This is a genomic window from Enterococcus sp. CSURQ0835 (assembly GCF_902706605.1).
In the GTDB taxonomy this organism is placed as follows: domain Bacteria; phylum Bacillota; class Bacilli; order Lactobacillales; family Enterococcaceae; genus Enterococcus_A.
In genome coordinates, this window is sequence record NZ_CACSLH010000001.1 from 1 (window position 1) to 57671 (window position 57671).

The window sequence follows — 57671 nt, forward strand, 5'->3', positions numbered from 1 at the left end:
TTCAATTTAATAAAACGTACAATTTCTGGAATAAAAGTCATCCGCTGCGTAAGCATTCGACTTTTTTGCAATTTTGAATGAAACATAGTTTTCAGATTTTTCTGAAATTATTTGTGCAACACTAGTGATTTTATTCCTGAAAATTCGATTATAATCTTGCTGATTCCGTTCTTTATTTAAGTTGAAGAGTTCACTAGTTGTTAGCACTTATTTTAAATGAGTGCTAATTTTTTGAGCAAGATACTTGAAATCCTACTTAGAAATCGTATAATAAGAACCAAGGTCAGAGAAAGTCAAACTATTTGACGTGACCTTATCTTTTTACGAAAACTCTAGCCTAGTTTACAATGGAGAAAAAGGTGAAAGGGTGATAAAATGCTGTGCCAAAATTGCCATAAAAATGAAGCAACTATTCATTTATATGCAAACGTAAATGGTCAGAAAAAGCAGCTCGACTATTGTCAAAGCTGTTACCAAAAACTCAAAAATCAAGCAAGTGGAGGTGCTCCGCAAATGGCTGGAAATGATCCTTTTGGTTTTGGAAGTCTCGATGACTTATTCCGTTCCATGTCACAACAAATGCAAAATCAAAATCAAGGTGCAATGGACCAAACCCCACCGACCCAATTTGGCGGCGGCGGTGGAATGGGCGGCCAAGGTCCCCGTGGAAACGGTGGCGGCGGTCTCTTAGATGAATATGGAATCAATATTACACAGCAAGCCCGCGAAGGCGACATCGATCCCGTTGTCGGCCGTGACGATGAGATCCAACGTGTGATTGAGATCTTAAATCGCCGGACGAAAAACAATCCGGTCTTGATCGGCGAACCCGGTGTCGGGAAAACCGCTGTCGTTGAAGGACTCGCACAAAAAATCGTTGACGGTGATGTCCCACAAAAATTAACGGATAAAGAAGTCATTCGATTAGATGTTGCGTCCCTCGTTCAAGGTACCGGTATCCGTGGACAGTTTGAAGAACGGATGCAAAAACTAATCGATGAGATCAAAGAAGCAAAAAATATTATTTTGTTCATTGATGAAGTCCATGAGATCGTCGGAGCTGGTTCAGCTGGTGATGGCAACATGGACGCCGGCAATTTATTAAAACCCGCTTTAGCTCGTGGTGAATTGCAAATGGTGGGTGCGACAACCTTAAAAGAATATCGCATTATCGAAAAAGACGCGGCTTTGGAACGTCGGATGCAACCGGTTCGCGTAGAAGAACCAAGTGTTGAAGAAACGATCAAGATCTTAAAAGGTCTGCAACCGCGTTATGAAGATTACCATCACGTAAAATATACGGATGAAGCGATCAAGGCAGCAGCAGAACTTTCAAATCGTTACATCCAAGACCGCTTCTTACCTGATAAAGCGATCGATTTGTTAGATGAATCTGGTTCGAAAAAGAATTTGACGATCCAATTAGTGGATCCTAAAACGATCGAACAAAAATTAAAAGACGCGGAAGAACAAAAACAAGTTGCATCACGAGAAGAAGATTTTGAAAAAGCAGCTTACTATCGTGATCAAATCGAAAAATTACAAAAAATGAAAGATCGTCAACTCAGTGATGAAGAGACGCCTGTCATTACCGAAAAAGATATGGAACAAATCGTTGAAAAAGCAACGGGAATTCCAGTTGGCGAGTTAAAAGAAAAAGAACAAACACAATTGAAGAATTTAGCGCCTGATCTAAAAGCGCATGTCATCGGGCAAGATGAAGCCGTTGATAAAGTGGCTAAAGCAATCCGACGCAATCGTGTTGGTTTGAATAAAAAGAGTCGTCCGATCGGTTCTTTCCTTTTCGTTGGACCAACTGGGGTCGGAAAAACCGAGCTAGCTAAACAATTAGCGTTTGAACTATTTGGCTCAGATGAAGCGATGATCCGCTTTGATATGAGTGAGTATATGGAAAAACACAGTGTCTCAAAACTGATCGGTTCCCCTCCTGGTTATGTCGGGTATGAAGAAGCTGGGCAATTGACGGAGCAAGTTCGTCGTCATCCTTACAGCTTGATCTTGTTAGATGAGATCGAAAAAGCCCATCCAGATGTGTTGCATATGTTCTTGCAAATCTTAGATGATGGCCGCCTGACGGACTCTCAAGGTCGAACAGTCAGCTTCAAAGATACGATCATTATCATGACTAGTAATGCCGGTAGTGGTAAAGCCGAAGCCAACGTTGGTTTTGGTGCTGCCCGTGAAGGCGTCACGCATTCGATCTTAGGACAACTAAAAGATTTCTTCGCACCAGAATTTTTGAACCGGTTCGATGCGATCGTTGAATTTAGTTCATTGAGTAAAGAAAACTTGATGAAGATCGTGACTTTGATGTTAGACGATGTCAACAAGATGCTGGAGACGCAAAAATTACACGTCGAAGTCCCAGACAATGTCAAAGAAAAATTAGTCGATCTTGGTTACGATCCAGCAATGGGGGCTCGCCCACTTCGTCGAACGATCCAAGAAAATATCGAAGACGGGATCGCAGAATTTTATTTAGATCATCCAACGATCCACGATTTGAAAGCAAAACTCGACAAAGAGGATCACATCGTCATCACTTCTAAACCAGAACGTTTGGTTAAAGAAGACGAAAAAAGCGAAAAAGAAAATTCAGCAGACGAAAACTAATATTGAACAAAGCCATTGAAGGAATTTCCCTCAATGGCTTTTTCAAGCAAAAAAATTCAGGTGGCTGATTTTTTTTAGTATAATTAACTTCCACTCTTCACAATCACTGTATTTTTAAAGGAGGCCTTTGTTATGAAATTGATCAATGTCACAAACAGTCACGCGGCTTTTATCACAAAACAGCTGGCAACGACTGCGGCTAATCTATTAAAGATCTACACGTTAGGCAAAACCACTGTGATCTACGCCGACTACCATGACTATGCGCAGCTTACGATCACAAATGATTTTCGCAATATCAATGATCGGGAAGCTGACTTCATCACGCAGCGCTTTAAGCAAAAACTCAGCAAAGACCGTTATGATTTTGCTAAAGTCGCGTATAAAGAAGCACCGGGCTTGATCGCCATCACGATCCCGAAAAAATAATTTACAGCAAAAAGAGGAAACGCAGCCGCGTCTCCTCTTTTTTTAATGGGAAAAATTTATTTTTTAAACGTCAAGTAGACATTAAAAATATACGTTAAGTAAATGTGAATGTGGACGATCAGCCAAACGCCGCCGACGGAAAAAAATAAAAGGTTGCTACTGACTTTGAGCAAGTTTGATAAACGTTTCACCCCAAAAAAGGTCAACAACATCAGGGGTACGAGATTGGCCATCAAGTAACGTCCTTGCGGCTGAAAATCAATGTAGAGATTATAATACACAAACAAACCCGACGTGATCAAAACGCCCACGAACAAAAAGATCACGAGCCAAACTTTTTCAAAAACCGGTGTGTCGATTTTTTTTTTCAAAAAACGGACAAGCTGATACATGAGTGTGATCGCCACTCCGACAAGCGTGACTAAGAAAAAGTTTTGATAAAAATTATAATATGCCATGTCCATCACCACCGACATATTACCGAAAAAGCCAATAAACGACCACTTCGTCAAATTCGGCGGCATCGAATCAGTCAGAAACTGCGTGAGATCACCTGCATACGGCGGCTTGATATACGGATGTTGCAAGCGGCGTCCGTGATCGGCGACCCACTTCAAATATTCTTTGCGGAAAACACTAGATCCGATGAAGTCACCATATAAGAGATAGTTTCGAATGAAAAATGGCAAGATCACTACTGCGCAAACGATGAACAACCATAAAAACAAATTACGGAAGCGACGCCAATCCGAACGTCCCGTGTGGACTTGCCAAAAGTTTGATAGTAAGAAAAACAACCCGCCGACTAAAATAAACCCATAGGAGTTCATATAGCCTAGACCACAAACGATCACGCCTAAAGCAAGCGTCAACGTATTTTTTCGATTCCACAATGAGTAAACGCCATCGACCAATGCATAAACGATGATACTTGTTCCAGCTACTGCAATAATATCGTTGTTGACATATGAAGTTAAAAAAGTAAATTGTGGGAAAAGACCCATCAACACCATCCCGAGAGCGGCATAGTTTTTTTTCTGAGTGATTCGTTCGATCGTCTTACCAAAATAATTGACTGCGACTAGACCGAACATGACACTGGTCAACCGACAAAAATACAGCAAGACTTCTTTTGACTCCGAGAACAAACTACCTACTTTTATAAACGCGGCACCTAAAATCCCACCAAGTAATTGTGGATAAAAGGCATACGACCAATTTCCTAACGCATAGACCGCCCCTTTGTCATAACCGGTCGGCAAGCGGCCATGCTGGTAAATAAATTTTGGAATCAAATACCGCATCGGCTCATCCGGCCCTTGTGCGTAAGGAACAGTTTTGGCCCAGATCAAAAAGATCAGCGTAAGTAACGTCAATGCGACCGGTTTGGCCCAAGCCAACTCATAATCGCTAAAAACTCGCAGCGTTCCTTTTTTAACTTTCCGCTTCAATTGTTTGGTGATCGTCAAAAAATTTCCCCCTCTCGGTTAGCCAGCCTGCTAAACCCCAGCTCAACATAAATTGTACCATGATGACGCCGGCACCGGAATAGGTCAACATGAAAACAACCATCCGATTTGGGTCCCATGAACAAAACCACGCGATCCCGATCAAAAAGACAAAATAGGTCAAGAGCAGTCCGAAAAAAATGACGCTATAATCAAACAACTCTTTTAACCGCCTTCGTTTGATTTGAAAAATAAATTTGGCGATCACTCCACCGATCGCAGCCGGTAATAAAATTTTTACTAGCAGCTGTTGAAAGGCTAAACTAGCATTGGCAAGTCGTGTTGCCCAATGCACCTTTGATTGGCGGAGATTGGTCCGTAAAATTTTTTCATCGTGAGCGATCAACGAAGCGGGCCCCGTACTTTTTTCTCGTCCTTGGGCAAACCCTTGGTAAAAAATCGTGTGCCGCATGCCGGCGACGATAAACTCAAAGACGATCGGTAAATCACCCGTTTTCTTGCCATCACCAGTTCGAGTGAGGTACCATTCTTGTTTTGTTTGCAACTGACCTTGCTCATAGCCGCGATCTAATTCCGTCACGACTTGATGCCAAAAATTTTCCGTTGAACGCGCATCTTGATAGAGACCAGCACGTGTTGCGGTATCGCGTAGTGCCCAAAAAATAATATCACCTGCAATGTCTTCACCAGAAGACCATGGACTCCCATGATAGATCCAATCAAGATCAAGTTTGCGCAAAGTTGGTGAAACGGCAGTGGCTTTTTTTAATTGGGCTTTTGAAACCCAAACTTTAGCATCGTCTCGTTCAGCCGTTTTGATTCGAATCAACCGTTCCATCAATCGACCAAAAGCACCTTGTGTCCGGTCATTGACTAACGCTATCCCGTAATGTTTTTCATTTTGAGCTTTGATCAGTTGAGTGGTGGCTGCTAAACTCAAGAAAGGTAAGCTCAACATTAAAACAGCCATGATTCGTCTTTTGTCAGCTAATAAGATTTTCAGCCCGGTCAAAAACAAGCCGACACCTAAAAACGGAAGCAGCCACAGCGAATCTTCCCGTAAGTACCAAAAAATAGGAAGCACACCCGTTACCAACAACAGCCACGGAAGCATTTTTTTCACCGAAGCGCGCGTCGCATACAGACCGATCATTCCCGCAATCAAAAACGTTACGGTCGATCCCACAAGCGCGTTGCGATAAATTCGTGTTGCATATTCTGCTGTCAACGTAAGCGGGGAATACAAGAAAAATAAATAAACTACTCCTTGCACCCAGCGCCGTTTATAAACAGCATAAAAGGCACAACTTGCTGCTACACTAGCAGCAAAATTAACACTCCCCAAAAGCCAAGGGTACGGCAGATGCAACTCATTGCCCAAATACATAAAGCCAGCATACGAGATCCCTTTTGCTAAAGTCGTATTATTATACGGACCTAACCACTCCCCTTTTAGCAAATGGGTGCAGTAATTTAAAAATAATTGGTCGTCAAAGCTGGCATCCGCCGCAAGATAATACGATGCGTGAAGCGCCAAATAAAAACGCACTCCCGTTGCTGCAGCTAACAAACTGATAACTAAAAGTGGGCTCAGTTTTCGTCTCATCTTACATCAAACTCTTCAGCTCAACGTCTGGATATTTATCGTGGAACCAGCGCATCGCAAATTGATTTTCAAATAAGAACAATGGTTGATCAAAGCGATCTTTCGCTAAAATATTCCGGCTTGAACTCATCCGTTCATCTAATTGATCCGGTTCGATCCAACGTGCGATCTTGTGTCCCATCGGTGTCATCACGACTTCTGCGTTGTATTCATTTTTCATCCGGTATTGGAAGACTTCAAACTGCAATTGACCGACAGCACCGATGATATAATCATCTGACAAATACGTTTTGTATAACTGGATCGCGCCTTCTTGGACCAATTGGTTGATCCCCTTATGGAACGATTTTTGTTTCATGACATTTTTAGCGGTGACTTTCATGAATAATTCTGGTGTAAATGAAGGCAGCTCTTCATAGGCGACTTTTAATTTTCCTTCATATAAAGTATCGCCGATCTGATAATTCCCCGTATCATAGATCCCAATGATATCACCGGCTACCGCCTCTTCGACATTTTCTCGCGCGTCGGCCATAAATTGTGTCACGTTGCTGAGCTTCATCTTTTTACCTGTCCGACCTAAGACCACATCCATCCCCCGTTCAAAAGTCCCTGAACAAATTCGGACAAAAGCGATCCGGTCGCGGTGATTTGGATTCATATTAGCTTGGATCTTAAAGACAAAACCTGAAAATTCTTCTTCATAAGGTGAGACTTCTTTTCCATCTTCTGTTTTATGCGCATGCGGTTTAGGCGCTAAGTTGACGAAAGTTTCTAAAAAAGTTTTGACGCCAAAATTGGTCAAAGCAGAACCGAAGAAGACGGGAGTCTGCTCACCGCGTGCGATTTTTTCCGCATTGAATTGATCTCCAGCTTCTTGAACGAGCTCGACTTCCCCTAAAACTTGTTCATAGATCGACTGCTCTTTTAATGGATGGGCTCCGGCAATCTCGCCATCTGTCAGTTTCAAATATTTTTCGCCTTCATATTTCTCTGGACGGTAAAATTCGATTCGTTGATTGTAAATATCATACAACCCTTCCAAACCTTTCCCCATCCCGATTGGCCAATTCATCGGATACGACTCGATATCTAACAGTTCTTCTAGTTCCTCTAATAAATCTAATGGTTCCCGTCCATCACGGTCTAATTTATTAATGAAAGTAAAAATTGGAATGCCGCGTTTTTTGACGACTTGGAAAAGTTTTTTCGTCTGTGCTTCGATCCCCTTAGCGCTATCGATCACCATGACTGCAGAATCCACCGCCATCAGTGTTCGATAAGTATCTTCTGAAAAATCTTCGTGCCCCGGAGTATCTAAAATGTTGACGCGTTTTCCTTCGTAGTCAAATTGCATCACGGAACTAGTGACAGAAATGCCCCGTTGTTTTTCAATGTCCATCCAGTCAGACTTGGCAAAATTTCCCGTCTTCTTTCCTTTGACCGTTCCGGCTTGGCGAATTGCGCCACCAAATAACAATAATTGTTCTGTGATCGTCGTCTTCCCAGCATCCGGGTGAGAGATGATGGCAAACGTCCGCCGGCTATCTACTTGTTTTTCTAATGTATTCATCTATTTGCTCCATTTCTTGTTAAATTCAACCAAATCAGTATAGCACGGAGGTGACTAGTTAGAAAAGTTCTGAAAGCTAGAAAGCTGAACAAACTTTACTAGTCCACAAAAAAAGTACTGCAACAACGAATTGTCACAGCACTTTACGGAAGGCCATTTAACGACGTGGTTCATCGTCTTCAAATTCTTTCGTGAAAAAACGCCGCTCTTCTTCTGGTTCGACCGGTTCTTCTTCTTCCGGATGGAAAATCGCACGGATCACTAAGACCCGGGAACCTTCCATTTCTTCAGAGATCAGCGTGATATTGTCCACGTCAAACGATAACTTCTCGCCTTCATCAGGAATCGTGCCTAATGCCGTGATCAAATATCCCGCCATCGTATCGACATCGCTCATGTGAAGACTCGTATCAAATTGTTCATTGAATTCTTCGATCAACATCTTGCCTTGGATCAAATATTCATTTTCACCGACTTTTTCGTACAGCTTCTCGACTTCATCTGATTCATCGTCGATCTCCCCGACGATCTCTTCTAGTAAGTCTTCTAGCGTTACGAGTCCAACCATCCCGCCATACTCATCCAATAAGATCGACATTTGATTTTGCGTTTTTTTGAGCTCGTATAACAGATCATCAATGAAAATCGTCTCAGGCACAAAAAGTGGTTCTTGGATGATCTTATGTAGATCGATATTTTCAAAACCAAACTTACGCGCCGCTTTTAATAGATTTTTTGTATGAACGATCCCGATGACTTTATCTTTATCTTCATCATAGACTGGGATGCGCGAATAACTTTCACCTAAGATCTCATCGACATTATCAATCACCGGATCATTGATATCGATCATAAACGCATCCGTTCGCGGCACCATCACTTCACGCGCGACCTTAGTGTCTAGTGAAAATACACCTTGGAGCATCTCGATCTCATCGGTATCTAAAACACCTTCTGTTTCTAACATATACCGCATCTCATCGCGGGTCATCTTATTGTCCGTATCATCGAATTTCATCGGTGTGATCTTCGCTAAAAGATTAGTCGAAGCAGTCAGCAACCAAACGAATGGCTTCGTGATCTTACCTAATGTCCGCACAACACCAGAAGTCATCTGCGCGACTTCTTCGGTCTTGTTCAATGCTACTCGTTTCGGATACAACTCACCAAACACGATCGACACATAGGTCAACAGCAACATCACGATCACATAAGCGATAGTTTTACCTGCGGGCACATTCCGTAAGACTGGCGCTAATTGCTCAGACAAACTTTCAGCTAATGAAGCCCCAGACAAGATATTGACTAAGGTGATCCCCACTTGGATCGTAGACAAAAAGTTGTTGGGGTCATGTAAGATCCCCAATAATTTTTTTGATTTTAAATCGCCTTCATCGGCTTTTTGTTCGACTCGATTTTTATTAACAGACACAACAGAGATCTCAGCCGCAGCTAGAAAACCATTGATCAAGGTCAGTACAACTAATAACAAAAGCTGCACGACCAACGACTGACTATCGGGGTCAGCATTCATAATTGCATTCTCTCCTTATACACTCTAATCAAGCTAAGCAAATTGCTTAGCAAAAAAGTGGCAATAAGCCACAATGAAATCGTATCACAACAAAAATTTTTATGCAATCAATTCCCTATCCAAAGAAAGAATTAAGTTTTCAATCAAGCTCACACAAGTAAAAGATAACGGGACTGAAATAGATATTTAGTCCCGTAATCTTTCGCGTTAGCAACCGATTTATTGATTCAAAAATTCTTGCTGGCGTTCTTCTTGTTTACTTTGCCGGAAGATCTTCACCACAAAGATCACCAACGTCCGCGCGATAGCATAGACTGGTACGCCTAAAAAGACCCCTAAGATCCCAGATAGATTGCCCGCCACCAGTAAGATCAAAATGATCGTCAACGGATGGATATTCAATGATTTTCCAATCACATTTGGGTAGATGATGTTGCCATCGATCTGTTGGACAACTAATACGACGACACAACACAAGAGCGCTTTATACGGCGAATCAAAAAAGGAATAGATCAACGCCGGCGCTAAACCGATATAAGGCCCTAAGTAAGGAATCAGATTGGCGAGTCCTGCAATCACACCAAATAAAAAGGCGTAATCGACTCCGATCAAAAGATAGCCTAAAAACGTACACGTTCCAACAAATAAACATTCGATCGCTTGTCCACTGATATAATCAGATAATGTTTTATTCAACTGACCTAACAGATCAACAATATTTTCTCGTTGCTTTTCAGGAAACAGACGTTTGATGTTAGGAACTAATTTTTCCCCGTCTTTCAACATATAAAATAAGACAAATGGCACGGTGATCAACAAGATGACGATCGTTGTGATCTTTCCGATCAAAGAACCAAAGCCTGTCGTCATCCCCGCTAAAAATTTCTGTAAGATCCGACCAGCCGACATGTCGAGATTGCTGATGTAACGATTGATTTCTAATTCGCGAAACAGCGGAAACTTCGTCGCTTGTTTCGCCGCACTTTGCAACCATTCTTGTAAGTCACTGATAAAATAGGGCATGTTAGTCGCAAGCGAGGTCAACTGCTGGATCAGATTGGGGATGATACTCATCACCGTCAACACGATCACAGCGATCAATAAAATAAAGATCAATGCGATGGCAAAAATTCGTTTCATCCCTAGCTTCGTCAATAATTTTACTAACGGATTCAACAAATAATATAAAAATCCCGCGATCAAGACCGGTGCGAACAACGTCGTAAAAAAGGTGCCAATCGGCTGAAAGAGAAAATCGATCTTAGTTGACACAAACACTAAGGTCGCAAGGATCAACAATTCAATCGACCAAAACATCAAGCGTGAACTTTTTAATTTATCAAACATCGCGTCACTCCTTTCACTTTTCCAGTATACAATAAGCGGCAGCAAAACACTGCTGAAAATCTAGAATTATTTTTTTCCATCACTTTTTTTGCTATAGTAAGACCAGAGTCGCGGCAAAGTTCAGTCGCACCAGTAAAATGAGGTGAAAGTATGAAAGTTTTAGTGACTAAAGATACGATGAGTGACATTTATCTAGCGGCAGTTAAGATCCGCCAGCAAGTGTTCGTCAAAGAACAGCACGTCACGATTGAAGAAGAGATCGATCAAAATGAAGCTTACGCGATCCATTTTGTTTTGTATCTGGCAGACAAGCCCGTAGCAACTGTGCGCTTATTGCCGTTAAATGACACCGAATTAAAATTACAACGGATGGCAGTTCTAAAAGACTACCGCGGCCAAAATCTCGGAGCTACGATCATCCGTGAAGCCGAAAAATTCGCACGTGAGCAGCACTTCAAAAAAATCAAACTCGACGCCCAACTCACCGCCCAAAAGTTTTATGAAAAATTGGGCTACCAAGCGTTTGGCGAAATTTTTCAAGACGCACGGATCGACCACATCCATATGGAAAAAGAACTCTAGCCAATCATTGCAAGTTCGAGGTGTAAGGTACCCAGGCAAGTCAAAAACATAAAAAAACTGCTGATTGCATCAGCAGTTTTTTAGTCTAGTCTTCACTAGCACGTGTTTACTTTTTCGACAATTGCTTGTAACGATCATACCAAATATCGATATAGCCTTGGGAAAAAGGTCCTTTGCCATTGTTGATCCAGTCGACTAAGATCTTGACATTTTCTTTCAAAATATAATCGATCTCTTTTGAATAATGCATTTGTTTACTGTGCGCTTCATACTCATCGACGTCTAACAGACGCTTCTCGCCATCTGGAAAGACTTTGACATCCAGGTCATAGTCGATATATTTCAACGCTTCTTCATCCAACACATACGGAGATGCTAGATTACAATAGTAAGATACTCCCTTCTCTCTGATCATTGCTACTATGTTGAACCAGTATTTTTTATGAAAATAAACGATCGCTGGTTCGCGAGTGACCCAGCGACGGCCATCAGATTCCGTCACTAGTGTATGATCATTTAAACCAATGATCGAGCACTCGCTTGTTTTCAATACCATGGTATCTCGCCACGTTCGATGCAAATTGCCGTCGTGTTTATAACTTTTGATCGTTATAAACTCGCCTTCTTTAGGAATTCCCATTGCTACCCTTCCCTCAGCGAAATCATTTCGCATTTGTTTGGGTGTGATTACACCGACATCAGGATTATTATAGCAATAAAACAGTCCTTTTACTACTAATGATTATTGGCTTGCAAATATTTTTGCCAGCTAGCGATGATTTTTTGTTGCGGCTTTGGAAAAACAAATTCCGAAAACTGTTCTTTTTTTGCCCACACAGCATTTTTTGGCGGTAACTGCACTTTAGATGTACGACCATAAAAAATCAAAACATGCCACTTTAAATGACTGAAAACATGCGTCACTTCACCAATAACTTTTTTTTGCCAGACCACATCATATTCAGGAAAAATAGTGGGGGCTTCTTCTGCGATGGCAAACAAATCCAACTCGGTTTCGTTTTTTAATGCGTCAAATTCTCCTTGTGATACTTCCCTTAACGGAAATAGCCACATGTTAGCTAATAACCCGGAAGCTGCACGTTTTTGCAATAAAAATTCATGTTGCGGGTTTTCCATGATCCCAGCAACATAATACACATCTTTAGGCTTTGGCTTTTTACTTTTGATCGGAAATTTTTCCATAGTCCCGTGCTGGTAAGCTGCACAAAAAGTTTGCAGCGGACAGCTGGAACACTGAGGAGTTTTAGGCGTACAAATACTTGAGCCTAGATCCATCAAGGCTTGGTTGAAATCTCCCGGTGCTGTTAGACTGATGATCTGCCGCATTTTTTCATCAAAGATCTTGCGACTGGCGGGCTTTGCAATGTCTGCTTCAATCTCAAACAGCCGACTGACTACCCGCATCACATTGCCATCGATTGCCGGTTCAGGTAAGTTAAACGCGATACTAGCAATCGCTCCAGCGGTATACGGTCCGATGCCTTTCAATGTTCGGATCGCTTCGAGTGAGTCGGGCATTTGTCCGCCAAAGTCCGTCATGATCTGTTGGGCGGCAGCTTGTAAATTGCGTGCTCGTGAATAATAGCCCAAGCCTTCCCACTGCTTCAATAATTTTTCTTCTGGTGCACTAGCTAAGTCGTTGATCGTCGGAAAAGCTTCCATAAAGCGATAAAAATAATCGATTACCGTATCGACGCGCGTTTGCTGCAACATGATCTCAGAGATCCAGATCCGATATGGGTCATGGTTATAGCGCCATGGCAAATTACGTTTTTCTTGCTCATACCACGCTAAAAATTTTGTTTGAAGCGCCGCGATCTGATCGGGTGTCAACTCATTCATCGCTAGCCTCCTCCATCTGCGTGATAAAAGTACTGATATCATCTAAATTAAATCCTTTTTGATACAGTTGCTGTTTCGTTTTTTGTCGCTGCTTGTCACGGTCGAAACGACTATTTTTACGCCAAAATTTTTCTCCTTGGATCTCCAAATTATCTTTTTCAGCGGCGGCAACTTCTTCAAATGAAAGCTCGGCTAATGCAGCTTTGATCGTATCGGGTAAAAAACCTTTCGTTAACAACGTCTGGTGGATTTTTTGTTGGGCTTGCCGCTGACTTTTGCCATGAAGTTTATGCAACGCTTTTTCGGCCGTTTTACTTGCCAATTCTTGTTGGGCAGTTGGCGTAAAAAGTTCCAAAGCTTCTTCAGCTAATACGTCAGCAACCCCTTTTTGCCGCAGCTTTTGCTGTAAGACTTTCGGACCTTTATCACTGGTGCGTATTTGCGTTCGGACAAAACTTTGCGCATAAGCTAAGTCGTCTACTAAATTTAATTCTTTCAGCCGTACGACGATCGTTTGCCGATCACGACTGGGGATCTCTTTATCTTTTAAATAGGTCAAGATCTCTTTTTCAGTCCGCAACTGATAGCTTAAGTAATTCAGCGCAAATTGAAAACCCAGATCAACTTGTCCTTCTTTTTCGATCGCAGCTAGATCTGCTTCACTTAATTCTTGACCTTTTAATAAACGATACCGAACGACGATATCTTCTGATAAACGCAACGTCTGACCGTTGGATAACGCCACTTCATAAAACTGCTGGCGCTTTTGCTTGACTTTTGTGACGGTGATCATCGCGATCCCTCCATAAAAATTTTATCTGATTCGACCTCTCATTCTAACATAGATCAGCTAAGATTTTACAACGAACTGGTTCCCCTTTATACTAAAAAGAAACGACTTGAAGGAGGCCCCATGAAAAATTCTGCTAACTACTTACTGGCAACGATCGGACTGACAGCTGGTGCAGTTTTACTTTTGACAAGTCACGCACAAGCAGCGGAAAATTTGCCCGTTTACCGTTTGTATAATCCTAATAGCGGGGAACATTTTTATACGAAAGACGCTAACGAGCGGATCAGTCTGGCTCGTGGCGGTTGGAACAGTGAAGGAATCGGCTGGATTTCCCCCGACACTAGTCAGCTGCCAGTCTATCGGCTCTACAATCCCAATGCCGGCGATCATCACTACACGACAAGTGCGGGAGAGAAAGATTTCTTGCTGAATGTCGGCTGGCGCAATGAAGGGATCAGCTGGTACTCTGACGATGCACAAACACTTCCGATCTATCGCGCGTATAATCCTCATGCAACAACGGGCACCCACAACTACACGGAAAATAAAGTTGAACAAACACACTTGATCCAACTTGGCTGGTTAGATGAACACATTGGTTGGTACGCACAAACACCCACGGATCAGCAGCAAGCCTTAAAAGAAATTTTTGCTTTTGAACCTGCGAGTGGCAGATTAGCTTTTACTTTTTACAAAATGCTCGGTGCTGATTATTTATTTGAAGCTAAAGATCCCGCAATCACCGAACAAGGCGGCACAGGAACAGTCGGTTTTTATCGCGTGACCCCAACTGGAACAGTGATGATCACCGATGCAAACGGCAACCAATAATTTTTTCAGGTGGACACTTCATTGAGTTCACCTTTTTTTTGACGCAAATTATGCTAAAATGGGCTCACCATGAAAGGAGCAGATCATGACTGTTCAACTAAAAAAAGATCAAACACTTACTTTAAAAATCAAACGTTTAGGGATCAACGGTGAAGGGATCGCTTATTACAAACGACTGATCATTTTTGTGACTGGTGCGCTACCGCACGAAACCGTCACAGCTAAAATCACGAACGTCACAGAACGTTTTGCTGAAGCTCGTTTAGTTACCATCAAACAACCAAGTCCTGACCGCGTTGTCCCGCCTTGTCCTGTTTATGACATTTGCGGAGGCTGCCAGTTACAACATTTAGCTTATGCGCGCCAATTGGATTTCAAAAAAGATCTCTTAGCCCAAGCATTAGAAAAATTCAAACCGCAAAATTACCAACACTATGAGTTGCGCAAAACAATCGGGATGGAAGAGCCCTGGCATTATCGAAACAAAGCCCAGTTCCAACTGCAAAAAAATCCAACTACCCAGCAAGTGGAAGCCGGGCTTTATCGACCAAATTCTCACGAGATCGTGCCTTTGACCGATTGTCTCGTGCAAGAACCGGCAACCCAAAAAGTGATCAATGTCGTCACTCGTTTACTGACAAAATATGATCTACCCATTTATGACGAGCGAAAAAATAGCGGGATCTTACGCACCTTGATGGTTCGAGTTGGCGTAAAGACTGGTGAAGTCCAAGTCGTTTTCATTTCAAAAACGAAAAAATTACCCCGCATCAATCCCGTGATCCGCGAGATCAACGAACGCTTACCTGAAGTCGTTTCGATCATGCAAAATATCCAAGACCAAAAAACTTCCGTCATCATGGGAGCAGAAACGATCCATCTGTGGGGCAAGCCTAGCATCGAAGAAAAATTAGAACAAGTGACCTTTGAATTGTCACCACGGGCCTTTTTCCAATTGAATCCTCAGCAGACTAAAGTTTTATACGCTGAAGCACGCAACGCATTGGATCTTACCCACGTCAAAACGGTCGTGGATGCCTATTGCGGCGTCGGAACGATCGGGTTATCACTAGCGGAAAAAGTCACTGAAGTTCGCGGCATGGACACGATTCCGCAAGCTATCGCAGACGCTAAAAAAAATGCCGCACGGATGCAGCTGACCAATACTCATTATGAAGTAGGAACAGCAGAAAAATTATTACCGCAATGGTTAGCAGAAGGTTTTAAACCCGATGCGATCATCGTTGATCCGCCACGGACTGGTTTGGATCAAAAATTGTTGCACGCTATCACGCGCTATCCTAGTCAGCAAATGGTTTACATCTCGTGTAACGTTTCAACACTCGCCCGCGATCTCGTTTCATTGAGCAAAATTTATCACGTGGACTATTTACAATCCGTCGACATGTTTCCGCAAACCGCACGTTGTGAAGTCGTCGTGAAGCTGACCAAAAAATAAATTAGCGGTGGCCCGAACTAGTCAGGTCACCGCTTTGATTTGTTTTTTAGGGGAAGTGTTGCTTTTTATTAAGCAAAGAATGAGCCACCCGTAATAGAATACACTTGGCCCGTCACATAGCTGGCTTCTTCTGAGGCTAAAAAGACATAGACTCCAGCAAGTTCGACTGGCTGGCCAGCTCGTTGCATCAATTCATTTTGACCAAATTTCGGAATGCTTTCTTGCAACTGACCGCCACAGATTTGCAGCGCTGTCCAGATCGGCCCTGGTGCTACTGTGTTGACTCGAATTCCTTTTTCGCCTAATTGCGCAGCTAAGCCTTTACTGAAACTTGTGATCGCGCCTTTCGTTGCCGCGTAATCTAATAAATGCGAACTTGGCTCGGCATCTTGGATCGAAGTCGTCGTGATGATGCTCCCACCTTTTGGCAAATAATCCAGCGCTTCTTGCACGCTCCAATACATCGAGATGATGTTTGTGGTAAACGTATCTTGGATCTGTATTGTCGTCAGTTCTTTGATGTCCGTTGATGCTTGTTGCATCCCGGCATTTAAAACTAAAATATCCAATCCGCCAAGTGCTTTTGCCGCATCATGAACTAATTGCCGCGTAAATGATTCTTCTTTTAAATCTCCCGGCAACAACACGGCTTTTTGTCCTGCTGCTTCGATGACCTTTTTCACTTCTTGCGCGTCTTCTTCTTCAAACGGCAAGTAGTTGATCGCAACATCTGCGCCTTCTTTGGCGTAAGCGATCGCAGCTGCTCGACCGATCCCAGAATCCCCACCGGTCACCAATGCTTTACGGCCTTTTAATTTTCCACTACCACTATAACTTTCTTCCCCGCAATCAGGCACGGGCTCCATCTTGTTCTGCAGCGCCGGTGCTTCCTGTTTCTGTTTTGGGAAATCCTCATGGTAATACTTTGTTAACGGATCATTGATTTTTGATGTCATTGAAATTCCTCCACTTTCTGTTTTAGTAACGGATCGTTGGTTCTTCTCAACACATAAAAAATCTGTGTTTTTTTGAGAAATTTTGTTTCTCTATGATAAAGCTTAGTACAAAAAATTGATTTTTCAAACTAAAATACCTCGCGTTTTTTCATTTCATAATAAAAATTTTAAACTTTTTGAGCGCTACTGTTTTTAAAGAACACAAAAATGAACCCCCATCAATCAATGAGCGGTTCATAATACGTTTGCCAAATTTGTTGCGGCGTGCCTTGTGGCCAACTAATTTGTTCGTCAGCTACTTCATACAAACTTAATTTTCCTTTTACTGGAAATGGCTGGATCAACCGAATATTTTCCAAGTGCCACGCATAATTTCCAGCTGGCAAGTGTTCGATCGTGGTCAAAGTAACAACTCCAAGTGCGTGGCCTGCGATCGCACCTCGCGTTTTTTTCGCCGTCGCGCAGATCAACAGATCCCCACGATAATGGGTTTGCCACGTTCGAAATTCTTGTGGCTTTTCCCCCGTTATGATCGCAAGTGCAGGTGCTGGCTTAATCGAAAGAGCTTTCATCCTTTCACTTCCCTACTCTCCAGTAGCTTTTGGTACTTTAGTCGATGCTAGCGGATATTTGCGTGCATTTTTAACTAATTTTTCTGCAATGATCTCATCGATCTCAAAACCTAAATTATCGGCTAACATATACGAATAGATCAACACATCTGCTAACTCTTCTCGTAATTCGATCGGATATTTTTCTTTGGCCTCGGCTGAAGTCTTCCATTGAAAAAGTTCCAGTAACTCCGCAGCTTCCAACGAGATCGAAAGTGCTAAATCTTTTTCATTATGAAATTGACGCCAGTTACGTTCATCGCGAAATTGATTGATTTTCTCCATACTATTCATGTTACATTCCTCTTTTCCTGCTCCATTCTAGCAAAAAAAGAAGCCTCCACCAACTGAGACTTCCCTTTTAAGTTCGTTTTTTCCGCCGCTGTTCCAAGTCGATGATGTTATTGGTTTTTGTTAGTGGGCGCTTAGGTCGTAACTTAGGCTCCTCATCATGAAGCTGTAAATAATATAAATAACCATCTTGCACCCCATCAATGAGTTGATTGATTTGTTTTTCATTGATCAACTCAAGCTCTTTTAATTCCATCAATGTTCCACCGATAATATTTACGCCATCTTCCAAATAAATATTTTTCAACTCATTCAAGTCTTGCGCAAAAAATTGCGTTCCAAAGACAAAAGCTTCCTCTTTGCCCCACGCTTGCGGATTTTTTTCTGCTAGCAGCAACGCCAATAGAAAATCTCCCGTCAAATTGATCCCATCTTGTCCCCACGTCTCGTACACATAATCGCCTAAACCATGGGCGAATACTTGATCTAATAACTGCTGAGTCAACTGCTCAACTTCTGCTGGGTCCGCCCCTTGATCCGCCTGTTCCATCAACGGTAACAAGATCGCTAATAAAGCTGCGCTGTCTGCTTCACTGACAAATTGAGAATTACATAACATCAGCGGATACTTAAACGTGATCCGTTCATTCAAAAACGCGGTGATGACTTCGATTGCTTTCGGCGGCTGATGGAAGCCTCGAATCGGGATCTCATAGCCTACCCGCAAACGAATTTCCCAAGCTGAACTTCTCGGTTGACTAGGATCATCTTCCCAAGTAAAACAATCCAATTGCACAAACAGATCACGTAGCGCGTCTAACTCAGCCCGACTCAATGAATACGTGAACTCCGCGACTGCTTTTTTCTGCAAGTCTGGACTATAAAAACGTTGAGTCACTTTATTCGTTCGAAACGAGATCGTCGTTTGTTGTCGCCCCAACGAAAAATTATCGATAAGCAATCCATCGCGACAAATAAAAGTCACTGAGGTTAAATTTTTGATCGAAGGTTTCATAAGCTCCTCCTTTTCGCTTGGATACGCTTACCATAGCACAATCTGAATGAAAGGGAAATAGCAAAAGCTGCCAGGTAGCTCCAGCAATCTTTTTCAGTCGATATATATGTAATATCAGCGGCCTATTTTTGATTGATGCTGGTTGTTGGTAAATCTTAATTTAAAAGATTAATCCATTTTTCAACACATTCTTTAGAGACCTTAGTCGGTTGACATTTTTTTCTATGATCGAATGGATGCCCGGGCTACTCGACCGTTTTTGCACGTGTTTAAATCGTTTGTTCTGCAATGTCATAGTCACGAGAAATCTCGACAACTGGTTTACTAGTTGCGACGAGTTGAAGGGTCATATCTTTTCTTTCTTGATTGTATTTTTTCATTTGAGGTTATTATAGTCCCTCCCAAAAAGCATCCACTAAATCTAACCTAACACCATAATTTTCATTGTGATCATTATTTTTGTGGCAAATTTAATGAATCATCTCTATCAAAGGAAACAATTTGTATGTTTTTTCATTTAAGGAAATTTTTTTCATTTTTAAATCATTCCGCATCTCTTCAATTATTCGGTAATAAGCTTCTTTCATGTCTTTTTGGCTCACACTGTCTGATTTCTGAGCTATTCTAATTTGAGATTCAAAAAAATCATAACAAGCATTAATCACTCCCTTTGAGCCCCACAATTTTACTTTTTCATAGCCTTTAATAACTTCCAACTTAGCAGTGTGAACATCTTTAAATGCATAGTCACTTCCTGGAATAATCAGAAGTTCAAGGCTCCCTTCAAACTGAGTCAATGTAACTGCATTTAGAAACTCTTCATAGATTTTTCTTTTCTTTGAATTTATTTCCTTTTGCATCTCCATGTTCTTATTAATTAAATAACCCACTAACGCGGCTACAATAGTCCCAAATATAGGGATTAAAGCAAGAACAATAGTTTGCAAATCGTTCACCGTATTTTCTTGAATAGTTTTTGTTAATATTAACATTATCTCACCTCAATACCCATTATAACAAGAAAGAGACTACCGATAAACAGCAGCCCCAACAATCCTGTTTAATAATCACAGGCACGTTCACAACTTTTGTCCCACAGAGGTCTGCACCGTAATTGGTATAGTAGCAGTCCCTGTTGATGAATTTGCTAAATAGCTGTGATGCCATCTACCAAGCATCACAGATTCATGGAGACATTCCCTTCTTTTATCATGTTATCCGGTGAGACATCACTATAAACTATCTTTTCAGCATCATTCTTCATCGTTAAAATCGTATCTCGCACAGTAAAAAATAGATAGATTTTTCTGTTTCGTCTCAAATAAAAAACTAGGAAAGGCTTTATACAGCTTTTCCTAGCCCTTTTATAAATCTTAGCCGACAGACCCTTCCATATAGATTTTTAAATTACACACTAGTTTAAACTAAAACAAACAAGGAAAAACTTACCATTTACTCATAAAATTAGCTCATATGAATATATTAGAATGTAAAATAGACTGGTCAAAATCTGGTCAAAAAGAGGACTAATACAGGTAGTCCTCTTTTTTGTTATTTTGATATTCTAAATCATTTTTTATTGGATTATTCCATTGTTCGATGTAGACTCAAATCACTATATCACTAGATATCAAACTGAGTCATACGAAGACAAAAACATAAAAATTGACCTGTTAAAGGGTCACTGAATAACATTTAAAATTAATAAAACGGAATCAATAAGACCGCTGAGAACTGAAAATAATTACTATTTCTATAAGACCATATTCGCAACTTTTTTCATTTAGCTATATATTTATGATAGTGATATCTTAAATAAATCATATCTCTGTACTAACATTTCTTGATTCTATTAGAACATTGGAGGTAAAAAACAATGAAGCATAGACAACTATCGACCACTCCCGAAGTATCAAAACGTATGGCAAATGTACGCTTGAAGGGAGGAAAAGCTGAAAGTCTGCTAGCCAAAGAGTTATGGCATCAAGGTGTCAGGTATCGAAAAAACTATAAAAAATTACCAGGCTCTCCCGATATAGCAGTTACCAAATATAAACTAGCAATTTTCGTCGATGGAGAGTTTTGGCACGGACACGATTGGGACAATAGAAAACAAAAGTTGAAACGGAATCGGGACTACTGGATTGAAAAAATAGAAGAAAATATGAGGAGAGATGAAAGGAATAATCAGTCTCTCATAAAACTTGGTTGGGTACCTATACACTTTTGGGAAAAAGATATTTTGAAAAACTTAAATTATTGCACATCTGTGATATTAGATTATATTGCACAAAAAAAAGAGGAGTAGTCTTCCTCTTTTTTTATGATATCAAATCTTGTACTTGCTCTTTTATATAATCATTGTTTATCCAAAAACATTGTTTGGTCATCCATTGATCCGAGTAATTATCGTTGTCTGGTTTATTAATCCATTTTGCGGGTACAGGAAGTTTATCCGCATAGCGTCCATCGACAGAGTAATCTCGTTGGCTAGCATGGGGTCTAACATGGCAAATCATTTTGTCTGTTTTCTTTATAAAATTATTTTTGATTTTCCATCCATCCTTAGTAGATTTATCAGGAATAGCTTCTAACTCTACTCCTTCTCGAAGTTTAGACACAGTATCTTCCCATACCTTACGGACTGGCCCTTCTATATCTTCTTCTGGCATACTAAAAAATTTAGCTCCCTTGAATACAACACCTTCATCTTCTTCTTTAAAGACTACAAAAAGAAATCTTGTATCTAATAAAAAATTATGCCAATCACTGCTTGGTTCCCCATCTTCTTTTTCCCATACCTGTTTGCTCAAATCAATAAAATTGAATGATGGAAATGACATGCTTTCTTTGTTATTTCCACTTTTATCAAAATATATGGTTTTAACTAGTATAGACGCTTTTTCAAATTCTTCGACTCTTGGGAAAGGTTCCCCTTTGGTTACAGTACCAGATAACCCTAGTATTGAAGAAACGATTCTATAATTAGCTTGATACGATGTCTTGATTGTGAATTTTTCACATAAAGATTGTACAGTTTGACCTACATATGGTATAAAATGTTCTAATACTAAATCTTCTAAGTTGTTTTCTTCAAGTTGAAAAGTATTCTTCACGATTGAATCGATTTTTTCATCGCCTAATACATATTTACGTAAAATAGATGTCATGTATCCTGATTTCAATGAGTATGCCCGTTGTTTAGCTTTTTGTTCTGAATAGGGCTGTGTCCTGAGTGACTTCACAGCATTAGTTCCTTTTGTACATGGAGCAAGATAGTTCGTCAAACTTTCACTTAGCTCATGAGCTTTCCCATCTAAAATATATTTCTTTATAAGCTCCCAGTCTTGTCGTATGATTTCAAAATCTACAGGGTTTTTATACATCTCATATAAAATAGCTTCACGGATAGTCCACTGGTCTTTCGGCGTATCTTTTAAGTATTCATAAAATGCGATTTCCATGATGTTGTTTTTATACAAAAAATGACTTTCTTCGAATGTTTCCTCAGCGACCTCATTATAGTTGATGATATTCAACACTAATCGTTCTTTAGCGCTATACTGACCGTTTTTCAACTTTTTTATTGGCGTAGCCTTTAACTCTACACCTGCTTCTTCCAGGTCTGGCCTACTCTCGCTATCCTTTACCTTGCCGAACCAAGACTCAAATATGTCTCCTATAGAGTTTTTATTTTTACTATTGAGAAGGGGAATTCCATTATTTAATTCTATCATAGACTTCCCCACTGCTTCTTTAGCTCTATTATGTACTTGCTCTTTTGTTAAGTATTCAGACATTCGTTCAGTCACTCCATCCTACGTTTATTCCTATATAAAACTATACTACATGGTTACATAGAAACCAAGTCTATACAAAATCATCTGATGTTGTTTCAACTTTACAGAATAACCTTGAGAAACTCCTTAAGTAAATCATAGCATTTTTGATTTCGATCTTTTCAAATCGATTTATTTATTGTATAATACATTTAAGTTAAAACCGAAAGGATGTTCGCCAATATGAGTGAAACACTAAATGTATTAGAACTTTTTGCCGGTGTAGGGGGGTTCAGAGTTGGACTCGAGCATTCTAATGCCGACCTATTCAAAACGAAATGGGCAAACCAATGGGAGCCTTCTCGAAAATCACAAGATGCTTTTGAAGTATATGACTACCGATTCCCAAATAGTGAAAATATCAACAGGAATATAGAAGAAATATCAAATGAAGAATTTGAGCAAATGGACGCTGACATCATTGTTGGTGGATTTCCGTGCCAAGATTATTCAGTTGCACGTAGTAAAAAACATGAGATGGGGATAGAAGGTAAAAAAGGAGTTCTATTTTGGCAAATAATCCGTGCTACGAACCACATAAAACCAAAGTATCTCATTTTAGAGAATGTTGATCGTCTACTTAAATCTCCTTCTAAACAACGTGGCAGAGATTTTGCTATAATGCTTGCTTCCTTTAATGATTTAGGGTATTCCGTAGAATGGCGTGTTATCAATGCTGCTGATTATGGCCGTAGACAACGTAGACGCCGTGTCTTTTTTTTCGTTTACAAAAATGATACTGGTTTTGCGAACAAGATAGATGCACGATTCGAACAAAAAATACTTGGTGAAGAAGAACATCGTTATGATGAGTATATATTCAGTGAAGGACTTTTTGCTCGACAATTTCCAATCATCAAGACTCCTTATAAGGGTAGACAAGCGTCGTATAAGTTATCCAATGACATAGTAGAGATATCAGATAATTTTACTGGAAAAGTATACAATACTGGGGTAATGAGACATGGACGTTACTTTACTATAGATACGGAACCATACGATAAAGAAAAACCTACTCCATTAAGAGAAATCATTCAACCTGAAGATGAAGTAGCTGAAAAGTATTACTTGACCGACGAAAGTAAAATAAAAAAATTCGAATATCTTCGTGGACCTAAAAAAATAGAGCGAGTCACTGCTGAAGGTCATACCTATACATTCTCCGAAGGTGGTATGTCTCCTTATGATGATTTAGATATGCCCGGACGGACGATGCTAACTTCAGAAGGTTCTGTGAATAGATCTACACATTTATTAAAAATAGATGGTCGTTACCGCTTGTTGACCCCTATAGAAGCCGAACGTCTACAAGACTTTCCTGATGATTGGACAAAGTATAAAAAATTATCCTCCGGGGAAATAGTAGAAGTTTCAGATAGAATGCGCTTATTCTTTATGGGAAATGCTTTAGTCACGAAAATAGTTGAACGAATAGGTGACGAATTACAGCAATTGTTGTAATTCCTAAAGTAAATAGTTAAAAGACGAGAGGATTTACATGTATGCATTCCTTCTCGTCTTTTTATTACAAAAATCGTTATAAAACTCCTCCATAAATAATGACATAATTAGACAAATTTTGTAGTAATATTTCATGTCTAAAACTATGTAATAGTCATGTTATACCTATTACGTTGTCTTATTTCACTTATTTCTGAAATGATTCCATTTACTTTTTATCTCATTTTTCCCTACTAGTTAGTATCACATACTCTCCTATTTTCTCAATAAACTATTTTGGGTTACATGGTATCTAAAACAGCTAAAACCTTGATATTACAGTAAAAAATCACGTTATTTTCGTTTCATTTCAGATACATTTCACTTAAGCGGATTCCAAAAAAACAAAAGAAAAAGGAACCCCTAGTTAGCCTATGCTTTCTAATGGTTCCTCTTGAGATACGGTCAATCACCAACGGGGTGGGATTCAATTCAACATTAACACCTCAGTATATGGTATCTCTACATATATACGGTCTTTCTTTGGATAGTACTCAATATTTATGTTGATAGCACTTCCATTGTCTAATATAGCTTTAGCTCGGTATGTGTTATCTCCATTTTCATGAGTAATCGTCACATCATCACATGTCCGATTTAAACTGTACTGTTCTTGTAAAATCTGTGTTACCAATGGTTTCGATGACTTCTCTAATCCAGATGTACCTGTCATTTTTGAAAAAATGATACCTATAATAGCCAAGACAACAATACCTATAATGACAAACTTCTTGTTCATATTTACTTTATTCAACTTTTTATCTCCTATCTCCAAAATAATTTGCTCTTATCCCTCTTATCAGTACATTGACATCCCTAAAAGTACACCAAAGATGGCTCCAGCTACCCCTGCTATCATCAAAATCGTACCCATTTTTTCATCTTTCTCTCGATATAAGTAACCCATAATAACAGCAACAGCACCAAATACAACAGGAATAAATGCTAACGATACTACCATAGAAATCCAACCAATAATCAAATACAGCTTCCCTGTCTCTTGTCCATGTACGATTTGTTCCTTCATTTCATTAATTGTCTGCTCAGTACTTTTCTTTACTGTGTCTACTTCGGTTGTCTCATCTGTTTCTTGTAATGCTCCGCAAAACTGGCAATACTTACTTTCATCTGTTATTTCTTTGCCACATTTTCTACAATACATGTCTTCTCCTCCTAAAATCATTCAATTGCTTATGAGTTAACTGTTTACTTTATTAAATACATCAGAAAACAGCTCATTTATTGGTACACTTAATATCTCAGAAAGCATTTTCATTTGATAGGGTTTAGGAATCGTTCTCCCTGTTTGCCATGAACTTATACATTGCTGTGTAACGTTCATCTTTCTTGCTAGCTCAGTTTGAGAAAGTCCTCTTTCTTCTCTGTATCGGCTGAGATTACTTGTTTTTTTCATATCCTCACTCCCTGTTTTTTATTATATACAACAATATGATGTATTTCAACTCATAAAATATGTAAAAGCTTCAAATATCATTACAAATACAACAACTTGTTGTACTCTACTGAGAAGGAGGGTGTATTAATGAAACAGAAACAATATGCAAAGGTCATTAGAGAAAAGCGAAAAGCACTCGGGTGGACACAAAAAGAATTAGCTGAAAAAATCTTCTCTACACAACAGGCAGTAGCAAGATGGGAAAATTCTGTAACAGAACCTAACCTCGATAGCTTAACAGCCCTTTCTAGAGCCCTAGGAACCCCTGTAAGCCATTTTCTAGACAATGTTGACATAGATTATGATGAAGAGTTTTTGGCTCTCTATCGCTCTCTTAGTACTGAAGATGCAATTCGAACAATTGACTATATGAAGCTATTAAAAAGGCAAGAAAATGAACGCAATCAGCTATTGAAAGATTGAAAAATAAATAACCCACCGAACTTTAACGGTGGGTGTATTGAGATGAAATAAGATTAAGAGCTATGGATAACCTGTCTAGTTTAATACAATTGGGTCTTTTCTCTTTCTTACTCTCCGTCCATCATCTCTTGTTACACTTGTAAATTGATAAAGAGGAACTAATCCAACTCCTGATAATATCAATTCTTTTATTACTTCATCTATCCCTGCTCCTTTTGCTAGGTAGACTAAAAAACTACTACTTGCTTTCACATTGTATAGTCTCTTAATATCCTTAGAAGCTCGTTCAAGAGTGAATCCTTGTTTAACAAAGTAGCCTCTGTTTTCTTTTAAAGCATTTTTCACGCTGTTATTCCCAACATTACGTAGACGTCCACAAACAGTGTTAGTAAGTTCTTTCTCTGTCATTATATATGTTCCTTGCCACGATAAGCCCTGTAAAACTTCATGTGCTTCATCTAAAATCAATTGTTTTTCCTTGCTAAGTTCTGATCGGGAATTTTGAGGAAATACTCTTTTAGCCTCTTTTTCGTTAAAACATATCTTAACCCATTCATAAGAAAAATATTGATATGTAAAATGAAATTTTTCCAGAAGTGGAAGGATATCTTCATTCAATTTTTGAATCACAGAAGTTGCATTAAAAACGTCTAATCGATAGACATTGCTTCTCTTATGATTAAAGTTTCCTAACGCTTTCTCTTCCTTTAGCCTATTTAGGTATTCGAGCATCTTCAAAGGAACATCTTCATCATCTAATTTTTTTATCAATCCTATAAAAGTCATAAGTGATAGTAACTTATTATATTTATCTATGTCATAAGTTTTACCATAGTAAGAACTCATTTTTTTAGCTAATTGTTCCCCCGACAAAATACAAGTCACACTTTCCTTACTATCATCAAAAAAATTAACATCAGAAAGCAAGATATCATAGACATGTCTCATTTCCTCTAGATAATTCCTTATTGTCCTGAAAAGCTTGTCTTCCATCGATTCAAGAGTGTCAAAAAGTACTTTTGATTCCTCTTTCAGTTTTCGAAAATGTGTAGGATACAGGTCTAGGTTCTCTAATAGCCAATTAAATGTTTCTACCCGACTGTCTTTCTTTAGAATTAACATCACAACTCCAATAAAATTTTCACTGATACTACAATTACTGGAATGACAATAAAAAATGGAATGCCCAGTTTTACTGGTAAAAATACTAGCAGAGGGATTATGATCGTTGTGAAACAGACATCTTAAGTTTTTACTTGACTTAAGTAATTTATCCATATCAATGGTTAACAATCTTTCATAAATCTCATTGAAAGACATGTCGGAGGAATCAAACAAGCAGTCTTTAAACCACTGTTTCATTTCTTCTTTGTCGTCATTTTTTATCAACTTAACAAAATCAGTTTCATTGACTAGTTCATACTCTCTCCCTGAATCACTTTGACAATTTTTAGAACATGTCATGGTAAAATCAATCGGAAGCTCAGTAATATCTAACATGTTGTCTTCATTAATCATTATCACTGCATCTGACTTATATCCTCCAAAAAACATTCTATTCGAAGCATTTACATTGTCATCACACCCGGGTATGATTTTTTTCAAGTATTCGTAAACAGCAACCATTTTACTATAGTCAGTAATTGCTTCTTTTAATAGAAAGACAATCTTGAATTTTTCTAGATTTTCAGAGTACCGAATACTTTTTTGTATCGCAAACGCAGAATTATGAACTAAATTGATAGATAAAGCCTTTTCTATGCTTAAGTATCTACTATCATCTTTACTTAAATCTACTACCTTCCCCTTCTCATCTTTAACAGTGTTATCGACATCCAGAATAATAACTCTAGTTTCTAAAAACTCTTCACTTTTGTTGCCTTTATTCTTTGTCTTGCTTGGAATAAATGATTGTGATGAATTTAGTATCTCTACAAACTCATCTCTTGTAACTTCTCTGTAGTTATCTAAACATCTTTTTCGTATTTTCTTTTTTTCATCATCTATAACTGGTTTCTCTAATAGTCTTTCTTTATCTACATTGATTGGAATATTAATCATTGGTGTTTCCATTTGTGGTTCCTCCTTATAAAATTCTGTTAAAGACTAAAACATACAGATAATAAACACAAACTCTTTATTACTATATGTTTTAGTCTTATTTGTTTACTCAACCTTTATACCGTTCCATGAAACTATCAATATCAGATTTTTTGAATCTAATGACCGTATCAATTTTTATAACAGGTAACCCGTATTGAGAAACATATTTTCTAATCGTTCCTACTGATACACCTAGATATTCACTTGCCTGCTGATAGTCCATATACTCTAGAGTGACTCCAGAAATAATGTCTTCTAGCATAGGCTTTAGCACTGTAATTATCTCTTTCACTTGTTGTTCAACTTGTATAGAAACAATGCTATCAATGATTTGTAGAGACATATTTTCCCCTCCTTTCGTGATTGCTTGAACAAATTTTCTAAGAATCATCTTCGTATTTTTTGCTCAAAATAAAAGTATTTTGTTATTAACCGATTAATCAAACAAAAAATGATTACCAGTTCATCGACATACACATAATACCTCGACGAAAAAGGGGTGTCAATAGTTTTGTTAAATTTATTTACAACACCCCCTTTTTAAGGTATACTAATTTTAGGAGGTGTGGTCAATATGATAAAGCGTCCACCAATAAATTATTTAGAACGAAAAAAGATACTCGGAACAAAAATAAAAGCTATAAGAAAGAGTAAAAAATTAACACAACCAGCATTTGGTCTTATGATTAACAACGGTCAATCGATTGACAAAAAAACTATCTACGAATGGGAAAAGGGAACCTATTTACCAATACCAGAGCGATTATCCCGAATTGCTGATTTGGGAAATATGAGTATAGAGGAGTTAGTTTGTGGCAATGTAGAAGAATATATTTTGGGAATTATTCTTTATAGAGATAGCATTGTACTAGATGGTATAACATTTCCAGATAAAAACCTGTTCCAGCATCTTCGTCAACAGTTTCCACCAGTACACTCTAATTTAGATACATGGCTAGATAGATATTCCAAATTAGAACCAGAGATGCAAGAATTTATTGCTAACAAGACTTGTAATAAAGTTAAAAATGAAAAAATTAGTCTTTTCAATATCTTAAAAATAGAAGAATTATTCATCAATGCTATTGTAGAAGAATTTGACAATAACATTCTTTTCCTCACTAGCAGTATAGAAGAACTACTAGAAAGAATGGTAGATGAATGGCTACCTATTCAATTGAAAGACATGTCTTATCCCGAAGAAGCTGTGAGAGAAATTACTGATAATATAAACAAGCTAGAACAAACGATTTCATCAATTGGGAAAAAATACACTAAGAAAAAAATGAAGGGAGGTGATACCATCTAGTGGTAAGTACTCCTTGTAAACTAAGAGGAGATGATTTCATGGCAAAAATATCAAAGTACAAAAAGAAAAACGGTCAAGTGGCGTGGATGTATAAAGGACACATTGCCACCGATCCACGAACTGGTGAAAAAATAAATACTACGAGAAGAGGTTTTAGTAGCAAACAAGAAGCTCAAAAAGATTATGACGAATACAGACATCAAATATTATACGGTGTTAAAAAGAAAGCACCTGATATGACATTTGAAGACCTGTATAATGAATGGATAGCTCATCAGCGTACCAGTGTTAAAGCTTCAACAATCGCAATTTCAGTAAGATACGCAAATAATCAAATACTTCCAGCATTTGGTAAGCTTAAATTATCGAATATCTCTGTCCCATATTGTCAAAAAGTGGTAGATGAATGGCACAGTAAATATGAAAGTTACGACTATATGAGAAAACAGACTGCACAAATTTTACGCTACGGGGTTGCAATGCAATATATTGACAATAATCCTATGGAAAAAACACTTCTTCCACGAAAAAAAGAGTATGAGAAAAATCGTAAATTTTACTCAAAAGAGGAGCTTAATGATTTACTGGATGCTTTTAAAGATTTTGGTAACATGAAACAATACGCCTTCTTCAGATTATTGGCATACACAGGTATGAGAAAGAGTGAAGTACTCGCTTTACAGTGGAAAGACATAGATACGTTTAATAAAGAACTACATGTCAATAAAACTCTTGCTGTAGATGAATTTGGTAACGTTATAATTCAATCTCCGAAAACAAGAGCTTCTAGACGAGTTATCTCTTTAGATACTGAGACTCTTTCTATCCTCAACAACTGGAAATTACAGCAAAAAGAAGAGTATTTAAAACTTGGATACAATACTAGCTCTAAAGAGCAACATGTTTTTACAACAGTTAAAAACACTCTATACATTCCAAACACTGTTAATGATTGGTTAAGATATATTTTGAAAAAATATAACTTGCCTCGTATTACACCTCATGGGTTTAGACATACACATGCTAGTTTGTTATTAGAAGCAGGAGAATCTGTCAAGGTAGTTCAACAACGATTAGGGCATGAAAATAGTAAAGTGACATTAGACATCTATGCACATATTACAAATAATGCACCTAAGAAAACAGGTCAAGACTTTGCTGATATGATGGCTCATCAGTAAAAGAGCTGGTCAAAAGCTGGTCATTTCTAGTATACAGGCAAAACAAAAAAAGCTAGAATCCTTATATATCAAGGGTTCTAGCTCCTATAACAGGTTTAACCTACACTGCCTTCCATTTCATATTGGATCAAGCGGTTCAATTCGACTGCGTATTCCATCGGCAGTTCTTTCGTAAATGGTTCTACAAATCCCATGACGATCATCTCAGTTGCTTCTTGCTCCGAGATACCGCGGCTCATCAAATAGTACAATTGCTCTTCAGAAATTTTTGAAACTTTTGCTTCATGTTCCATCGAGACATTGCCGTTTAAAATTTGATTGTACGGAATCGTATCGGAACTGGATTGATCGTCCATGATGATCGTATCGCATTCCACGTGACCAAATGAACCATCACTGTTGCGACCAAAACGCACGGTCCCACGATAGTCAACTGCTCCGCCATCTTTTGAGATCGATTTGGAAACGATCGAACTAGACGTATTCGGTGCATTGTGGATCATGCGTGCACCACTATCCAGATGAATATTTTTTCCTGCAACGGCGATTGAAAGCATTGTTCCCCGCGCACCTTTGCCATCCATATAAACAGATGGATATTTCATCGTGACTTTTGAGCCTAAGTTGCCATCGACCCATTCCATCGTTGCGTTTTCTAATGCTTGACCACGTTTCGTTTCTAATGAGTACACATTGTTCGACCAATTTTGGATCGTCGTATACCGGCAGTAAGCATCTTTTTTAACGAAGACTTCAACGACTGCGGCATGCAGACTATCAGACGAATAAGTTGGCGCGGTACAGCCTTCTACGTAATTGATACTTGCACCTTCGTCAACTACGATCAATGTCCGTTCAAATTGTCCGGTGTTTTCAGCATTGATCCGGAAATACGATTGGATCGGAATATCAGTTTTTACTCCTTTTGGTACATAGATAAAAGTTCCGCCTGACCAAGCCGCTGAATTTAACGCCGCTAATTTATTGTCAGATGGTGGCACGAGTTTGCCAAAATATTCTTTGAACAACTCGGGATATTCTTTTAACGCCGTATCCGTGTCGGTGAAGACGATCCCCAATTTTTTGAATTCGTCTTTCATATTGTGATACACCACTTCTGATTCATATTGAGCAGAAGCTCCAGCCAAGTAAGCTCGCTCTGCTTCCGGAATCCCTAAGCGTTCAAAAGTCGTTTTGATTTCTTCTGGAACATCTTCCCAATCCCGCGCAGGTTTTTCGCTGGATCGAATGAAGTAGTTGATCTTGTCAAAATCAAGTCCCGATAGATCAGGACCATATTCTGGCATCTCTAATTTATGGAAAGTCGCTAACGATTTCAAACGGAAATCCAGCATCCATTCCGGTTCGCCTTTTGCTTTTGAAATTTCACGAATGACGTCTTCTGACAAGCCTTCACCGGTCGTGAAAACGGGTTTGACATCGTCGTGGAAGCCATATTGGTATTCTTCTTGTAATTCAGGTACGTTACTCATAGTTCCCGCTCCTATTCTTTGTGGAATTGACCTGCTTGGGCCTTGCCTTCATCATCGGTCAATGCTTTACCCAATGCTTTCCAAGCTAACGTTGAACATTTGATCCGCGCTGGAAATTTCGCAACCCCCGATAACATCGCTGCATCACCAAGCGCCTCGTTGTCTTCTTCGGGGATCTCATTGCCTTGGACCATTTGCGCAAAAATCACGGCTAAATGTTCCGCCTCAGCCACTGGTTTGCCGATCACAGCATCCGTCATCATGGATGCACTAGCAGTTGAGATCGAACAACCACTGCCATCAAACGCAATGTCTTTGATGATTCCGTCTTCCACCTCTAATTGCAATTCGATCACATCACCACAAGTCGGATTGTTCATTTCGATTTTTTGCGTCGTATCATTCAATGTCCCTCTGTGATGAGGATGTGAAGAATGATCTAAAATAACTTGTCGGTATAAATTGTCTAGTTTAGATAGCGCCATTTTTGAAAAACTCCTTTGTTGCTTGGATTGCTTCAATCAAACGATCGGCATCGGCTTTCGTATTGTAAAAATAAAAACTAGCTCGTGCCGTTGCCGGAACTTTTAAGTATTTCAACAGTGGTTGCGCACAATGATGACCGGCTCTGACTGCTACTCCTTCCATATCAAGTGCAGTGGCCACATCATGGGGATGCAATCCGTCCAAATTAAAAGCGATGACACCGGTATGATCTTTAGCAGCTTGTGGGCCATACGTCGTCACACCATCGATTGCTTGTAGTTTTGGTAACACGTAATCGACTAACTCTTGCTCATAACGATGGATCGCATCCATTCCGATCCCCGTTAAATAATCAACAGCAGCACCTAACGCGATCGCACCGGCAATGTTTGGCGTGCCTGCTTCAAATTTCCAAGGTAATTCTTTCCACGTGCTGTCATACAGATCAACAAAATCGATCATCTCACCACCAAATTCCACCGGCTCCATTTGTTCTAACAACTCGCGTTTGCCATATAATACACCGATTCCAGTCGGACCGCACATTTTATGCCCGCTAAAGGCAAAAAAGTCTGCGTCTAATTTTTGAACATCGACTTGCATATGAGGGGTGGACTGCGCACCATCTACTACCATCAATGCGTGGTGTTGATGAGCAAGCTCAGCTAATTCTGCGATTGGATTTACAACACCTAAAACATTTGAAACGTGTGCGATCGACACGATAGCCGTCTTATCATTGATGATTTTTTTCGCTTCTGCTAGATCTAAAAATCCAGCTTCAGTGATGGAAATGTAGCGTAACGTCGCCCCAACACGTTTGGCTAATTGTTGCCACGGAATAATATTTGAATGATGTTCCATGTAAGAGATCACGATCTCATCGCCAGCTTTGACAAAGGGTGCTTCTAAGCTGCGAGCTAACCAGTTTAAACCAGTCGTCGTTCCGCGAGTGAATAATACTTCCGCGCTTTCTTTTGCGTTGATGAACTGACGGACTTTTTCGCGCGCCGCTTCATAATCTTTCGTAGCGCGTTCGGCTAATGTGTGTACACCGCGGTGGACATTGGCATTATCGTGTTCGTAGTAATGTTGCAAAACATCTAAAACAGCAGTTGGCTTTTGGGTCGTTGCAGCATTGTCAAGATAAACCAAAGGCTCGTCATTGACTTCTTGAAATAAAATCGGAAACTCATTGCGCAAAGTTGCAAAGTCTGCCATTATTTTCTCAACTTCCCTTCGATCGTATCGATCAATTGTTTTTGTGTCGCTTTTACGGGGATCGCGGTGATCACAGAGCCTAAGAAACCACGAATCACTAACCGTTCAGCTTCAGTTTTTTCTAGCCCACGACTCATCAAATAAAATAATTCATCTGGATCAACGCGACCGACACTGGCAGCGTGACCTGCTGTGACTTCATTTTCATCAATCAAAAGAATCGGATTTGCATCGCCACGCGCTTGATTAGAAAGCATCAAGACCCGACTTTCTTGTTGCGCGTCAGATCCTTTTGCGCCTTTTAAAATATGACCGATCCCATTAAAAGTCAGCGTCGCTTTTTCTAAGATGACACCGTGTTGCAAAATATGTCCAATCGTATGCGGTGCTTTATTAGTCACACGTGTATCGATCCCTTGAATCTGCTTGTCAGTTGAGATCGCAACGATTTTGACTTCGGAATGCGCACCATCCCCAACTAGATCCGAATCAAAGTCTGCGATCACATTGCCATCATTCATGATCCCAATCGCCCAGTCAACCATTGAATCCCGCATCAAATACCCGCGACGATTCATGTAAGAGGTGATATTTGCGCCGAGTGAGTCGACCGCTGAGAATTTCACCCGTGCACCAGGTTTTGCGATCACTTCTACGATGACATTACCTGAGATTTTTTTCGCTTGGTCGCCTTCTGATTCAAAGCGTTCCAAATAAGAAAATTCACTGTTATCTTCTGCAACGATCAAAACATGTTTGAAGAAATGCGCTGAGCTATTACCGTCTTGTAAAAATAAAGCTTCCAGCGGTTCATTGATCACGACATTTTTCGGCACATACAAGAAGACACCATTATTCATAAAAGCTGCATGCAGTGCTGTCATTTGATTTTCATCCACTTGCACAGCTTTTTGCATATAATACTCTTTGACTAGTTCAGGATGTTCTTGTAAAGCTGTTGCTAGATCGGTGAAGATGACCCCTTTTTCTTCTAGCTCAGGGGTGATTTGTTCTAAAATAGTTTGTTCTCCGGTTTGAACGATCAAGGGATTATCACTGATCTGATCAAAGCTAGGGACATTGCCACTATATTCTGTATGCTCAGCTGTTACATTGTAAAGCGGCCAGCGAGAAAAGTTGACTCTTTCGATCGTTGGTAATGGTAGCGAATCAATTTTTTTTAATGCTTGTAACCGCAAATCGGTCATCCATTGAGGCTCTGCAGCTGAGTAAGCGGTCACTGCATCAAGATAATCTGTCCATTTTGTCATTATCTTGTCCTCCTAAACTTCTTCTTTATAGTCGATACCAAGTTCTTCGCTGATGCCAGCATAGCCTTCTGCTTCCAAGCGTTTCGCTAAATCAGCATCTCCTGTCAAGACGATCTTGCCATCCATCATGATATGAACGACATCCGGCACGATATAATTTAACAAACGTTGGTAGTGAGTGATGATCATCGCCCCAAAATTTTCGCCCCGCATCGCATTGATCCCTTTTGCTACGACTTTCAGCGCATCGATATCAAGACCGGAATCGATCTCGTCTAAGATCGCAAAACTTGGTTCGATCATCAACAGTTGCAAGATTTCATTGCGTTTTTTCTCGCCACCGGAAAAGCCTTCATTCAAATAACGTTCAGCCATTTCTTCTGGCATGTTTAACAATTCCATCTTTTTATCTAGTTTTTTCAAAAATTGCATGACGGATAATTTATCGTCTTCACTGCGGCGCGCATTGATTGCAGCCCGCATAAATTCAGCGTTGGTGATGCCGGGAATTTCACTTGGGTATTGCATCGCTAAAAATAGACCTAGCCGTGCCCGTTCGTCGACTTCCAAATCTAAAATGTTTTTTCCGTCAAAGGTGATCTCACCTTGTGTGATTTCATAATTGGGATTTCCCATGATCGCGGCCGATAAAGTTGATTTCCCAGTTCCATTTGGCCCCATGATGGCGTGGATCTCGCCGGTCTTCATTTTTAAGTTGACGCCTTTTAAAATTTCTTTATCTTCAATGGCTACATGTAGGTCTTTGACTTCTAATACTGACATGAAATTCCCTCCAAAAAAATAATTTTCTGTTCTCACATATTTTAGACTAATTGAGAATGATAAGCAAACGGATTCACTAAATTTCTTACATAAAAGTAACATTTATTTAGAATAATTACAATCTTATCAACAGCAAAAAAATACCTGAAACTTTTTGAACAGTTTCAGGTATTTTTGTTAGTTCATTATTTAGCGTCTGCTGCAACTGGTTTAACCGAGCCGTCCCATTTTTTCAAGATCCAGTCTTGCACATCTTTTTCGTGTAAGACTTTGATCAATTTTTTAATGCGAGGATCGTTTTTATCTTCCGTCCGAACGGCTACGATGTTGGCATATGGTGAATTATCTTTTTCTAACAATAAAGCATCTTTAGTTGGATTCAAGCCTTCACCGTAAGCAAAGTTTGCATTGATCGCTACCAGATCGCCTTCATCATTTTTATAAGCAGTTGCTAACATTGCAGGATCGATATCGTGTTTGAATTTCAAGTTTTTCGGATTTTCTGAAATGTCATCAAATGTAGCAGTTTCGATATCCACGCCATCTTTAACTTTTACTAATCCAGCATCTTTTAAGATCGTAATGATTCGACCCCAGTCAGATTCAGAATTTGACGTGATGATCGTTGAACCATCTTTTAAATCTTTGATATTTTTGATTTTTTTAGAGTACAAGCCCATCGGTTCGATGTGAACGGCGCCTGCATTGGTGAATTTGTAATTATTTTCTTTGACGGCTTTATCAAAAAATGGAATGTGTTGGAAATAATTGGCATCGACATCTTTTGAAGCGAGTGATTTATTCGGTAGCACATAATCATCCATCTTCACGATCTCAAGGTTGACACCTTCTTTTTTCAATAATGGTTTCACATGTTCCAAAATTTCCGCATGCGGAGTAGGTGAAGCCGCGACTTTCAATGTCTCGCTTTTCGAACTGGAAGAAGAACTGCTGCTCCCTTTATCACTTGAACCACACGCTGACAAACCAACTGCTAAAAATGCGACGGCTGCTAATCCTAAAATTTTCTTTTTCATACTTACTTTCCTCCCAAACTATTTTTATCTTTTATCGGTTCTCTTCGTCAAGAAATCCCCGATCCCTTGCACGATGAAAACAATGATCAATATGATGATCGTGGCTACTAACGTTACCGTATAGTTGCCCCGTTGATACCCTTCTTGCCAAGCTAATGCCCCAAGTCCGCCAGCACCGATCGCCCCAGCCATTGCGGTAAAACCGATCATCGAAACACTGGTTACCGTAAGGCCTGAGATCAAAGCCGGTAAACTTTCTGGCACTAACACTTTGTAGATCACTTGCCAATAGCTAGCGCCCATCGCATCGGCCGCTTCTAAAACACCGCTATCGACTTCGCGAAACGCGATCTCGACCATCCGAGCGTAAAACGGTGCCGCTGATAAGACGAGTGCAGGTACGGCGGCTTTTGCTCCTAACATCGTACCAACTAAAGTTTTCGTAAAGGGAATGATCAGCACCATCAAAATCATGAATGGCGTCGAACGAAAAATATTGCTGATGACTGAAACAATCCCATACAAGATACTGCGAGCTCCTGAGTGGTTGCGACTTAATGAATAAAGTGCTAAGCCTAACACGAGTCCAATCACAAAAACTAAAACCATCGAGACAAGCGTCATGAACAACGTATCATTGATTGCTTGTTTCAATGTCGTCGGATCGACTTGCGAAAAATTGAAATACGTATCACGAATACTATTTTCCACGATGCAACACCTCCACTCCGACTTCTTGGGTTTTGAAAAATTCGATCGCTTGGTCGACTGCAGCTTTTTCCCCGATCAATTGGATCGTCAATGTCCCGATCGAATTACCCCCGGCACGTTGCATGTTGCCGTACACAACACTGATATCGACATCAAATTTTCGGATCGCTTGTGAGATCACTGGCTCACCTGCATTTACTTTTAAGAAATTCAGCGTTACTAGATCGCCATTAGGATTTTCTTTGACAAACTCCGCTAAAAGATCTGCAGCGTTTTGTTTTGGCTCTAGATCCTGTTGAACGAAAATTTTCGTAACTTCTTGTTGCGGGTTACGGAAGACTTCACTTACTAGGCCTTCTTCTACGATCTTGCCAGTCTCCATCACCGCGACTTTGTTACAGATCTTACGGATGACATTCATCTCGTGGGTGATGAGGACGATCGTCAAGCCTAGCTTTTGATTGATATCAGCCAACAGCTCCAACACTTCTTCTGTTGTTTGCGGATCTAACGCACTCGTTGCTTCATCACACAATAAAATATCTGGATCATTAGCTAAGGCGCGAGCGATCCCGACTCGTTGCTTTTGTCCGCCTGACAACTGGTTAGGGTACGCATCGCCGCGACCATCCAACCCAACTAACTTTAATAATTGCGTGGCTTTTTCACGGCGTTTATTTTTTTCCACTCCAGCCAATTCTAATGGTAGCTCAATATTTTCTACTACGGTGCGGGACCATAATAAATTAAAATGTTGGAAGATCATCCCGACTTTTTTCCGAAAATCACGTAGCTGTTTGCCAGCTAATTTTGTTACGTCTTGACCTTTAATATCGATCACGCCACTTGTGGGTGTCTCTAGGCCATTCAACAAGCGGACTAACGTACTTTTTCCCGCACCGGAATACCCGACGATTCCGTACACATCTTGTTTTTCCACCGTCAAATCAATTCCATTGACAGCGTGGATCGTCCCTTTTTTTCCGGGAAAAGCTTTTTCCACTTGGCGTAATTCAATGATTGCCATTTCACTCGCTCCTTTGATTCAGTTCGTAGTTCAGGCGCTTGCTTTTATCAGACTAAACTAACGATTAGCTGACAATAAAAAAACTTTCGCCTTAAACATACGATTCGTATATTTAGGACGAAAGTTTTGTCTTCCGTGTTACCACCTAGTTTTATCATTATCTCGCAACAATGACCTCTAGCAGTACGTGAGTGAACTCGAATACTGCGGTGCTGTAACGGGCACGCCCGTAGCTGACTTACCAACGCTCGTCAACTCTGCTCAAAGACCATCTTCCATCTCATCGTTGTTACTCCTTCTCAGCTTGCCGGAGCTCTCTTCAAACAGTGATCAAATGTACTCTTCTTTTCTCTGCTTTTTAGTATGACAGAATTATAGCAACGACGGTCGAACCTGTCAAATCTTTTTTGGAAATTTTCTTACAATTTTTCAAACTCAGCGTTGGAAACATCTGTCAAAGCAACGATCCAGCTAATTTTTGGATCTTCTGCGTTCAAAACTTTCGGATCTGTGATCGCCGCATTATTCACGGACGCAACTTTTCCACTGATCGGGCTTTTGAATTCACTGACTGCTTTTTCCGCTTCCACTTCAACGAGCGGCTGGCCTGCTGTAATCGTATCATCAACTTTTGGCAACGAAACAAAATTGACTTCTCCTAGCTCTTCTTGTTTGGCTTTTGTCAAACCAAGTACGATTTGTTCACCAGCTTGTTCAAGCCATAGTCCATCTTTTTCTTTTTTCATTTAAAGCACCTCTTCATATTTTTCTGCTTTGAACCCATTGATTAAAAAATGATCATCTCTTGTTAAGATCGGGCGCTTCACGAGCATCCCATCACTTGCTAAGACCCGAGCAGCTTCTGAGATCGTAAACTGATCGACTTGCTCTTTTAAGTCTTGCTCACGGTATTTGATCCCACTCGTGTTAAAAAACCGTTTTAATGGCAAGCCACTTTCCGTCAACCATTGTTCAAACAGAGCCGCATCTGGCGTGTCTTTGATCAAATCGATCGTCTTAACTTTAATTTGTTGTTCATCAAGCCAAGCCTTGGCCTTTTTACAACTAGTTCAACGAGGATACCAATATAATTTATACATAACGATCACTCCTGCTAGTCGGTTTATGTTTCGCACTTTGGTAACTCATGGATAAAATCAGCCCGATCCCGATCATATTACCGACGATCGAGGACCCGCCTTGACTCACAAAAGGTAACGGGATTCCGGTCAGCGGCAAAAGACCGATATTGGCACCAATATTTTCTAACACGTGGAACAACAGCATCATAATGATCCCAGTTGCAATGTACGCATAAAATTCATTATTCATGGCAAAGCAGACTTTGATCATACGATAGATCAAAAGCAAATAGATCAAAATCAAAAATGCGCCACCGAGAAAACCAAAATTTTCGCCGACTACACTAAAGATCATATCGGATTCACGCACCGGCACGTAGACGTGACTGACGTTATAACCAGTCCCGGTCACACCGCCTGAACCGATCGCCATCAATGCATGGGCTAATTGAAAACTTTTGCCTTGCGGATCGTGGAATGGATCGAGCCATGAATCGATTCGTGAAAACTGGTAACTTTTAAAGCCAACATGGGATAAAATATTGCGGCCAAAGTCGGTGGTGACTAAAAATAAAACACCGCCACCAAAGACGACTGCAAAAGCGATCACCGGAATCACGATGCGCCATGAGATCCCAGAGATCAAAAACAAGCCGCCAAAGATTGCTAAGAACACGAGCATCGTCCCAAAGTCATCTTGGGCCATCACTAACAGCAACACTGGCAATGTCGTTAAGACCATCTTGCCAATCAAACGAAAATCGGTTTTGATCGTCCGCACTTTGTAGGCGACATTGTGATTGGTGATCACCATCGCCATCATCAAGATGTAGGCGATCTTCATCAGTTCTGACGGCTGGAAGGTCAGCGAGCCGATCTTAAACCAGTTTTTTGAACCGGTCGAAGCAGCTAGTTGCGGATCATAAAATTTTAATAGCGCCAGCATCACAAGCAAACCGATCACATATAAAACTGGTGTCAGCCGCCACAACATCTTCGCATCTAAATGAATCACGACCACCACCGCCACCGTTCCGACGATATACCACAAACTTTGCATGATAATCGCACGAGTCACATTTGGATCACGCGGATCATGACTCAACGCCACATACAGTGACAATAGCCCGATCAGACACAGCAAAAAAACAGGTAAAATAATACCATAATCGATCCGGTTATCATTTTTTTCTTTTAATTTTTTCATCTCTCATCTCTCTTCCAACAGTAAGCCGTGCTTTTTAACGTATCATCAGCAAACTCGTCAACGAGCTATTTAAAAGCTGGACCAACGAATCAGCTGTCCCGTTCAAAAATAATTATAAGCACTTTTGACCTTGAAAACCAAGCAGAAGCCTGCTGATTTGAAAAAAATTTAGTCTTCGGAAAAAACAGCCGGATAATAAACTTTGCCTGCGCAATCCGCTAATTTAGCTCGGCCGAGTTCTTTGACTAAATAATTTTCAGCTGGGACTTCCAATGCGGGCGTGATCTCAAACTCACTAGCTGGTCGATAGCCTAACTGACGATAGTAAGCCGGATCGCCTAAAATAAAAATCGCGGGGTATCCTGCTCCCATGGCTCGTTTTTCTAAAAATGCGACCAAGTCTCGACCGATCCCTTTATTTTGTTGCAACGGCTGCACTGCAAGCGGTGCTAAGCCTAACACTTTTTTTTCTTCAAACGGCGTCTTCAAAGATAGCTCACTTAACAAACCGTATCCTTTGATCTCTCCATCTTCTTCAGCCACCACTTCAAACTCAACTAAGTAGCTAGACTGTTGACGCAACTTTTCTACTAAGGCAGCTTCGGTCTGATCACTATGGGGCTCAGCTAAAAAAGCTGCTTGGATCAAATCACGCACAGCTTTATAATCTTGCGGTGTGATTGAACGAAATTCCATACTACACCTCTCCTTCAAACTCCAAAATTTTCCAAATGGACAACTGCAAACCAGTAAACAAGCCAACAAATAGCAACTTAGCTTGAGACCAATTACCTAGCAGCAGCCGCAACGTATGAATCGGTCGCAACACCAATTCGATCGAATGGATCCGATCAAAACGGCCGATAAAAATCGCCAGTGAAGATAAAACAGCAATCACTATCAATAATAGCCATTTTTGCCAAAGTTTGTCCACTTTAAATCGCGAAATAATCATGAAAACTTGTTTCATCCCCAATCCGACTAAACAAACGATTGGGACGATCAATAGCGCAAAAAAACTCCATTGAATCGGCTGCAATTCAAAATGGCCGCCGGGACGATACAACGTTAAAATTTTCAAGTGGATCGCGTCCGTCAAAAGATAAGGGATATTCGGAAAAAAGAGCAGCCACACCGCAGCACAAAAAAATTTTACAGCCGGTCGCTTCGCCTGCTGTAAAAAATGCCCTGCTTCCAGTGGCAACCAAGCTAAAAAAACATTCAAACTCATAAATGAAAAAGGTGTTTTAAGCACGAGCATCAACAGACAATAGCTAAATAAGATCAGTCGTAACTGATTAATTTTTTTCATTGAACGTTCCTTTCGATCATTAAAATGATTTGGCACAAGAAAAGCTGAACGAACGCGCTCAGTTCGCAAGAAATAAGGTGGAGAAACAAGGCGTTTTTTGCCGTGAGTCTTCACCTTATTTCCGACAAGAGCTAGTTCGTGAGGCGAGACATTTTCTAGACTTGGGATTATAAGAGTTCCACTGGTGAAAACTTTATGATTCCTTAGTCTACAAAAAAAGCGACAAACCTAAAAGCAAAGAGGTTTGTCGCTTATCACGATGCCAGCTGCAGGATTCGAACCTGTGACCTACGCGTTACGAGTGCGTTGCTCTACCAACTGAGCTAAGCTGGCTTAACTAACAAAAAGAATTATAAGAAACTTTTAGGGAAAAGTAAAGCCTTTTGCTGATAAAATTTTAAATCAAAACGATTACATGAAAATTTTCTAAAAATGTGGTATAATGGATAGTGTGAGATTAAAGGAGGAGTTTATTCATGGCAACATTTGGCAGAATCGATACACATATTGACCCTTCAGAAGCTGGAAAAGGTTTTCCCGTTCAGACACACGTGATGTTTACAATTTATGGCGAACCACAAACTGGCACGATCACAAAACAATTGCGTAACTCGGCAGTCGTTGAGATTGATGAGAAGACCGACAACGAAGAGTTGATCAACCAATCAAACGGTGTCGTCGTCATTAACTATAAACAATTGAAAAAAGCAGAATAGCCCTCAAGTAAACTTGCCCTACTTTAAAGCAAGCGAGACTAAAAAATTCAGCTCCAGCCGTTTTCGGCTGGAGCATTTTTTTGGCTCAAAATCATTGCAAGTCGTTACTCGATGACTTTTTTCACTAGACTTGCTGCAAAAACTATTTTGTCCCGAATAAACGGTCGCCCGCATCACCTAGACCAGGCACGATATAACCTTGTTCATTCAAGTGATCATCTAGTGACGCCGTATAAATATCGACATCTGGGTGAGCTTCTTGTAATGCTTTAACGCCTTCTGGTGCTGCCACTAGACAAACAAATTTGATGTTAGAAGCCCCGCGTTTTTTCAATGAATCGATCGCCATGATGGCAGACCCGCCTGTCGCAAGCATTGGATCGACGACAAAAATCTGACGGCTATCGATATCTTCTGGCATTTTAAAGAAATATTCATGTGCTTTCAATGTCTCTTCATCGCGATACAAACCGACGTGGCCGACTTTAGCTGCTGGGATCAAATGTAAAATTCCATCCACCATCCCGAGGCCTGCTCGTAAGATCGGCACGATCGCCACTTTTTTTCCAGACAACGTTTTTTGCGTCGTCTTGGCAACGGGCGTTTCGATTTCAGTGTCTTCCAGCGGCATATCGCGGGAAACTTCATACGCCATTAAATTCGCGATCTCATTGACGACTTCGCGAAAAACTTTTGTCCCGGTCTCTTTGCTTCGGATCATTGTTAATTTGTGTTGGATCAGTGGATGATCGATTACTTGAAACTTACCCATGATAAAATTGCCCCTTTTTCGTATTTTATTTGATTATAAGTCATATCAGATGAGAAAACTAGCGTTAACGATCAATCGGATGTGCACTAGTCAGCTCGGCAACTTGGCCTTTGACTGTTGCTAGCGTTTTTGCATCACTGGAAGCACCGAGGACCTCCACGATCAATTCGGCAACTTTTTTAGCGTCAGCAGTCGTAAACCCACGACTGGTGATGGCAGCTGTTCCGATTCGAATGCCACTTGTTTCACTAGGCTTTTTCGTTTCAAACGGGATCGAGTTTTTATTAACAGTAATGTTGACGGTGTCCAATATACGTTCCGCCTCTTTTCCTGACAAATCAAAACCAGTCACATCTAATAGCGCCAAGTGATTATCGCTGCCGCCGGAAACAACGCGCAGTTCGGGAGTTTTAGTAAACACCTCTACCATCGCTTGCATATTTGTTAAAACTTGCTGACTGTATTGGGTAAATTCTGGCGCAGCAGCTTCTTGGAACGCAACCGCTTTAGCCGCGATCACATGCTCGAGCGGTCCGCCTTGGATCCCGGGAAAAACATTGCTGTTGATTTTTTTGGCCAACGTTTCATCATTAGTCAAGATCAATCCGCCTCGTGGGCCTCGCAATGTTTTATGGGTCGTTGAAGTCACGATGTCAGCGTAGGCTACAGGATTAGGATGCAACCCGCTGGCTACTAATCCTGCGATGTGCGCCATGTCCACCATCAAACGCGCATCAATCTCATCGGCGATCGCGCGAAATTTTTCAAACTCGATCACGCGACTATAAGCACTGGCTCCGGCTACGATCAATTTTGGACGATACTTGTGGGCTAATGCACGCACCGCTTCGTAATCGATCAGCTCCGTTTTTTCATCGACTCCATAGCTGACAAAGTGATAGGTCTTTCCGCTAAAATTTACTTTGGCGCCATGGGTCAAGTGGCCTCCCGCTGCTAGATCCATTCCTAAGACGACATCGCCTGGTTCGATCAATGACAGATAAGCCGCTTGATTAGCTTGCGAACCTGAATGGGGTTGGACATTTGCAAACTGGGCGCCAAACAATGCTTTTACGCGTTCGATCGCTAAATTTTCAATGACGTCGATAAACTCACAGCCGCCATAATACCGACGACCTGGATAGCCTTCCGCGTATTTATTCGTCAAGATACTGCCTTGTGCGTCACGAACTGCTTGCGAAACGATATTTTCAGAAGCGATCAATTCTAAATTATTTTCTTGACGCTTTTGTTCGGCTGCAATCGCTTGGGCTAATTCTGTATCTATTTCTTTCATGCTATCACACCTTTCATTTATGCTTTTGTTTACGTATTCGATGTAAAATAATTTTGAGCCGCAGCTTTTTTTAAGCGATTCATATAAGCCGCGCCTAATTCATCTGCTGGGAAAGTCTGGGCCAAAATGACAGCAACCGCTTTTTTTTCGTCTAGCTCGCGTAAGCCATCAAACAAACCGTGCGTCGCTGCTTCGATGGAATCATTTTGATACTTATAGATAGCAGCAGCTTGAGTTTGATATTTTTCAATGATCGTCGGTCCCGCTAAAAGGGCAAATTTTTTATTTTCTTGTTGTGCCCACGCGATCGCGCGCGACCAATCAGCTGGCTTCACCATCAAAACCGGTGTATCCGGTGAGTAATGTTTATATTTCATGCCAGGAGCTTTCGGCGTTTCACTTTCTTTTACTAAATGACGATCTAATTCCACCGGCACGCCTAAGACTGTCTGCAAGTCGTTTTGCGTCACTGCTCCTGGTCGTAAAATCGTAGGGACTTCCCCGCTTAAATCAAGCACCGTCGATTCCACCCCGATCTTAGTCGCACCATCGTCGACAATTCCGGCGATCTTTCCGTTAAAGTCATGGGCCACATGTTTAGCTAAAGTCGGACTTGGTTTACCCGATGTATTCGCACTGGGTCCCACTAACGGATCACCCGTCAACTCGATCAATTTCAAAGTTATTTTATTATCTGGCATTCGAAAAGCAGCTGTGGATAATCCCCCAGTTACAATTGGATCTAAACTATTTTTTTTGATCGGAAAAATCAAAGTCAGTGGACCTGGCCAGAAATTTTTAATTATTTTTTCAGTTAACGGATGAAACTTATCCACATAATCTTTCACCATTTCAAAATTAGCGACATGGACGATCAACGGGTTGTCACTGGGCCGCCCTTTGACCGCAAAAACCTGCTTGACAGACGCTGGTAAAAGTGCATCAGCACCGAGTCCATAGACGGTCTCTGTCGGAAAAGCAATCAGTTCACCTTGGCGTAATAATGTAGCGGCTGCTTTTAAATCATTCGCTTCAAATCGTTTTGTTTCCACAGCTTTTCCACAACTCCTTTTTTTAAAAATCTTGCTCTTAATTCTTTTCAGACTGATTTTTCCACGTCCAGTGGAAAAATCATTTGTCAAGTGTGTATAACCTTGTTGATAACTAATTCAGTCGTTCCACACCTTGTTCCAACACTGTTTTTTTATTTCTCATCGGTCTTAAAAAAATTTTTGTCCACAACGAGTCAATCAAACACTCGCACCATTCGATCATTCCCTAGCAAGTCTTTTTTGACGCACACTTTTTTTTGCGGAAAGGCGGTTTGAAAAATTTCTTTGACTGCCGGACCTTGCTGAAAACCGATCTCTAAAAAGATCTGCCCCGCTGGTTTCAGACAGTTTTGACTTTGTAGTGCGATTTGTTGATAGATTGCGAGTCCATTATTTTCCGCAAACAAGGCGGTCTTCGGTTCAAATTCGCGAACACTTTGATCAATCAATGCCCATTCGCTTGAACTGATGTAAGGCGGGTTACTGATGATCACATCTTGTGGCTGCTTGACTTGACGTAACACATCGCTGGTGACAAACTCGACTTCCGCCTTTAAATGACGCGCGTTTTCACGAGCGACTGCTAAAGCCGCAGTTGAAATATCAACTGCTGTCACTTGCCAAGTCGGTCGTTCCAATTTTAAGCTGATTGCGATCGCGCCGCTTCCAGTCCCGATGTCAGTTACCGCTAACGCTTCTCGCGGTTCACTTTTCAAACACCAGTCGACTAACTCTTCCGTTTCCGGTCGCGGGATTAGGGTTGCTTTTGTTACTTGAAAGCGACGGCCGTAAAATTCTTCATAGCCAGTCAAATATTGCGGTGGGATATTTTGCAGCAACGCTTTTACATCCCGTGCGATCTGTGCTTCATCTTCTGGTGAGATCACCTCGCGCAAATGCAACAATAGGTCCGTCTTGCTCCACTGCTTACGCGCGCGAAAAACATATTCAATCGCATGCTCATCTTTGCCTTGCGCTTTTAAAAAAGTAGAAGCCCGCGTAAGGACTTCTACATAAGTGTTACCCATTTTGCATTTCTTCCAATTTCTGGGTTTGATCGTATAAGACAAGCGCATCGATGATCTCGTCTAACTTACCATTTAAGATTTGATCTAATTTTTGGATCGTGAGACCAATCCGATGATCCGTCACCCGATTTTGCGGGAAGTTATACGTACGGATACGTTCCGAACGATCTCCTGTGCCCACTGCTGACTTCCGACTAGCATCGTATTCACTTTGAGCTTCTTGTGAGATTTTGTCATAGACCCGAGCGCGTAAAATTTTCATCGCTTTCTCGCGGTTTTTGATTTGAGAACGTTCATCTTGCATCGCGACTACAATCCCGGTTGGAATATGCGTCAAGCGAACCGCAGAAGCTGTTTTATTGACGTGCTGACCACCAGCACCAGATGCGTGGTAAATATCTGTTCGAATATCTTTATCAGCGATATCGATCTCGACTTCTTCGGCTTCTGGCATCACGACGACCGTAGCAGTAGAGGTGTGGATGCGGCCTTGTGATTCCGTCGAAGGAACCCGTTGAACACGATGTGCGCCACTTTCGTATTTCAATTTAGAATACACATTGTCCCCAGTGATCATCATAATGACTTCTTTGTAGCCACCGATCCCCGTAACATTGGCGTCCATGACTTCGACTCGCCAGCCTTGTGCTTCCGCATATTTTTGATACATGTTGAACAAGTCACCGGCAAACAGTGCCGCTTCATCCCCACCAGCGGCTCCGCGGATCTCCATGATAATATTTTTATCATCATTAGGATCTTTTGGTAATAATAAGATCTTGATCTCATCTTCTAAGGCTTCTTTTTCTTTTTTTAAGTCGCTTAATTCTTCTTTTGCCATCTCGGCTAACTCGGGCTCTAAATTTTCACCCAACAGTTCTTCGGCTTCTTTGATCCCTTGCACGACTTTTTTATAGCGGCGATAAGTCGCGACTGTTTCCCGCGTATTGGCTTCTTCTTTTGATAGTTCCATGAAGCGCTGCGTGTCGTTGATGACTTCTGGATCACTCAAAAGCTCGCCTAATTCTTCATAGCGATCTTCAATAGCTTGTAGTTGATCGTACATAAAATTAAAAATCCTCCTTCATTTAAAAGCTGCTCACTCATTCAAATCCCAGCTCAGCTAATGCTCGGACTGCAGATTGGTTTCGTTGATCTCAGGATGGAAATAATGTTTGCGGCAAACAGGATAATACGCTTCGTTTCCCCCGATCTGGACTTGATCGCCTTCATAGACCGGCCGACCATCGATATAATGCAAGTTCATCGTCGCTTTTTTGTGACAAAACCAACAGATCGTCTTTAGTTCTTCAATTTTATCCGCGTACAGCAATAAATACTTTGAGCCTTCAAACAATTCATTTCGAAAATCATTTTTCAACCCAAAAGCCATCACGGGAATATGTAACTCATCGACGACTCGCGCAAACTCCAGCACGTGTTTTTTTTGTAAAAACTGTGCCTCATCGACTAAAACACAATATGGAGTGTCTTTTAGCTGCGCAATCAAATCAAAGACATTCGTCTCTGCAAAAATCGGCGTTGCAGCACGTTTTAATCCAATCCGACTAGAGATCATCCCGACGCCGTCTCGCGTGTCTAATCCGCTCGTCATCAACACTACCGGTTTATTTTGTTCTTCATAATTATGGGCAACTTTCAAGATCTCAATCGTCTTGCCACTGTTCATTGCGCCATATTTAAAAAAAAGTTGGGCCATTTTTTCACCTTTTCCTTAGTTCCTCTCGTATTATAGCTGAATCTGCTTGATTTTTACAGTGATAATTTTTTCGGTCTCGCTAAAGTTGGAAAATTTTAAAAATCAAGCGCAAGTGCTGGAACCTGATTGAAAATTTTCTTTTTACGCCAGATGAAACGACCGTTTGTAAAAAGCAGTTATGCTATACTAGAAGTATCATGTATTGAGGAGTTTAGTATGAATTTTTCCCGCCGTTGGAATTTTTTGAAGCACGCACTCAAAAAGTTCGACAATCGTTTTTCTTCGATCCAAATCATCGTCTTTTATTATTTAGCGATGACCGTTTTAGCATTGCTACTTTTTTATTTGCCTTTTTTTCGTCAGCCAAATTCCCATGTGCCATTTGTCGACATGGTCTTCATGGCGATCTCCACGATTTCTGTGACCGGGCTGACTACGTTTAATATCAATTCAGTGTTTAATGATGCCGGCGTCGTGATGTTAGAACTTTTGTTTCACATCGGCGGCTTAGGGATCATGATGATCAGCACCTTTTTTTTCATCGTTTCCAAACGCCGCATCAGTTTGAAGCAACGCCAGCTGATCATGACTGATATGAATCAGCCGCGACTCAGCGGGATCGTGCGCTTGATCAAAATCACGTTCACTTTCATTTTAGTGATCGAATTTTTGTTTGGCGTGATCTTTGCCATTTATTTTTTAGTCAATGGCTATTACACTTCGATCAGTCGGGCATTGTTTTATGGTTTTTACCAAGCGATTTCTGCCGTCACTAACTCCGGTTTTGATGTAACTGGTGTCTCGATCATTCCGTTTTCTAAAGATAGTTTCTTCATTATAAATATCATGTTTTTGATTTTTCTTGGCGGCATCGGCTTCCCTGTTTTGATGGATGTCTATGGTTGGTTTCAAAATAAAAAAGCCCCAACGAAACTGCCTTATCGTTTCACTTTGTTTTCAAAGATCGCGCTGCTCGCGTTTATTATTTTATTTGTTGGCGGGACGATTTTGATTTGGCTGTTAGAACGCCACCACATTTTTAAAGACATGAACGGTTTTGATCAATGGCTGAACTCGGCTTTTTATTCTATGACTACTCGAAATGCCGGCTTACAGATCCACGACTTACGTAATTTTCAAAGCACCACGTTGATTATTTTTTCATTGTTGATGTTCATCGGCTGCTCGCCTAGTTCGGTCGGTGGCGGGATTCGAACAACGACGGTCGCCATCATCGGCTTGTACCTTTATTCATTTTTGAAAAATGAAAATGACATCAATATTTTCGGCCGCAAGATCCCGCAAGCTGACGTACGAAAGTCCGTGGTCGTATTTATGTTATCTGCTGGAATGTGTTTTTTCAGTATTTTATTTTTAACAGCAACCGAAAATCATTCTTTGATCGCGATCATCGTGGAAGTCACCTCAGCGTTTGGAACGACGGGCTTGTCTCTTGGCATCACCGCGGACCTTTCCGTAACAGGGAAGATCATGATTGCACTGTTGATGTTCATCGGTCGAATCGGTATGCTCTATACGCTGTCGCTTTTCGTACCAAAAGAAACCCGCGACTTAGGATATGAGTATCCCGAAGAAAAAATCATTATCGGGTAAAAGGTTAAGAAAAAGAAAACCTGCTCACTCTTTATTTTTAAATATGATAAAATGAATTAAATTTGTTTGTAGACATGGAGGAAAAATTGATGGGTTTACGCAGCCATCTAGCAATCACTGCTGGAAAGACCGCCCAATGGGTCTTAAAAACATTCTTCAAGGGAGGGTCTAGTTATCCAGGTCAATTAGCCTTGAAAATTGATCCCAAAATTTTAGATTCTTTAGCAAAAGATTACAAGGTGATCGTCGTCACTGGAACAAATGGAAAAACATTGACGACCGCTTTGACCGTAAATATTTTAAAACAAGAATTCGATCACGTCTTGACCAATCCGACTGGCGCCAATATGGCTCAAGGAATCGTTTCGACTTTCCTTCAAGGCGCTAAACACAAAGGAAAACAAAACTTTGCCGTCTTAGAGATTGACGAAGCAAGTCTTAGTAAAGTCACGGAATATATCAAACCAGAATTATTTTTATTCACGAATATTTTCCGCGACCAAATGGATCGTTACGGCGAGATTTACACTACGTATCGTTTGATCTTGGAAGGCGCCGCTAAATCTCCTGACGCGCCAATCATCGCAAACGGTGATTCACCGATTTTTAATTCAAAAGAAACGGTCAATCCGCGGAAATATTACGGCTTTGATCACTTGCCAGATAAAGAGCAACAAGCCCATTACAATACCGATGGCGTCTTGTGTCCGGTTTGCCAACACATTTTACATTATAAAATGATCACTTACGCCAACCTTGGCAAATATTATTGTCCTAACTGTGGTTTTTCCCGACCTGAACTGGATTACAAATTAACTAAAATGGTCGCAATGGACAACTTATCTTCTGAATTTGTCATTGACGACAATGAATATAAAATCGAAGTCGGCGGCATGTATAATGTTTATAACGCACTGGCGGCGACCGCTGTGGCAGAATATTACAACGTGACCCCCGAAAAGATCCGCAAAGGTCTCGGCTATGACGAAAAAGTTTTTGGCCGCCAAGAGACTTTTGAGATCGAAGGCAAAAAATGCACCCTCGTCTTAGTCAAAAATCCAGTCGGCTTGAACCAAGTCATCGATATGATCGGACTTGCGCCGTATCCATTTTCTTTAGTTTGTTTATTGAACGCTAACTACGCTGATGGAATCGATGTCAGCTGGATCTGGGATGGCAATCACGAAGCGTTTGCAGACATGGATATTCCAGCTGTGATCGCAGGCGGTGACCGTCACACGGATATGGCGTTACGCTTAAAAGTCGCCGGCATTCCTGAAGCAAACTTAACAGAAACGGAAAGTCTGACCGATGTGATCGAGCAAATCAAAACTTTGCCGACAGAACACGTTTATATTTTAGCGACTTACACTGCAGTCTTACAATTACGAAAAGAACTCGCCCAAAAAGGGTACATCGATGGAGGAATGGATCGTGGCTAAATACGAATTAAAACTAGCGCACCTTTACGGTAACTTGCTGAACACGTACGGCGACAACGGGAACTTATTGATGCTGAAATATTACGCTAATCAACTTGGCATCCAACTTGATTCTGAGATCGTCAGCATCCATGAAGACTTCGATCCAAAAAAATATGATCTCGTCTTCATCGGCGGCGGACAAGATTACGAACAAGTCATCGTTTCTGACGACATCCAAGCTAAAAAAGAAACCTTGACTGAATATATCGAAAACGGTGGCGCAATGCTTGCGATTTGTGGTGGCTATCAACTTTTGGGTCACTATTACATCGGAGCCGATGGTGAAAAAATCAACGGGATCGGCGCACTTGATCATTACACGTTGAGCCAAGATAACAATCGCTTCATCGGCGATATCGTAATCCGCAACGAAGAGTTTGATGAAACTTACTACGGCTTTGAAAACCATAACGGCCGAACTTTCTTAGGTGAAGGTGAACGCCCTCTTGGAAAAGTCGTCGAAGGACATGGCAACAACGGAGAAGATGAAGGCGAAGGCGTGATTTACAAAAACGTCTTTGGTTCTTACTTCCACGGACCGATCTTATCTCGCAACAAAGCACTAGCACTTCGCTTGCTATACACTGCCCTAAAAAATAAATACGGGGAAGACATTGAATTACCCAAATTACCTGAAAGTGCTTAAACGTAAAAAAACCGCTTGAAACGAAATCGTTTCAAGCGGCTCTTTTGTTTTAATCAACATAAATACCAGACTACTATTTTAATTCGGTAACGGGTCCCAAATAGCAAAACTCCAAGGGACTTCATGGAGCTGTTCATAGGACACAGGAGCCCCTGGAAAATCCCCGACTTTTTCTCGGTAAGCCTTAAACAAGATTCGATATTCTCCATTTAATTCAGCTGGCAGATCAGCTTTAAAACGCATGGTCCATTCCCACTCTTTAGTTGTCGCTTCCCCTGTTGGAACTAAATTATCGCTTCGGGCCGTTTCAATATATTTTTCCCAATCCGGAACTTCTTCAAAAGTCGTTCCATTTCTTTGAATTTCTAACACGGGTTCGACTTTATCGATATTGTCTGCCATCAATTTAAAGTTGACCGTTTGAGTTGGTGATCCGTTATAAACTAAGCGCTCTTTCATCGTGCTCTTTACTTTTAAGCCACTTGGTTTATCTTTGATCGTGATCGGTAAATAAAATGCTTCACCTTCCGCTTGTTCTTCCCACTCTTCATCAAGGACCGCATTTTCTAAACGTTCCCCCAATAAAGGATAAAAAGAAGAGCGGGCTTTATGTGCTTGTACTCGAATTTGATACGATTTTCCAGCCGCCAAAGCTTCTACTGGCGTATTGATTTGAAATTTATAATCCTTCCCTCCAAAGTTTGGCATAGATTGTCCTGGTTGGTGATCATTCGGATCGACCCGTTCAAAAGGCGCCACTAAGACAGTCTGATCTTCTTTTAAGCGTGAATAATTTGCCGTCTCCAATGAACCATCTAAATTTTTCTTTTGAATCATAGTTCCGGCCGGCCAATCAACTGCTTCAACGCCATTAGCTTTTTGTTCAAGTAGTTGGAACGTTACACTAATCAATTTGTATTGGTTGAATGCATCGACCGCATCCATGGCTTTACTCACTCGAATATCACCACTTACTTCGATTGGCTCTTGCGATGCATATTCTGCTTGATTGGTCTTAACGGAACGTTGGACTACTTCAGCTTTTTTCGCCACTTCAAAACTAGTTGGGATATCGTTTCGTTCACTCACCTTGCCTTCTTCTGCCACTGTTGGAAAGGACAGTTGGATCAGATCGAGTTCATCACCTGTAGCTAATTCATGAATTGCTGTGTCTTGATTTTCAAAATCAAAGATGAACAAGTAAGATAGTTGATCGGCTTCTTTCGCGTGAGCTGACATTTTAGCTTTAGTCAACTGGGTCGCTTCGGTTTTATTTTCCCCCATCTGATAAAAATCTTTCAGCAAAATTTTAGCTTGCGAATCGTTCGTTTCATTTCGATAATAATAATACTCTGGTCGCACTTTTTCTACTTTATCGCCGACCGTTTTAGTTGATTGGACTTTCATCAAAATCGTATCACCCGGTGGTAATGAGACTTTTGCCGATCGCTCATCAGCTGCTGTGGAAGCAAACTGTAAGAAAAAATCGTCCTCTGGAATCTTAGCTGGCAACCCTTCTGTGATCGCACTCGTATCATACGCATACTGAACCGTCAAGGCACCGTCTTGCAAAGTTTTCTTTACATTATCTGCTGAAGCACTAAACTCTTTGTACACTTTTCCTGCCATCAACGCATTCTCGACTTTAATCTTGGATGCTTTCCGCAGCACTTTGATCTTCACTTTAAAATCTAAATCATCGCTGTCTTGGCTTTGGTAATGAATGATCAAACTGCGTTCACCTAATGTATCGTTGATGTTGTTGGCGTTATAAATTTTATAATTCAATTTGTTCACAGTCCCCGTTTTACCAAGTGACTGCCCAGCCGCCTGCGCTAAATCTATATAGGCTGGATCGCTGCCTAGCAAATTAAGACCGGTCCCTAAAGCAAAGGTACTGTTCCCGTAAGAAACAGAATGATCTTGATTAGCAACTAGATTATCAATCGTATCTAAATTGAAACTATAAAAGTCACCTGGTGTCTGAACTAACTCATACTCGTTCACAAAATTTGGCAACGGTAAGTCTAATGTTTTATTCAGACTAGTGTCATTGGGGTAATCTGCTTCTTTATATGCCCAAAGTTCGATTTCTTTTTGATCTGGCCGATAGCGAATCCGCAATTCATTTTTGGGAGCTTCTGTTCGAAACATCGTCGCAATTCGATTGATCGTATAAATCTGTACGACATACGGACGATACGAAACCTTTTCGCCTGCTAACTCTTCAAACACATGATCTTTAGCTCCACCATAACTTAATGTCATCGTGGCTGTCAGTTGCTCACCAAATGGGATGATCATGCCATCACCATCTGCTCTACCGATGATTTTGATCATCGTGACTTGATCCAATTTATCCTTTACTTCTTCATAGGTTTGATAAGTCGCAAAACCATTTTCTCCAGTAAACGTATCTTGATGATTGTTAAACTTTTCCTGTGCCGTCGTATAACCGATGTCATACGTGACTCCTTTTTGACTTTTGATTTCTAATTCGCCTTTCAATGCCAATGAATAATCTGCCAGCTCTTCTTCAGTCAGCCACTCAGGTTTCACGTCTTGTTTAGCAATCGGTAGATACGCGATGAACATGCCTTTAGAATCGACATACCCCTTTTGATGAATGTTGTCCATTGAGAAAGTCGCTTTAAACGTTTGATCGTTCTTGTCGAGTACTCCTTTTGAACGTGTTCCATCATCTGTCGGGTCTAAGACATCATTTGACAGACGTGTGTTGAGACCAAAATTCAAATTGGGAGAATTAGTGGTGAAAGAATAATCTAAGTTAGTCGAGCAAAGGTTATAAGACGGTGGCGCATTAGAGGGCGTATAGTAATATGTGTTTGCCCAACCAGCGTTTGGCATGCTTTCAGTTAATCCCCAACGGTCATTTACCATATATGCAGCATAACTTCCAGTTGCAGCAGCTGTATAATTTTTGTCTCCTACGAATAATAATTCTCGATACTCGATTGGTCGCCCATCAGAAGCGATATTGACTTCCATCTGATATTCGATCGAGATCCTTTCTCCATACATTTCTCGTTCTTCATCATAATAGCCAAGCCCATCACTATCTAAAACTTCTACGCGGTAAAAATAGCCGCCGGTTCCTTCTAATACGAGTGGCTCACCGTCACTATCTATCAGCTGTTCCAATCGATAATTTAATTTCTTATTTCCTTGTGCTAATTTGATTGAATCTTCTAGTAGTGTTAAAGCAGTCGGGGTTCGAAGATAAAAAACCGGATTTGGTGAATAGTTTGATGCTCCGTACGGATAAAAAGTCGACAAAGCAGTGGCTTTTACGGTCAATTTTTCCCCGACATCCACCCGGTCACTCATTTCTTTTAGCTCTCGCCCCGCACTATCTATGATGGTCATCGGATCAGTTTGATTTCCTCTTGACTTATGACCATCAATGAATAATCCGATATCTGCCCCTTGTTTGGTGGTCGCATTGGCAGCTACAACAGGTCGCGTTATAATAGTTCGCTTCAAATTATTTCCGTTATAACCTGCTGCTGGCTGAATCTCCATCGTAGAATGCGCATCACCATTGGCATTTGTTTTATCTGTCAACAGGTGTCCATAATACTGTCCACCAGACTCCTTCACTCGCCCTTTATCACCGCTGACATAGTTTCCGTCATCTTTAGCGGCGACTTTAAATGTATAACTCAATTCTTTAATGTAATAATTTTCAAGATCTACTGGCACTTGTCCTAAACCTTGCGCTAACATTTCTCGATTTACATAGTAATAGTAACGTTCATTGGGGAAACCCAGCAAAGACTTTTCAACCCCGAAACTTTGGGTGATTTTTTTATTTTGATAAACTTTCGCTGGCGTCAGCTTATAATTCCCCACTAATTTATCTGTTTCACCTATCGCACCTTTTTTCTGTAATGTAAAAGAAAAATCGTATTCATAATTGCGAGCGGCGGCTAAATCCTCCGCGCTGTCGACCGTCCAAAATTGAACCATCGTGACTCCGATATGCCACGTGTTGTTGATATCAAATTTATATTTAACATCTGCTTCACCTTTCGCGTTCGTTTTATTCGTAATTGATGAATAGCCTAATAAATGATTAACATGTTGATTTTGCATATTGATCACATCAAGTCGGATAGGATTACTAGCTGCTGAGGATAGAAATTCAAAATCAAACGCCGTATCGTCAACGATCTTCAACGGGTTTCGATCACTGTCAGTTAAAGAGACTGCCTCTGATGTCACAGTAGCTCCGTTAAAAGCACTTTCATATTTTCGACCTAAATTATCTTTTGTGTAATAAACAGTATCCCCAGTCTGGAATCGATCGGCTGGATAACGATAATGTAGTTGTAAATTTAGTACTTGCAATAAATATTCTTGCTGCGGATCAGTAAAATAATAGGTTACTTTGATCCGACCATCCGCTAACACCTCATGTTTATAGTTAAAAATTTTATTACCATCATTACTTGCGGTGATCGTTTGAATCCAGTCATCCATCTCAGTAGTCAACAATTCAGCCGAAATAAATTTATTCGGTTCCGTTTCAGACTCTTTGTAAGGAACATACAATTCATATGTCGGATTAGTCAGTTGGTAGCTGTTGTCATTAGTTGACATGTCGTTGTTTCGAACCCGTGCATTTAATGTCAGCGAATATTTTTTATCAACTAACTGAGGGCCTGGATCTTGCGAGTTAGGAATAGCATTATTTTTTATGATTACCGAATGACCAATCGAACTGCTATTTACTAAATCATCTAGCACACGTTTTTCGGTCTTCTGTTCATCTTCAATCAAAGCGACTTGAAGTGCTGGCGATTGGCGGTTCAAACTTTGATGCTGAATGCCACTCCAAAAAGAAGGATCACTCGCATTTCCACCATAAGAAGAGCGAATCGGAAA

Annotated in this window: 53 protein-coding genes, 1 tRNA gene and 1 other annotated feature (1 of these 55 running past the window's edge); of the genes, 14 read left to right on the top strand and 40 right to left on the bottom strand. The window is 40.6% G+C overall.

The features are described from left to right. Positions 1 to 375: 375 nt before the first annotated feature. On the top strand, positions 376 to 2634 hold the full coding sequence (locus tag GVJ38_RS00005) for an ATP-dependent Clp protease ATP-binding subunit (protein ID WP_159721123.1): 2259 nt from the start codon (positions 376 to 378) through the stop codon (positions 2632 to 2634). 132 nt (positions 2635 to 2766) lie between these two features. Continuing rightward, positions 2767 to 3063 (top strand): DUF1827 family protein, encoded by a 297-nt coding sequence (locus GVJ38_RS00010; protein ID WP_159721124.1) that lies wholly within the window; start codon positions 2767 to 2769, stop codon positions 3061 to 3063. A 56-nt stretch (positions 3064 to 3119) separates the two neighbouring features. On the opposite strand, the gene GVJ38_RS00015 is transcribed toward GVJ38_RS00010, so the two are convergent. The 5 genes from GVJ38_RS00015 to GVJ38_RS00035 form a co-directional block, all read right to left on the bottom strand. Further along, positions 3120 to 4532 carry a phospholipid carrier-dependent glycosyltransferase gene (locus GVJ38_RS00015; RefSeq protein WP_159721125.1) on the bottom strand — a complete coding sequence of 471 codons (1413 nt, stop codon included), beginning with the start codon at positions 4530 to 4532 and terminating at the stop codon, positions 3120 to 3122. Continuing rightward, positions 4498 to 6138 (bottom strand): hypothetical protein, encoded by a 1641-nt coding sequence (locus GVJ38_RS00020; protein ID WP_159721126.1) that lies wholly within the window; start codon positions 6136 to 6138, stop codon positions 4498 to 4500. The genes GVJ38_RS00015 and GVJ38_RS00020 overlap by 35 nt, the downstream gene beginning before the upstream one ends. A gap of 1 nt (position 6139) precedes the next feature. After that, positions 6140 to 7711, bottom strand: coding sequence for a peptide chain release factor 3 (locus GVJ38_RS00025; protein WP_159721127.1), 1572 nt, complete (start codon positions 7709 to 7711; stop codon positions 6140 to 6142). A gap of 157 nt (positions 7712 to 7868) precedes the next feature. Then, a complete protein-coding gene (locus GVJ38_RS00030) occupies positions 7869 to 9245 on the bottom strand; it encodes a hemolysin family protein (RefSeq protein ID WP_159721128.1) in 1377 nt (458 codons plus the stop codon). Between the two features lie 219 nt (positions 9246 to 9464). Continuing rightward, positions 9465 to 10592, bottom strand: coding sequence for an AI-2E family transporter (locus GVJ38_RS00035; protein ID WP_159721129.1), 1128 nt, complete (start codon positions 10590 to 10592; stop codon positions 9465 to 9467). Positions 10593 to 10742: 150 nt separating this feature from the next. On the opposite strand from GVJ38_RS00035, the gene GVJ38_RS00040 reads away from it, so the two are divergent. Further along, entirely contained in the window at positions 10743 to 11174 is a 432-nt protein-coding gene (locus tag GVJ38_RS00040; RefSeq protein WP_159721130.1) for a GNAT family N-acetyltransferase, read from the top strand. Positions 11175 to 11280: 106 nt separating this feature from the next. On the opposite strand, the gene ntdP is transcribed toward GVJ38_RS00040, so the two are convergent. The 3 genes from ntdP to recX form a co-directional block, all read right to left on the bottom strand. Further along, positions 11281 to 11814, bottom strand: a complete 534-nt coding sequence (ntdP, locus tag GVJ38_RS00045) for a nucleoside tri-diphosphate phosphatase (protein WP_159721131.1) — start codon at positions 11812 to 11814, stop codon at positions 11281 to 11283. 95 nt (positions 11815 to 11909) lie between these two features. Next, positions 11910 to 13037, bottom strand: coding sequence for an A/G-specific adenine glycosylase (gene mutY, locus GVJ38_RS00050; RefSeq protein WP_159721132.1), 1128 nt, complete (start codon positions 13035 to 13037; stop codon positions 11910 to 11912). After that, complete coding sequence (recX, locus tag GVJ38_RS00055) at positions 13030 to 13830, bottom strand: recombination regulator RecX (RefSeq protein ID WP_159721133.1); 801 nt, start codon at positions 13828 to 13830, stop codon at positions 13030 to 13032. Before recX ends, mutY begins: the two co-directional genes overlap by 8 nt. 120 nt (positions 13831 to 13950) lie before the next feature. Here recX and GVJ38_RS14130 point away from each other — a divergent pair, with 120 nt between their 5' ends. Both GVJ38_RS14130 and rlmD read left to right on the top strand, forming a co-directional pair. Continuing rightward, positions 13951 to 14661: a hypothetical protein gene (locus GVJ38_RS14130; RefSeq protein ID WP_200849425.1), complete on the top strand. Its 711-nt coding sequence runs from the start codon at positions 13951 to 13953 to the stop codon at positions 14659 to 14661. An 85-nt stretch (positions 14662 to 14746) separates the two neighbouring features. Further along, positions 14747 to 16120: a 23S rRNA (uracil(1939)-C(5))-methyltransferase RlmD gene (gene rlmD, locus GVJ38_RS00065; RefSeq protein WP_159721134.1), complete on the top strand. Its 1374-nt coding sequence runs from the start codon at positions 14747 to 14749 to the stop codon at positions 16118 to 16120. Between the two features lie 68 nt (positions 16121 to 16188). On the opposite strand, the gene GVJ38_RS00070 is transcribed toward rlmD, so the two are convergent. The 5 genes from GVJ38_RS00070 to GVJ38_RS00090 all read right to left on the bottom strand — a co-directional run bounded on the left by GVJ38_RS00070 (position 16189) and on the right by GVJ38_RS00090 (position 19985). After that, complete coding sequence (locus GVJ38_RS00070; RefSeq protein WP_159721135.1) at positions 16189 to 17076, bottom strand: SDR family oxidoreductase; 888 nt, start codon at positions 17074 to 17076, stop codon at positions 16189 to 16191. 218 nt (positions 17077 to 17294) lie between these two features. Beyond that, positions 17295 to 17648, bottom strand: a complete 354-nt coding sequence (locus tag GVJ38_RS00075; protein WP_159721136.1) for an ASCH domain-containing protein — start codon at positions 17646 to 17648, stop codon at positions 17295 to 17297. Positions 17649 to 17660: 12 nt separating this feature from the next. Further along, on the bottom strand, positions 17661 to 17981 hold the full coding sequence (locus GVJ38_RS00080) for a nucleotide pyrophosphohydrolase (protein ID WP_159721137.1): 321 nt from the start codon (positions 17979 to 17981) through the stop codon (positions 17661 to 17663). A 67-nt stretch (positions 17982 to 18048) separates the two neighbouring features. Continuing rightward, on the bottom strand, positions 18049 to 18993 hold the full coding sequence (locus GVJ38_RS00085) for a hypothetical protein (protein WP_159721138.1): 945 nt from the start codon (positions 18991 to 18993) through the stop codon (positions 18049 to 18051). A gap of 470 nt (positions 18994 to 19463) precedes the next feature. Then, positions 19464 to 19985 carry a hypothetical protein gene (locus GVJ38_RS00090; protein WP_159721139.1) on the bottom strand — a complete coding sequence of 174 codons (522 nt, stop codon included), beginning with the start codon at positions 19983 to 19985 and terminating at the stop codon, positions 19464 to 19466. An 884-nt stretch (positions 19986 to 20869) separates the two neighbouring features. On the opposite strand from GVJ38_RS00090, the gene GVJ38_RS00095 reads away from it, so the two are divergent. Beyond that, the gene (locus GVJ38_RS00095; RefSeq protein ID WP_002354535.1) at positions 20870 to 21301 is read left to right on the top strand and encodes a very short patch repair endonuclease; all 432 of its coding nucleotides are present in this window, start codon (positions 20870 to 20872) and stop codon (positions 21299 to 21301) included. 13 nt (positions 21302 to 21314) lie between these two features. Here the strand turns inward: GVJ38_RS00095 and GVJ38_RS00100 are convergent, their stop codons facing one another. Further along, positions 21315 to 22793 carry a Sau3AI family type II restriction endonuclease gene (locus GVJ38_RS00100; protein WP_002354533.1) on the bottom strand — a complete coding sequence of 493 codons (1479 nt, stop codon included), beginning with the start codon at positions 22791 to 22793 and terminating at the stop codon, positions 21315 to 21317. A 222-nt stretch (positions 22794 to 23015) separates the two neighbouring features. Between GVJ38_RS00100 and dcm the strand changes: the two genes are divergently transcribed. Then, the gene (dcm, locus tag GVJ38_RS00105) at positions 23016 to 24293 is read left to right on the top strand and encodes a DNA (cytosine-5-)-methyltransferase (protein ID WP_033695612.1); all 1278 of its coding nucleotides are present in this window, start codon (positions 23016 to 23018) and stop codon (positions 24291 to 24293) included. A gap of 466 nt (positions 24294 to 24759) precedes the next feature. Here dcm and GVJ38_RS00110 read toward each other — a convergent pair whose 3' ends face one another. The 3 genes from GVJ38_RS00110 to GVJ38_RS00120 are packed head-to-tail and all read right to left on the bottom strand — an operon-like array spanning position 24760 to position 25746. Beyond that, a complete protein-coding gene (locus tag GVJ38_RS00110) occupies positions 24760 to 25086 on the bottom strand; it encodes a hypothetical protein (RefSeq protein WP_010822397.1) in 327 nt (108 codons plus the stop codon). A gap of 45 nt (positions 25087 to 25131) precedes the next feature. Beyond that, complete coding sequence (locus tag GVJ38_RS00115) at positions 25132 to 25494, bottom strand: zinc ribbon domain-containing protein (protein WP_104873735.1); 363 nt, start codon at positions 25492 to 25494, stop codon at positions 25132 to 25134. 36 nt (positions 25495 to 25530) lie between these two features. Then, on the bottom strand, positions 25531 to 25746 hold the full coding sequence (locus tag GVJ38_RS00120) for a helix-turn-helix transcriptional regulator (protein ID WP_113847395.1): 216 nt from the start codon (positions 25744 to 25746) through the stop codon (positions 25531 to 25533). Between the two features lie 129 nt (positions 25747 to 25875). Between GVJ38_RS00120 and GVJ38_RS00125 the strand changes: the two genes are divergently transcribed. Further along, positions 25876 to 26211, top strand: coding sequence for a helix-turn-helix domain-containing protein (locus tag GVJ38_RS00125; RefSeq protein WP_113847394.1), 336 nt, complete (start codon positions 25876 to 25878; stop codon positions 26209 to 26211). A gap of 75 nt (positions 26212 to 26286) precedes the next feature. On the opposite strand, the gene GVJ38_RS00130 is transcribed toward GVJ38_RS00125, so the two are convergent. Continuing rightward, positions 26287 to 28284 carry a hypothetical protein gene (locus GVJ38_RS00130; protein WP_159721140.1) on the bottom strand — a complete coding sequence of 666 codons (1998 nt, stop codon included), beginning with the start codon at positions 28282 to 28284 and terminating at the stop codon, positions 26287 to 26289. A 97-nt stretch (positions 28285 to 28381) separates the two neighbouring features. After that, positions 28382 to 28657 carry a helix-turn-helix domain-containing protein gene (locus GVJ38_RS00135; protein ID WP_002287723.1) on the bottom strand — a complete coding sequence of 92 codons (276 nt, stop codon included), beginning with the start codon at positions 28655 to 28657 and terminating at the stop codon, positions 28382 to 28384. Between the two features lie 231 nt (positions 28658 to 28888). On the opposite strand from GVJ38_RS00135, the gene GVJ38_RS00140 reads away from it, so the two are divergent. Both GVJ38_RS00140 and GVJ38_RS00145 read left to right on the top strand, forming a co-directional pair. Next, entirely contained in the window at positions 28889 to 29623 is a 735-nt protein-coding gene (locus GVJ38_RS00140) for a helix-turn-helix transcriptional regulator (RefSeq protein WP_159721141.1), read from the top strand. Positions 29624 to 29661: 38 nt separating this feature from the next. Beyond that, the gene (locus tag GVJ38_RS00145; RefSeq protein WP_002301919.1) at positions 29662 to 30804 is read left to right on the top strand and encodes a tyrosine-type recombinase/integrase; all 1143 of its coding nucleotides are present in this window, start codon (positions 29662 to 29664) and stop codon (positions 30802 to 30804) included. Positions 30805 to 30899: 95 nt separating this feature from the next. Here the strand turns inward: GVJ38_RS00145 and sufB are convergent, their stop codons facing one another. The 14 genes from sufB to GVJ38_RS00215 form a co-directional block, all read right to left on the bottom strand. After that, positions 30900 to 32297, bottom strand: coding sequence for a Fe-S cluster assembly protein SufB (gene sufB / locus GVJ38_RS00150; protein ID WP_159721142.1), 1398 nt, complete (start codon positions 32295 to 32297; stop codon positions 30900 to 30902). Positions 32298 to 32308: 11 nt separating this feature from the next. Next, positions 32309 to 32782: a Fe-S cluster assembly sulfur transfer protein SufU gene (gene sufU / locus GVJ38_RS00155; RefSeq protein WP_159721143.1), complete on the bottom strand. Its 474-nt coding sequence runs from the start codon at positions 32780 to 32782 to the stop codon at positions 32309 to 32311. After that, a complete protein-coding gene (locus tag GVJ38_RS00160; RefSeq protein WP_159721144.1) occupies positions 32769 to 34004 on the bottom strand; it encodes a cysteine desulfurase in 1236 nt (411 codons plus the stop codon). The genes sufU and GVJ38_RS00160 overlap by 14 nt, the downstream gene beginning before the upstream one ends. Then, positions 34004 to 35275, bottom strand: a complete 1272-nt coding sequence (sufD, locus tag GVJ38_RS00165; RefSeq protein WP_159721145.1) for a Fe-S cluster assembly protein SufD — start codon at positions 35273 to 35275, stop codon at positions 34004 to 34006. Before sufD ends, GVJ38_RS00160 begins: the two co-directional genes overlap by 1 nt. A gap of 12 nt (positions 35276 to 35287) precedes the next feature. After that, positions 35288 to 36058: a Fe-S cluster assembly ATPase SufC gene (gene sufC, locus GVJ38_RS00170; protein WP_159721146.1), complete on the bottom strand. Its 771-nt coding sequence runs from the start codon at positions 36056 to 36058 to the stop codon at positions 35288 to 35290. A 185-nt stretch (positions 36059 to 36243) separates the two neighbouring features. Next, positions 36244 to 37095 (bottom strand): MetQ/NlpA family ABC transporter substrate-binding protein, encoded by an 852-nt coding sequence (locus tag GVJ38_RS00175; RefSeq protein WP_159721147.1) that lies wholly within the window; start codon positions 37093 to 37095, stop codon positions 36244 to 36246. A 24-nt stretch (positions 37096 to 37119) separates the two neighbouring features. Next, entirely contained in the window at positions 37120 to 37806 is a 687-nt protein-coding gene (locus GVJ38_RS00180) for a methionine ABC transporter permease (protein ID WP_159721148.1), read from the bottom strand. Further along, positions 37796 to 38833 (bottom strand): methionine ABC transporter ATP-binding protein, encoded by a 1038-nt coding sequence (locus GVJ38_RS00185; RefSeq protein ID WP_159721149.1) that lies wholly within the window; start codon positions 38831 to 38833, stop codon positions 37796 to 37798. The genes GVJ38_RS00180 and GVJ38_RS00185 overlap by 11 nt, the downstream gene beginning before the upstream one ends. Positions 38834 to 38943: 110 nt before the next feature. Further along, positions 38944 to 39194: a binding site (T-box leader), on the bottom strand. Between the two features lie 58 nt (positions 39195 to 39252). Continuing rightward, positions 39253 to 39579 carry a glycine cleavage system protein H gene (locus GVJ38_RS00190; RefSeq protein ID WP_159721150.1) on the bottom strand — a complete coding sequence of 109 codons (327 nt, stop codon included), beginning with the start codon at positions 39577 to 39579 and terminating at the stop codon, positions 39253 to 39255. Then, positions 39580 to 39933 carry an arsenate reductase family protein gene (locus GVJ38_RS00195; protein ID WP_159721151.1) on the bottom strand — a complete coding sequence of 118 codons (354 nt, stop codon included), beginning with the start codon at positions 39931 to 39933 and terminating at the stop codon, positions 39580 to 39582. Further along, on the bottom strand, positions 39926 to 41122 hold the full coding sequence (locus tag GVJ38_RS00200; RefSeq protein WP_159721152.1) for an FtsW/RodA/SpoVE family cell cycle protein: 1197 nt from the start codon (positions 41120 to 41122) through the stop codon (positions 39926 to 39928). The genes GVJ38_RS00195 and GVJ38_RS00200 overlap by 8 nt, the downstream gene beginning before the upstream one ends. Before the next feature lie 168 nt (positions 41123 to 41290). After that, positions 41291 to 41818, bottom strand: a complete 528-nt coding sequence (locus GVJ38_RS00205) for a GNAT family N-acetyltransferase (protein ID WP_159721153.1) — start codon at positions 41816 to 41818, stop codon at positions 41291 to 41293. A 1-nt stretch (position 41819) separates the two neighbouring features. Then, on the bottom strand, positions 41820 to 42434 hold the full coding sequence (locus tag GVJ38_RS00210) for a DUF1361 domain-containing protein (protein WP_159721154.1): 615 nt from the start codon (positions 42432 to 42434) through the stop codon (positions 41820 to 41822). Between the two features lie 260 nt (positions 42435 to 42694). Continuing rightward, positions 42695 to 42767 (bottom strand) — tRNA-Thr (locus GVJ38_RS00215). A gap of 143 nt (positions 42768 to 42910) precedes the next feature. Between GVJ38_RS00215 and GVJ38_RS00220 the strand changes: the two genes are divergently transcribed. After that, positions 42911 to 43150 (top strand): hypothetical protein, encoded by a 240-nt coding sequence (locus tag GVJ38_RS00220; protein WP_159721155.1) that lies wholly within the window; start codon positions 42911 to 42913, stop codon positions 43148 to 43150. Positions 43151 to 43292: 142 nt separating this feature from the next. Here GVJ38_RS00220 and upp read toward each other — a convergent pair whose 3' ends face one another. The 6 genes from upp to GVJ38_RS00250 form a co-directional block, all read right to left on the bottom strand. Then, the gene (gene upp / locus GVJ38_RS00225; protein ID WP_159721156.1) at positions 43293 to 43922 is read right to left on the bottom strand and encodes a uracil phosphoribosyltransferase; all 630 of its coding nucleotides are present in this window, start codon (positions 43920 to 43922) and stop codon (positions 43293 to 43295) included. 64 nt (positions 43923 to 43986) lie between these two features. Continuing rightward, positions 43987 to 45219, bottom strand: coding sequence for a serine hydroxymethyltransferase (glyA, locus tag GVJ38_RS00230; protein WP_159721157.1), 1233 nt, complete (start codon positions 45217 to 45219; stop codon positions 43987 to 43989). 29 nt (positions 45220 to 45248) lie between these two features. Then, positions 45249 to 46271 (bottom strand): L-threonylcarbamoyladenylate synthase, encoded by a 1023-nt coding sequence (locus GVJ38_RS00235; RefSeq protein ID WP_159721158.1) that lies wholly within the window; start codon positions 46269 to 46271, stop codon positions 45249 to 45251. Between the two features lie 194 nt (positions 46272 to 46465). Continuing rightward, positions 46466 to 47299 carry a peptide chain release factor N(5)-glutamine methyltransferase gene (prmC, locus tag GVJ38_RS00240; RefSeq protein WP_159721159.1) on the bottom strand — a complete coding sequence of 278 codons (834 nt, stop codon included), beginning with the start codon at positions 47297 to 47299 and terminating at the stop codon, positions 46466 to 46468. Continuing rightward, the gene (gene prfA, locus GVJ38_RS00245; RefSeq protein ID WP_159721160.1) at positions 47292 to 48365 is read right to left on the bottom strand and encodes a peptide chain release factor 1; all 1074 of its coding nucleotides are present in this window, start codon (positions 48363 to 48365) and stop codon (positions 47292 to 47294) included. Before prfA ends, prmC begins: the two co-directional genes overlap by 8 nt. Positions 48366 to 48422: 57 nt before the next feature. Beyond that, positions 48423 to 49019, bottom strand: a complete 597-nt coding sequence (locus GVJ38_RS00250; RefSeq protein WP_159721161.1) for a thymidine kinase — start codon at positions 49017 to 49019, stop codon at positions 48423 to 48425. A 216-nt stretch (positions 49020 to 49235) separates the two neighbouring features. Between GVJ38_RS00250 and GVJ38_RS00255 the strand changes: the two genes are divergently transcribed. The 3 genes from GVJ38_RS00255 to GVJ38_RS00265 all read left to right on the top strand — a co-directional run bounded on the left by GVJ38_RS00255 (position 49236) and on the right by GVJ38_RS00265 (position 52763). Further along, a complete protein-coding gene (locus tag GVJ38_RS00255; RefSeq protein WP_159721162.1) occupies positions 49236 to 50633 on the top strand; it encodes a TrkH family potassium uptake protein in 1398 nt (465 codons plus the stop codon). A gap of 89 nt (positions 50634 to 50722) precedes the next feature. Beyond that, positions 50723 to 52075: a Mur ligase family protein gene (locus GVJ38_RS00260; protein ID WP_159721163.1), complete on the top strand. Its 1353-nt coding sequence runs from the start codon at positions 50723 to 50725 to the stop codon at positions 52073 to 52075. Then, entirely contained in the window at positions 52068 to 52763 is a 696-nt protein-coding gene (locus tag GVJ38_RS00265) for a type 1 glutamine amidotransferase (RefSeq protein ID WP_159721369.1), read from the top strand. The genes GVJ38_RS00260 and GVJ38_RS00265 overlap by 8 nt, the downstream gene beginning before the upstream one ends. Positions 52764 to 52841: 78 nt before the next feature. Here the strand turns inward: GVJ38_RS00265 and GVJ38_RS00270 are convergent, their stop codons facing one another. Further along, positions 52842 to 57671: the 3' portion of a hypothetical protein gene (locus GVJ38_RS00270; protein WP_159721164.1), read on the bottom strand. The gene runs 720 nt beyond the window's last position; the window shows 4830 of its 5550 coding nt (coding positions 721–5550); the start codon falls outside the window, past its right edge; its stop codon occupies positions 52842 to 52844.

Coding starts and splice junctions, on each gene's coding strand:
- GVJ38_RS00005 (WP_159721123.1), top strand. CDS start 376: ATGCTGTGCCAAAATTGCCATAAAAATGAAGCAACTATTCATTTATAT.
- GVJ38_RS00190 (WP_159721150.1), bottom strand. CDS start 39,579: ATGAAAAAAGAAAAAGATGGACTATGGCTTGAACAAGCTGGTGAACAA.
- GVJ38_RS00080 (WP_159721137.1), bottom strand. CDS start 17,981: ATGAATAGTATGGAGAAAATCAATCAATTTCGCGATGAACGTAACTGG.
- sufB (WP_159721142.1), bottom strand. CDS start 32,297: ATGAGTAACGTACCTGAATTACAAGAAGAATACCAATATGGCTTCCAC.
- sufC (WP_159721146.1), bottom strand. CDS start 36,058: ATGTCAGTATTAGAAGTCAAAGACCTACATGTAGCCATTGAAGATAAA.
- GVJ38_RS00140 (WP_159721141.1), top strand. CDS start 28,889: ATGATAAAGCGTCCACCAATAAATTATTTAGAACGAAAAAAGATACTC.
- ntdP (WP_159721131.1), bottom strand. CDS start 11,814: ATGGGAATTCCTAAAGAAGGCGAGTTTATAACGATCAAAAGTTATAAA.
- GVJ38_RS00115 (WP_104873735.1), bottom strand. CDS start 25,494: ATGTATTGTAGAAAATGTGGCAAAGAAATAACAGATGAAAGTAAGTAT.
- GVJ38_RS00025 (WP_159721127.1), bottom strand. CDS start 7,711: ATGAATACATTAGAAAAACAAGTAGATAGCCGGCGGACGTTTGCCATC.
- GVJ38_RS00090 (WP_159721139.1), bottom strand. CDS start 19,985: ATGTTAATATTAACAAAAACTATTCAAGAAAATACGGTGAACGATTTG.
- sufD (WP_159721145.1), bottom strand. CDS start 35,275: ATGACAAAATGGACAGATTATCTTGATGCAGTGACCGCTTACTCAGCT.
- GVJ38_RS00020 (WP_159721126.1), bottom strand. CDS start 6,138: ATGAGACGAAAACTGAGCCCACTTTTAGTTATCAGTTTGTTAGCTGCA.
- GVJ38_RS00205 (WP_159721153.1), bottom strand. CDS start 41,818: ATGGAATTTCGTTCAATCACACCGCAAGATTATAAAGCTGTGCGTGAT.
- sufU (WP_159721143.1), bottom strand. CDS start 32,782: ATGGCGCTATCTAAACTAGACAATTTATACCGACAAGTTATTTTAGAT.
- GVJ38_RS14130 (WP_200849425.1), top strand. CDS start 13,951: ATGAAAAATTCTGCTAACTACTTACTGGCAACGATCGGACTGACAGCT.
- upp (WP_159721156.1), bottom strand. CDS start 43,922: ATGGGTAAGTTTCAAGTAATCGATCATCCACTGATCCAACACAAATTA.
- rlmD (WP_159721134.1), top strand. CDS start 14,747: ATGACTGTTCAACTAAAAAAAGATCAAACACTTACTTTAAAAATCAAA.
- GVJ38_RS00130 (WP_159721140.1), bottom strand. CDS start 28,284: ATGGAAACACCAATGATTAATATTCCAATCAATGTAGATAAAGAAAGA.
- GVJ38_RS00040 (WP_159721130.1), top strand. CDS start 10,743: ATGAAAGTTTTAGTGACTAAAGATACGATGAGTGACATTTATCTAGCG.
- dcm (WP_033695612.1), top strand. CDS start 23,016: ATGAGTGAAACACTAAATGTATTAGAACTTTTTGCCGGTGTAGGGGGG.
- GVJ38_RS00250 (WP_159721161.1), bottom strand. CDS start 49,019: ATGGCCCAACTTTTTTTTAAATATGGCGCAATGAACAGTGGCAAGACG.
- GVJ38_RS00220 (WP_159721155.1), top strand. CDS start 42,911: ATGGCAACATTTGGCAGAATCGATACACATATTGACCCTTCAGAAGCT.
- GVJ38_RS00095 (WP_002354535.1), top strand. CDS start 20,870: ATGAAGCATAGACAACTATCGACCACTCCCGAAGTATCAAAACGTATG.
- prmC (WP_159721159.1), bottom strand. CDS start 47,299: ATGGGTAACACTTATGTAGAAGTCCTTACGCGGGCTTCTACTTTTTTA.
- GVJ38_RS00185 (WP_159721149.1), bottom strand. CDS start 38,833: ATGGCAATCATTGAATTACGCCAAGTGGAAAAAGCTTTTCCCGGAAAA.
- GVJ38_RS00135 (WP_002287723.1), bottom strand. CDS start 28,657: ATGTCTCTACAAATCATTGATAGCATTGTTTCTATACAAGTTGAACAA.
- GVJ38_RS00100 (WP_002354533.1), bottom strand. CDS start 22,793: ATGTCTGAATACTTAACAAAAGAGCAAGTACATAATAGAGCTAAAGAA.
- GVJ38_RS00200 (WP_159721152.1), bottom strand. CDS start 41,122: ATGAAAAAATTAAAAGAAAAAAATGATAACCGGATCGATTATGGTATT.
- GVJ38_RS00125 (WP_113847394.1), top strand. CDS start 25,876: ATGAAACAGAAACAATATGCAAAGGTCATTAGAGAAAAGCGAAAAGCA.
- GVJ38_RS00175 (WP_159721147.1), bottom strand. CDS start 37,095: ATGAAAAAGAAAATTTTAGGATTAGCAGCCGTCGCATTTTTAGCAGTT.
- GVJ38_RS00145 (WP_002301919.1), top strand. CDS start 29,662: ATGGCAAAAATATCAAAGTACAAAAAGAAAAACGGTCAAGTGGCGTGG.
- GVJ38_RS00160 (WP_159721144.1), bottom strand. CDS start 34,004: ATGGCAGACTTTGCAACTTTGCGCAATGAGTTTCCGATTTTATTTCAA.
- GVJ38_RS00030 (WP_159721128.1), bottom strand. CDS start 9,245: ATGAATGCTGACCCCGATAGTCAGTCGTTGGTCGTGCAGCTTTTGTTA.
- recX (WP_159721133.1), bottom strand. CDS start 13,830: ATGATCACCGTCACAAAAGTCAAGCAAAAGCGCCAGCAGTTTTATGAA.
- mutY (WP_159721132.1), bottom strand. CDS start 13,037: ATGAATGAGTTGACACCCGATCAGATCGCGGCGCTTCAAACAAAATTT.
- GVJ38_RS00085 (WP_159721138.1), bottom strand. CDS start 18,993: ATGAAACCTTCGATCAAAAATTTAACCTCAGTGACTTTTATTTGTCGC.
- GVJ38_RS00120 (WP_113847395.1), bottom strand. CDS start 25,746: ATGAAAAAAACAAGTAATCTCAGCCGATACAGAGAAGAAAGAGGACTT.
- GVJ38_RS00255 (WP_159721162.1), top strand. CDS start 49,236: ATGAATTTTTCCCGCCGTTGGAATTTTTTGAAGCACGCACTCAAAAAG.
- glyA (WP_159721157.1), bottom strand. CDS start 45,219: ATGAAAGAAATAGATACAGAATTAGCCCAAGCGATTGCAGCCGAACAA.
- prfA (WP_159721160.1), bottom strand. CDS start 48,365: ATGTACGATCAACTACAAGCTATTGAAGATCGCTATGAAGAATTAGGC.
- GVJ38_RS00075 (WP_159721136.1), bottom strand. CDS start 17,648: ATGAAAGCTCTTTCGATTAAGCCAGCACCTGCACTTGCGATCATAACG.
- GVJ38_RS00260 (WP_159721163.1), top strand. CDS start 50,723: ATGGGTTTACGCAGCCATCTAGCAATCACTGCTGGAAAGACCGCCCAA.
- GVJ38_RS00070 (WP_159721135.1), bottom strand. CDS start 17,076: ATGACATCAAAAATCAATGATCCGTTAACAAAGTATTACCATGAGGAT.
- GVJ38_RS00035 (WP_159721129.1), bottom strand. CDS start 10,592: ATGTTTGATAAATTAAAAAGTTCACGCTTGATGTTTTGGTCGATTGAA.
- GVJ38_RS00010 (WP_159721124.1), top strand. CDS start 2,767: ATGAAATTGATCAATGTCACAAACAGTCACGCGGCTTTTATCACAAAA.
- GVJ38_RS00210 (WP_159721154.1), bottom strand. CDS start 42,434: ATGAAAAAAATTAATCAGTTACGACTGATCTTATTTAGCTATTGTCTG.